Source organism: Vibrio echinoideorum (assembly GCF_024347455.1).
Lineage (GTDB): Bacteria > Pseudomonadota > Gammaproteobacteria > Enterobacterales > Vibrionaceae > Vibrio > Vibrio echinoideorum.
This window is the reverse complement of the sequence record NZ_AP025483.1, coordinates 459,079-516,749: the sequence shown is the minus strand read 5'-3', so window position 1 is coordinate 516,749 and position 57,671 is coordinate 459,079. Positions and strand designations below refer to the sequence as shown.

The 57,671-nt window shown below is 43.9% G+C and carries 59 protein-coding genes and 1 other RNA gene (2 of these 60 only partly in view); 28 read left to right on the top strand and 32 right to left on the bottom strand.

Annotation, left to right across the window (positions count from 1 at the left end):
* A protein-coding gene (relA, locus tag OCV36_RS02530) for a GTP diphosphokinase (RefSeq protein ID WP_029225103.1) crosses the window boundary here: on the bottom strand, positions 1-292 show its 5' portion. It extends 1,934 nt beyond the left edge of the window; 292 of the gene's 2,226 nt are visible here — the first part of the coding sequence; its start codon is at positions 290-292; its stop codon lies beyond the left edge, outside the window.
* A gap of 134 nt (positions 293-426) precedes the next feature.
* Positions 427-1,746 (bottom strand): 23S rRNA (uracil(1939)-C(5))-methyltransferase RlmD, encoded by a 1,320-nt coding sequence (rlmD, locus tag OCV36_RS02525; RefSeq protein ID WP_135457199.1) that lies wholly within the window; start codon positions 1,744-1,746, stop codon positions 427-429.
* Between the two features lie 165 nt (positions 1,747-1,911).
* On the opposite strand from rlmD, the gene barA reads away from it, so the two are divergent.
* Entirely contained in the window at positions 1,912-4,725 is a 2,814-nt protein-coding gene (gene barA / locus OCV36_RS02520; RefSeq protein WP_135457201.1) for a two-component sensor histidine kinase BarA, read from the top strand.
* Between the two features lie 122 nt (positions 4,726-4,847).
* On the opposite strand, the gene acpS is transcribed toward barA, so the two are convergent.
* The 11 genes from acpS to rpoE form a co-directional block, all read right to left on the bottom strand.
* Entirely contained in the window at positions 4,848-5,228 is a 381-nt protein-coding gene (gene acpS / locus OCV36_RS02515) for a holo-ACP synthase (protein WP_017075383.1), read from the bottom strand.
* Positions 5,229-5,315: 87 nt separating this feature from the next.
* Positions 5,316-6,053, bottom strand: coding sequence for a pyridoxine 5'-phosphate synthase (gene pdxJ / locus OCV36_RS02510; RefSeq protein ID WP_017075384.1), 738 nt, complete (start codon positions 6,051-6,053; stop codon positions 5,316-5,318).
* Positions 6,050-6,778, bottom strand: coding sequence for a DNA repair protein RecO (gene recO / locus OCV36_RS02505; protein ID WP_017075385.1), 729 nt, complete (start codon positions 6,776-6,778; stop codon positions 6,050-6,052). Before recO ends, pdxJ begins: the two co-directional genes overlap by 4 nt.
* Before the next feature lie 103 nt (positions 6,779-6,881).
* Positions 6,882-7,853: a GTPase Era gene (era, locus tag OCV36_RS02500; RefSeq protein ID WP_135457203.1), complete on the bottom strand. Its 972-nt coding sequence runs from the start codon at positions 7,851-7,853 to the stop codon at positions 6,882-6,884.
* Entirely contained in the window at positions 7,846-8,523 is a 678-nt protein-coding gene (gene rnc / locus OCV36_RS02495) for a ribonuclease III (protein WP_017075387.1), read from the bottom strand. The genes era and rnc overlap by 8 nt, the downstream gene beginning before the upstream one ends.
* A 26-nt stretch (positions 8,524-8,549) precedes the next feature.
* Positions 8,550-9,446: a signal peptidase I gene (gene lepB, locus OCV36_RS02490; RefSeq protein WP_017075388.1), complete on the bottom strand. Its 897-nt coding sequence runs from the start codon at positions 9,444-9,446 to the stop codon at positions 8,550-8,552.
* A gap of 97 nt (positions 9,447-9,543) precedes the next feature.
* The gene (gene lepA / locus OCV36_RS02485) at positions 9,544-11,337 is read right to left on the bottom strand and encodes a translation elongation factor 4 (RefSeq protein ID WP_017075389.1); all 1,794 of its coding nucleotides are present in this window, start codon (positions 11,335-11,337) and stop codon (positions 9,544-9,546) included.
* Between the two features lie 137 nt (positions 11,338-11,474).
* Positions 11,475-11,945: a SoxR reducing system RseC family protein gene (locus OCV36_RS02480; protein ID WP_135457205.1), complete on the bottom strand. Its 471-nt coding sequence runs from the start codon at positions 11,943-11,945 to the stop codon at positions 11,475-11,477.
* Positions 11,942-12,904 carry a sigma-E factor regulatory protein RseB gene (gene rseB, locus OCV36_RS02475; protein WP_135457207.1) on the bottom strand — a complete coding sequence of 321 codons (963 nt, stop codon included), beginning with the start codon at positions 12,902-12,904 and terminating at the stop codon, positions 11,942-11,944. The genes OCV36_RS02480 and rseB overlap by 4 nt, the downstream gene beginning before the upstream one ends.
* Complete coding sequence (locus OCV36_RS02470) at positions 12,901-13,524, bottom strand: sigma-E factor negative regulatory protein (protein ID WP_004735378.1); 624 nt, start codon at positions 13,522-13,524, stop codon at positions 12,901-12,903. Before OCV36_RS02470 ends, rseB begins: the two co-directional genes overlap by 4 nt.
* A 26-nt stretch (positions 13,525-13,550) precedes the next feature.
* Positions 13,551-14,129 carry an RNA polymerase sigma factor RpoE gene (rpoE, locus tag OCV36_RS02465; RefSeq protein WP_004735377.1) on the bottom strand — a complete coding sequence of 193 codons (579 nt, stop codon included), beginning with the start codon at positions 14,127-14,129 and terminating at the stop codon, positions 13,551-13,553.
* A gap of 387 nt (positions 14,130-14,516) precedes the next feature.
* Here rpoE and nadB point away from each other — a divergent pair, with 387 nt between their 5' ends.
* Positions 14,517-16,133 (top strand): L-aspartate oxidase, encoded by a 1,617-nt coding sequence (gene nadB, locus OCV36_RS02460; RefSeq protein WP_017075393.1) that lies wholly within the window; start codon positions 14,517-14,519, stop codon positions 16,131-16,133.
* Positions 16,134-16,216: 83 nt separating this feature from the next.
* Here nadB and OCV36_RS25455 read toward each other — a convergent pair whose 3' ends face one another.
* Both OCV36_RS25455 and OCV36_RS02455 read right to left on the bottom strand, forming a co-directional pair.
* Complete coding sequence (locus tag OCV36_RS25455) at positions 16,217-16,636, bottom strand: protein YgfX (protein WP_315972782.1); 420 nt, start codon at positions 16,634-16,636, stop codon at positions 16,217-16,219.
* Positions 16,584-16,844: an FAD assembly factor SdhE gene (locus OCV36_RS02455; RefSeq protein WP_017075394.1), complete on the bottom strand. Its 261-nt coding sequence runs from the start codon at positions 16,842-16,844 to the stop codon at positions 16,584-16,586. The genes OCV36_RS25455 and OCV36_RS02455 overlap by 53 nt, the downstream gene beginning before the upstream one ends.
* Positions 16,845-17,011: 167 nt before the next feature.
* Here OCV36_RS02455 and ygfZ point away from each other — a divergent pair, with 167 nt between their 5' ends.
* The 3 genes from ygfZ (at position 17,012) to OCV36_RS02440 (ending at position 19,203) form a co-directional block, all read left to right on the top strand.
* Positions 17,012-17,983, top strand: coding sequence for a tRNA-modifying protein YgfZ (ygfZ, locus tag OCV36_RS02450; RefSeq protein ID WP_135457209.1), 972 nt, complete (start codon positions 17,012-17,014; stop codon positions 17,981-17,983).
* 4 nt (positions 17,984-17,987) lie between these two features.
* Positions 17,988-18,422, top strand: a complete 435-nt coding sequence (locus OCV36_RS02445; protein WP_135457211.1) for a YbaK/EbsC family protein — start codon at positions 17,988-17,990, stop codon at positions 18,420-18,422.
* A 574-nt stretch (positions 18,423-18,996) separates the two neighbouring features.
* Positions 18,997-19,203, top strand: coding sequence for a DUF1107 domain-containing protein (locus tag OCV36_RS02440; protein WP_004735370.1), 207 nt, complete (start codon positions 18,997-18,999; stop codon positions 19,201-19,203).
* 184 nt (positions 19,204-19,387) lie between these two features.
* Here OCV36_RS02440 and OCV36_RS02435 read toward each other — a convergent pair whose 3' ends face one another.
* From OCV36_RS02435 to OCV36_RS02425, 3 genes are read right to left on the bottom strand one after another with little or no spacing between them, the layout of a single operon-like run.
* The gene (locus OCV36_RS02435; protein WP_135457213.1) at positions 19,388-20,611 is read right to left on the bottom strand and encodes an FAD-dependent 2-octaprenylphenol hydroxylase; all 1,224 of its coding nucleotides are present in this window, start codon (positions 20,609-20,611) and stop codon (positions 19,388-19,390) included.
* A 12-nt stretch (positions 20,612-20,623) separates the two neighbouring features.
* A complete protein-coding gene (gene ubiH, locus OCV36_RS02430) occupies positions 20,624-21,802 on the bottom strand; it encodes a 2-octaprenyl-6-methoxyphenyl hydroxylase (protein WP_135457278.1) in 1,179 nt (392 codons plus the stop codon).
* A gap of 24 nt (positions 21,803-21,826) precedes the next feature.
* A complete protein-coding gene (locus tag OCV36_RS02425; protein WP_017075399.1) occupies positions 21,827-22,402 on the bottom strand; it encodes a YecA/YgfB family protein in 576 nt (191 codons plus the stop codon).
* A gap of 308 nt (positions 22,403-22,710) precedes the next feature.
* Between OCV36_RS02425 and zapA the strand changes: the two genes are divergently transcribed.
* From zapA to serA, 5 genes are all read left to right on the top strand, one after another.
* Positions 22,711-23,019, top strand: coding sequence for a cell division protein ZapA (zapA, locus tag OCV36_RS02420; RefSeq protein ID WP_004735366.1), 309 nt, complete (start codon positions 22,711-22,713; stop codon positions 23,017-23,019).
* Between the two features lie 11 nt (positions 23,020-23,030).
* Positions 23,031-23,213, top strand: a non-coding RNA gene (gene ssrS, locus OCV36_RS02415) — 6S RNA.
* Between the two features lie 6 nt (positions 23,214-23,219).
* Positions 23,220-23,819, top strand: coding sequence for a 5-formyltetrahydrofolate cyclo-ligase (locus OCV36_RS02410; protein WP_135457215.1), 600 nt, complete (start codon positions 23,220-23,222; stop codon positions 23,817-23,819).
* Positions 23,820-23,921: 102 nt separating this feature from the next.
* Complete coding sequence (gene rpiA / locus OCV36_RS02405) at positions 23,922-24,578, top strand: ribose-5-phosphate isomerase RpiA (protein ID WP_017075401.1); 657 nt, start codon at positions 23,922-23,924, stop codon at positions 24,576-24,578.
* A gap of 261 nt (positions 24,579-24,839) precedes the next feature.
* Positions 24,840-26,069 carry a phosphoglycerate dehydrogenase gene (serA, locus tag OCV36_RS02400; protein WP_017075402.1) on the top strand — a complete coding sequence of 410 codons (1,230 nt, stop codon included), beginning with the start codon at positions 24,840-24,842 and terminating at the stop codon, positions 26,067-26,069.
* Positions 26,070-26,189: 120 nt separating this feature from the next.
* Here the strand turns inward: serA and OCV36_RS02395 are convergent, their stop codons facing one another.
* Positions 26,190-26,903 (bottom strand): oxidative stress defense protein, encoded by a 714-nt coding sequence (locus OCV36_RS02395; RefSeq protein ID WP_017075403.1) that lies wholly within the window; start codon positions 26,901-26,903, stop codon positions 26,190-26,192.
* A gap of 110 nt (positions 26,904-27,013) precedes the next feature.
* Positions 27,014-27,910, bottom strand: coding sequence for a LysR family transcriptional regulator ArgP (locus OCV36_RS02390; RefSeq protein WP_135457217.1), 897 nt, complete (start codon positions 27,908-27,910; stop codon positions 27,014-27,016).
* Positions 27,911-28,052: 142 nt separating this feature from the next.
* Here OCV36_RS02390 and OCV36_RS02385 point away from each other — a divergent pair, with 142 nt between their 5' ends.
* On the top strand, positions 28,053-28,682 hold the full coding sequence (locus tag OCV36_RS02385; RefSeq protein WP_017075405.1) for a LysE/ArgO family amino acid transporter: 630 nt from the start codon (positions 28,053-28,055) through the stop codon (positions 28,680-28,682).
* A 98-nt stretch (positions 28,683-28,780) separates the two neighbouring features.
* Here the strand turns inward: OCV36_RS02385 and mscS are convergent, their stop codons facing one another.
* The 5 genes from mscS to tkt form a co-directional block, all read right to left on the bottom strand.
* Positions 28,781-29,647, bottom strand: coding sequence for a small-conductance mechanosensitive channel MscS (gene mscS, locus OCV36_RS02380; protein WP_135457219.1), 867 nt, complete (start codon positions 29,645-29,647; stop codon positions 28,781-28,783).
* Between the two features lie 375 nt (positions 29,648-30,022).
* The gene (gene fbaA, locus OCV36_RS02375) at positions 30,023-31,099 is read right to left on the bottom strand and encodes a class II fructose-bisphosphate aldolase (RefSeq protein ID WP_017075407.1); all 1,077 of its coding nucleotides are present in this window, start codon (positions 31,097-31,099) and stop codon (positions 30,023-30,025) included.
* A gap of 154 nt (positions 31,100-31,253) precedes the next feature.
* Entirely contained in the window at positions 31,254-32,417 is a 1,164-nt protein-coding gene (locus tag OCV36_RS02370) for a phosphoglycerate kinase (RefSeq protein ID WP_029225107.1), read from the bottom strand.
* A 166-nt stretch (positions 32,418-32,583) separates the two neighbouring features.
* Positions 32,584-33,633 (bottom strand): erythrose-4-phosphate dehydrogenase, encoded by a 1,050-nt coding sequence (epd, locus tag OCV36_RS02365; protein WP_135457228.1) that lies wholly within the window; start codon positions 33,631-33,633, stop codon positions 32,584-32,586.
* A 214-nt stretch (positions 33,634-33,847) separates the two neighbouring features.
* Entirely contained in the window at positions 33,848-35,842 is a 1,995-nt protein-coding gene (gene tkt, locus OCV36_RS02360) for a transketolase (RefSeq protein WP_135457230.1), read from the bottom strand.
* A gap of 389 nt (positions 35,843-36,231) precedes the next feature.
* On the opposite strand from tkt, the gene metK reads away from it, so the two are divergent.
* From metK to OCV36_RS02315, 9 genes are all read left to right on the top strand, one after another.
* A complete protein-coding gene (gene metK / locus OCV36_RS02355; protein ID WP_017075413.1) occupies positions 36,232-37,386 on the top strand; it encodes a methionine adenosyltransferase in 1,155 nt (384 codons plus the stop codon).
* Positions 37,387-37,755: 369 nt separating this feature from the next.
* On the top strand, positions 37,756-38,553 hold the full coding sequence (locus OCV36_RS02350) for a DUF2189 domain-containing protein (RefSeq protein ID WP_108100903.1): 798 nt from the start codon (positions 37,756-37,758) through the stop codon (positions 38,551-38,553).
* A gap of 79 nt (positions 38,554-38,632) precedes the next feature.
* Positions 38,633-39,133 (top strand): SprT family zinc-dependent metalloprotease, encoded by a 501-nt coding sequence (locus tag OCV36_RS02345; RefSeq protein WP_017075415.1) that lies wholly within the window; start codon positions 38,633-38,635, stop codon positions 39,131-39,133.
* Positions 39,134-39,230: 97 nt separating this feature from the next.
* Positions 39,231-39,962 (top strand): endonuclease, encoded by a 732-nt coding sequence (locus OCV36_RS02340; RefSeq protein WP_017075416.1) that lies wholly within the window; start codon positions 39,231-39,233, stop codon positions 39,960-39,962.
* Positions 39,963-40,122: 160 nt separating this feature from the next.
* Positions 40,123-40,854, top strand: a complete 732-nt coding sequence (gene rsmE / locus OCV36_RS02335) for a 16S rRNA (uracil(1498)-N(3))-methyltransferase (protein ID WP_102553296.1) — start codon at positions 40,123-40,125, stop codon at positions 40,852-40,854.
* A gap of 9 nt (positions 40,855-40,863) precedes the next feature.
* Positions 40,864-41,814, top strand: a complete 951-nt coding sequence (gene gshB, locus OCV36_RS02330; protein ID WP_135457232.1) for a glutathione synthase — start codon at positions 40,864-40,866, stop codon at positions 41,812-41,814.
* Between the two features lie 117 nt (positions 41,815-41,931).
* The gene (locus OCV36_RS02325) at positions 41,932-42,495 is read left to right on the top strand and encodes a YqgE/AlgH family protein (protein ID WP_135457234.1); all 564 of its coding nucleotides are present in this window, start codon (positions 41,932-41,934) and stop codon (positions 42,493-42,495) included.
* A gap of 47 nt (positions 42,496-42,542) precedes the next feature.
* Positions 42,543-42,965 (top strand): Holliday junction resolvase RuvX, encoded by a 423-nt coding sequence (ruvX, locus tag OCV36_RS02320; protein WP_017075420.1) that lies wholly within the window; start codon positions 42,543-42,545, stop codon positions 42,963-42,965.
* Between the two features lie 97 nt (positions 42,966-43,062).
* Positions 43,063-43,224, top strand: a complete 162-nt coding sequence (locus tag OCV36_RS02315) for a hypothetical protein (RefSeq protein WP_167853042.1) — start codon at positions 43,063-43,065, stop codon at positions 43,222-43,224.
* Between the two features lie 77 nt (positions 43,225-43,301).
* Here the strand turns inward: OCV36_RS02315 and OCV36_RS02310 are convergent, their stop codons facing one another.
* Together OCV36_RS02310 and OCV36_RS02305 are read right to left on the bottom strand one after the other, a co-directional pair.
* On the bottom strand, positions 43,302-44,411 hold the full coding sequence (locus tag OCV36_RS02310) for a PilT/PilU family type 4a pilus ATPase (RefSeq protein WP_135457236.1): 1,110 nt from the start codon (positions 44,409-44,411) through the stop codon (positions 43,302-43,304).
* A 14-nt stretch (positions 44,412-44,425) separates the two neighbouring features.
* Positions 44,426-45,463, bottom strand: coding sequence for a type IV pilus twitching motility protein PilT (locus OCV36_RS02305; protein ID WP_017075423.1), 1,038 nt, complete (start codon positions 45,461-45,463; stop codon positions 44,426-44,428).
* 26 nt (positions 45,464-45,489) lie between these two features.
* Here OCV36_RS02305 and OCV36_RS02300 point away from each other — a divergent pair, with 26 nt between their 5' ends.
* From OCV36_RS02300 to hemW, 7 genes are all read left to right on the top strand, one after another.
* Positions 45,490-46,194 (top strand): YggS family pyridoxal phosphate-dependent enzyme, encoded by a 705-nt coding sequence (locus OCV36_RS02300; RefSeq protein ID WP_102553300.1) that lies wholly within the window; start codon positions 45,490-45,492, stop codon positions 46,192-46,194.
* An 84-nt stretch (positions 46,195-46,278) separates the two neighbouring features.
* Positions 46,279-47,097: a pyrroline-5-carboxylate reductase gene (proC, locus tag OCV36_RS02295; RefSeq protein WP_135457238.1), complete on the top strand. Its 819-nt coding sequence runs from the start codon at positions 46,279-46,281 to the stop codon at positions 47,095-47,097.
* An 83-nt stretch (positions 47,098-47,180) separates the two neighbouring features.
* Positions 47,181-47,738: a YggT family protein gene (locus tag OCV36_RS02290; RefSeq protein ID WP_017075426.1), complete on the top strand. Its 558-nt coding sequence runs from the start codon at positions 47,181-47,183 to the stop codon at positions 47,736-47,738.
* A gap of 29 nt (positions 47,739-47,767) precedes the next feature.
* Complete coding sequence (yggU, locus tag OCV36_RS02285) at positions 47,768-48,058, top strand: DUF167 family protein YggU (RefSeq protein WP_017075427.1); 291 nt, start codon at positions 47,768-47,770, stop codon at positions 48,056-48,058.
* 28 nt (positions 48,059-48,086) lie between these two features.
* Positions 48,087-48,518, top strand: a complete 432-nt coding sequence (locus OCV36_RS02280; RefSeq protein ID WP_017075428.1) for a DUF4426 domain-containing protein — start codon at positions 48,087-48,089, stop codon at positions 48,516-48,518.
* A 48-nt stretch (positions 48,519-48,566) separates the two neighbouring features.
* Positions 48,567-49,166: an XTP/dITP diphosphatase gene (locus OCV36_RS02275; RefSeq protein WP_135457240.1), complete on the top strand. Its 600-nt coding sequence runs from the start codon at positions 48,567-48,569 to the stop codon at positions 49,164-49,166.
* Positions 49,166-50,353 carry a radical SAM family heme chaperone HemW gene (hemW, locus tag OCV36_RS02270; RefSeq protein ID WP_135457242.1) on the top strand — a complete coding sequence of 396 codons (1,188 nt, stop codon included), beginning with the start codon at positions 49,166-49,168 and terminating at the stop codon, positions 50,351-50,353. The genes OCV36_RS02275 and hemW overlap by 1 nt, the downstream gene beginning before the upstream one ends.
* A gap of 60 nt (positions 50,354-50,413) precedes the next feature.
* Here hemW and glsB read toward each other — a convergent pair whose 3' ends face one another.
* Together glsB and trmB are read right to left on the bottom strand one after the other, a co-directional pair.
* Complete coding sequence (gene glsB, locus OCV36_RS02265; RefSeq protein WP_135457244.1) at positions 50,414-51,334, bottom strand: glutaminase B; 921 nt, start codon at positions 51,332-51,334, stop codon at positions 50,414-50,416.
* A 232-nt stretch (positions 51,335-51,566) separates the two neighbouring features.
* Positions 51,567-52,286 (bottom strand): tRNA (guanosine(46)-N7)-methyltransferase TrmB, encoded by a 720-nt coding sequence (gene trmB / locus OCV36_RS02260; protein WP_108101751.1) that lies wholly within the window; start codon positions 52,284-52,286, stop codon positions 51,567-51,569.
* A 403-nt stretch (positions 52,287-52,689) separates the two neighbouring features.
* On the opposite strand from trmB, the gene mutY reads away from it, so the two are divergent.
* Positions 52,690-53,712 (top strand): A/G-specific adenine glycosylase, encoded by a 1,023-nt coding sequence (mutY, locus tag OCV36_RS02255; RefSeq protein WP_135457246.1) that lies wholly within the window; start codon positions 52,690-52,692, stop codon positions 53,710-53,712.
* A gap of 185 nt (positions 53,713-53,897) precedes the next feature.
* Here the strand turns inward: mutY and OCV36_RS02250 are convergent, their stop codons facing one another.
* The 3 genes from OCV36_RS02250 to OCV36_RS02240 form a co-directional block, all read right to left on the bottom strand.
* On the bottom strand, positions 53,898-54,839 hold the full coding sequence (locus OCV36_RS02250) for a retron St85 family RNA-directed DNA polymerase (RefSeq protein WP_245300932.1): 942 nt from the start codon (positions 54,837-54,839) through the stop codon (positions 53,898-53,900).
* Complete coding sequence (locus tag OCV36_RS02245; RefSeq protein WP_135457248.1) at positions 54,836-55,810, bottom strand: retron St85 family effector protein; 975 nt, start codon at positions 55,808-55,810, stop codon at positions 54,836-54,838. The genes OCV36_RS02250 and OCV36_RS02245 overlap by 4 nt, the downstream gene beginning before the upstream one ends.
* Before the next feature lie 307 nt (positions 55,811-56,117).
* On the bottom strand, positions 56,118-57,671 hold the 3' portion of the coding sequence (locus tag OCV36_RS02240) for an ATP-binding protein (protein WP_135457250.1). Its footprint extends 510 nt past the window's final position; only the last 1,554 of its 2,064 coding nucleotides appear in the window; its start codon lies beyond the right edge, outside the window; the stop codon is at positions 56,118-56,120.

The window sequence follows — 57,671 nt, the reverse complement described above, 5'->3', positions numbered from 1 at the left end:
AACTCTCTTCAAACGCTTCGCGCTCAAAAACACCGCTTGATACGACAGGGAATAGCTGTGCTGCAATTAAAGTAGCGCGATCCATAGACAATGTGACCAAGATTTCGATCATTTCACGTCCACGCCAAAGCAAAAGTGTTCCTTGATCGTGATCTTTTAATAGCTCTTCACAGTGACGATAAACTTTGGTCAGTTTATTCGAGGTTTTTGCGTCTTGATTTAGTGACGCAATCCAATTATCTAGCTCAAACTGTTCGCTTGGGTTTAAATGTGCGCTTCGTACCGCAACCATCATGCCTTCCTAGTTATTATGTTTTATACCCAATTCAATATGACTAACTGGTTCCGCGTTAGTTCGAATCATATTGATATCAGCGCAGACTTCCCTGCGCCTTTGATTCATTTTGAAGCTGTGTTTAGGAGCCTCTAAGCCTTGATAAAGAGAGCCATCGATTCTAGATGACTGGTATGAGGGAACATGTCCAACATACCCAGCTTAGCCAATTGGTAGCCTTGTTTTTCTAAGCTCTCAGAATCTCTAGCTAGAGTAGCAGGATTACACGAAACATAAACCACACGCTTCGCTCCTAGCGCTGAAATTTGATCAACGATCCCACTCGCTCCGGCACGTGCTGGATCAAGCAACACTTTGTCGAATTTTTCTTTTGCCCAAGATTGCGAAGATAGGTCTTCTTCAAGGTTGGTTTGATAAAATTCAGTATTGCTTAACTGGTTTAGCGCAGCATTAGACTTGGCTTGTTGTACCATTTCATCAACGCCTTCCACGCCAACCACAAACGCCGATTGTTGAGCGATAGGCAAACTGAAATTACCCAAGCCACAGAACAGATCAAGCACGCGGTCATCGGTTTGAGGCTCAAGCCACTCAATCGCTTGAGCAACCATCTGTTGGTTCACTTTCTGGTTTACTTGAATAAAGTGGTTTGGCTCAAAAGGTAACGTTACGCCAGTTTCGCTATAAGCTGGCGCATCCCCAACTAAGCGAACCAATTGATCGGTTTCAGGCATCGAATAGAGCGTTGCGCCCTCTTCTTTTGCTAACGCAATCAGCGCTTGCTCATCTTTCTCGACCAAAGGTTTAAGGTGACGTAGCACCATCACTGGACCAGTATCTCCGAGTACTAATTCAAGATGTCCTAAAGACGTAAGGTTCTTGAAAGTGTTCAGTAAATTCTTCAACTTTGGCAACAATACATTAAGGCGAGAATCAAGAACGGCACAGTCGGTGATATTTTCAATCTGCTTACTTTGCTTCTTACGGAAACCGAACTGAAGCAGCTGTGTTTTTTTATCAACAAATAAGCTAATTCGAGCACGGCGGCGATAACCCGTTTCTTCACCCAAAATAGGCTGCGCAAGCTCAGTGTTAGTGGTTTGATATTGACTCATCAGATGCGTAAGGGATTGAGCTTTGTGCTCTACCTGAGAAGCGTAACCGAGGTGTTGGAGGTGACAGCCACCACACTGATTAAAGTGCTTACAAAACGGCTTTAAACGCTGCTCACTCGGCTTCAGTAATTTGATGAGTTTTGCTCGCGAAAACTTACTTTTGCTCTCAGTAAGTTGAATAACAACCTGCTCACCAGGCAATGCGCCATCAATGAAAACAGGCTTATTTTTCTGATAAGCGATGCCAGCGCCATTGTGATCCATTCGTTCAACCAAAATCGATTGATGCTTGGTCTCGAGTTGAGTTTTCTTTTTTGGTTGGAAAAAACGTGCCATTGCTTGTGCCTAATGTATCTTTTAATAAGTAATTGGTATCCAGGACTCACTATTCTGTCTTGGAATCATTGTCGAACGTCACGGCTTTGATTAAGCTTACCGTTCACTTAACCGCCATTGTGTGCGTTATTTTCCCATATCCAGACCTCGATGTAATTAAAGAACATGACCAGATATGGCTTAAGAGCCCGTGTAATTACCTTAACTCTAGCTCCAACCCTGATTATTGGGCTGCTATTGAGTGCATTTTTCTCATTTAACCGCTATCAAGACCTTGAAGGGCAAGTGGTTAACACTGGTACCAGTATCATTGAACCACTTGCGATTGCGAGTGAATCAGGCATGAAGCTCGAAAGTCGAGAGTCTGTTCGTCAGCTGATTAGCTATGCTCACCGAAAGAATTCCAAACTGGTGCGCAGTATCGCGGTGTTTGATGAACGTCATGAGTTGTTTGTAACCTCAAACTTCCATCCTGACTTTGAAAGCCTAACTTATCCAAAAGACAAACCCATCCCGCATTTAAGTTCATCGAACTTGCTCGACAATACGTTGATTCTTCGAACGCCTATCATTGCGGAAGGTCAGTACATCAACTCAGCAAACGGGCAATCTCAGGCCAACCAAGCGATCGGCTATATCGCGATTGAACTCGACTTGTCTTCATTACGATTACAACAGTATCAAGAGGTGTTCTCTGCTTTCTTGGTATTGATTCTGGGGCTTGGGCTTTCTGGTGTATTTGCTTTTCGCTTGATGCATGACGTAACCCAACCGATCACACACATGAAAAACATGGTCGACCGAATTCGTCGTGGTCACCTAGATGTGCGTATCGAAGGTAAAATGCATGGTGAGCTAGATTCGCTGAAAAACGGTATCAACGCGATGGCGGTTTCGTTATCAGAATATCACGTCGAGATGCAGCACAGTATCGACCAAGCAACTTCCGATCTGCGTGAAACCCTTGAGCAGCTAGAGATTCAAAACGTTGAGTTAGATATCGCGAAAAAACGCGCCCAAGAAGCCGCTCGTGTTAAGTCTGAATTTTTGGCAAATATGTCTCACGAATTGAGAACACCACTCAACGGTGTGATTGGCTTTACTCGCCAAATGCTCAAAACCCACCTATCGAACAGCCAAACCGACTATCTGCAAACCATTGAACGATCCGCGAACAATCTACTTAGCATCATTAATGATATCTTGGACTTTTCCAAACTCGAAGCGGGCAAACTAGCCTTAGAAAACATCCCATTTGAGTTCCAAGGAAGCCTTGAAGAGGTCGTCAACCTTCAAGCAACCAATGCTCATGAAAAAGGCTTAGAGTTAACCCTTAAAATTGATCCTAAAGTACCGCAAGGTGTTGTTGGTGACCCACTACGTATCCAGCAAATATTGACTAACCTTGTAGGTAACTCAATCAAATTCACTGAGCGTGGCAACATCGATATCAGCGTCGAGCTACGCTCACAAACCGAAGACAGTATTGAATTACAATTCATGGTTCGAGACACGGGGATTGGTATTTCTGAACGTCAACAAGCTCAATTATTCCAAGCCTTCAGTCAAGCGGATGCGAGCATCTCTCGTCGCTATGGCGGTACAGGCTTAGGTCTGGTCATTACCCAGAAATTGGTGAGCCAAATGGGTGGAGAGATCAGTCTAACCAGTCGCCTACACCAAGGTTCGACGTTCTGGTTTACGTTAAGGCTTTCTACCACTGATATGCCGATGACTGAGCTGATTGAGACTCAGTGTTTGCAAGACAAGCAACTGCTGCTTATCGAACCAAACATGCAAGCGGCGTCGATTACTCAACAAATCTTAACCCAAGAAGGCTTGGTGGTCACTTATCGTTCAGTTATGCCTGACGAGTCTACCTCGTATGACTACGTTCTACTCAACCTAGCCGCGAACCAAGAGTATCAATTTGATACCGTGAGTGGTTGGGCTATTGGTGCGAAGAAAATAGCTCAGAATGTAATTATTGGTACGCCAAGTACCGAATTAGCACTAGGAGAGCAACTAATGAAAGAGGTGGACGTTCAATGCATTACCAAACCCCTCTCTCGTAAGAAACTGTTGCAAACTCTCATATCGAATCAAGCGCCAACCTTGATTGCTCCTGCCATTGAAACACACTCGGAAGAGAAGTTGCCGCTCACCGTATTAGCCGTTGATGACAACCCTGCCAACCTAAAATTAATTACCGCACTACTGAAAGAACGCGTAGAAACAGTCATCAGTTGCACCAGCGGTCAAAAGGCCATCGATAAGGCAAAAGAAACACCATTTGATATCATTTTCATGGATATCCAAATGCCACAGATGGACGGTGTGACCGCTTGTCAGAACATCAAGAAGCTGGCTAACAATGCGAATACACCGATCATTGCAGTGACAGCTCATGCCATGGTGGGCGAACGTGATCGACTACTTGCAGCCGGTATGGATGACTACCTCACCAAACCAATTGAAGAACATGTTTTACAACAAGTACTCATTCATTGGAACCCAACGTCAGAAGTTGATCACATCGAAAAAATAGACCCTGACCACCCAGCAGTTTCCACTGAGGTGGACAATAGCCAAGTATCAGAAACAGAAGCTAACGAACACAAAAACATCATCATTGATTGGCAAGCAGCAATGAAGCAGGCAGCCAACAAAGAAGATCTCGCACGAGATATGTTACAAATGCTAGTGGACTTTATTCCTGAGGTTTATGAGGCCGCCGACAAAGCGATTGAAGACAGTGATTACCCTGTTGAACAATTGACACACATCATCCATAAAATGCATGGCAGCAGCTCATACAGCGGCGTACCAAGGCTAAAATCGGTTTGTGCAACGATAGAGAAAGAGTTACGTTCTGGAACTTCAGTTGAAGATATTGAACCGGAGCTTTTTGAGCTTCAGGATGAATTAGATAAGGTTCAAGCAACCGCGATTCACTACTTAAAACCGGCCAAGAGATAGCATCAGCCGAAATAATAAAGACTGAAGCCTTAAATGCAGACCAATAAAAAGCAGAGCTCATGAGCTCTGCTTTTTTTGTCTAGTGCTGAATTCAAACTAGATTGAGATTGGCGGTAATCTATTTATGACTCGAGTAACACCGTTGCCACGGCATAGTGCCGCTCATCTGAGATAGTCAGGTGAATCGACTTGGTTCCACTCGCCTCCGCGATTTCACGAGCTTTCTTATGTAAGCGTAATACTGGCTTACCATGCTCATCATTGGAAATCTCGAAGTCGTGAAAGGTAACACCAAGAGCAATCCCCGTACCTAGCGCTTTAGACGCTGCTTCTTTAGCAGCAAAACGCTTTGCAAGGTAACGCCCTTTTTGCTTTAGTTGTTGAAACACTTCAAACTCAGAATCCGTCAAAATACGCTGCGCAAAAGCATCGCCACTTCGCGACAATGCCTTCTCGACACGTTCGATTTCTGCGATATCTGTACCTAATCCAACAACAGCCATGTTTACCCTACTACCAAGCTTCTATCTATTAACTTTATCGATTCTACTGATTAACGCTTACGACTAAACTAATGACGAGTTAAAGACCTAAGCGTTGTTGCGTGCTGTTTCCATCACGGCTTTCATATCTGCAACGGCTTTATTCAAACCATCAAAGACCGCGCGTCCCATGATCGAGTGACCGATGTTCAACTCGTAAATCTCAGGAAGTGCCGCAATCGGCGCTACGTTGTGATAAGTCAGACCATGACCAGCATTGACGGTGATACCAAGATCGTTTGCATAGCTTGCGCCTGCAGCAATCTTTTTCAGTTCATCTTGCTGATCTTCTTCTGTTTCAGCATCGGCGTAATGGCCAGTGTGCAGCTCAATGAAAGGTGCGCCACACGCTTTTGCTGCGTCGATTTGCTCACGATCCGCATCGATGAACAGAGATACTTTAATACCCGCTGCAGACAGTTTTTCTGTCGCTGCTTTGATTTTCTCTAGTTGACCCACAACATCCAAGCCACCTTCTGTGGTTAGCTCTTCACGCTTTTCTGGAACCAGACAAACAAACTCAGGGTTAGTATCGAGTGCGATTTGAACCATCTCATCCGTAACCGCCATCTCTAAGTTCATTCGAGTCTGGATAGTTTCAGCAAGAATGCGTACATCGCGATCTACGATATGGCGACGATCTTCACGTAAGTGAATGGTAATACCGTCAGCACCCGCACGTTCAGCAATTTCGGCTGCGTGTACTGGATCTGGGTATTTAGTACCACGTGCATTACGTAGAGTTGCAATATGATCGATATTAACGCCTAAAAGAATTGAGCTCATTTTCCAATACTCCGTGCTCTAGAGAGGGCTATTGTTGGCATAAATAGCTCCCTACTTTTTAATGGTTTGCCGCCAAGATACGGCTTTAAGGCTATGCGTGTAAAGCGTTTTGCCGCTTTTAACTGCTCTTTAGTGACAAACCTACGTTCGCTGATTGCGATAAGTTCATCACCCATGAATGTCAGGTTATCTCTACGTATCGAAGCGATGAAACCTTTCTGCTCTCGATAGCGATAGGTCATATTCGGATCAATCGGTTCGCCGGTACCCGCGCAGTGTAAAAAGTCGACGCCATACCCCATAGCTGAAAGTAGAGCCAGCTCAAAACGACGTAGCGCTGGCTCTGGGTTCTCATTATGAGCCAGTTCTGTTAAAGCATGAAGATAGTCGTGAAAAAATGCGGGCATAGCCACTTCGGCCATCAACACTCGCCCAACCAACTCATTGACATACATTGCTGAATACAAGTTGATACCGGCAAGAGGGAGCCCCAAGCTAATTGGCTCAGCTTGGCGTAAAGTTTTCATTGAACCGTTGCCTGACCACTTAAGTAGCAGCGGCGTAAAAGGTTGCAATGCACCTTTCAAATTAGAACGCTTACTCCGAGCACCTTTAGACATCAACGTCACCCGACCATACTCTTCACTGAAGACGTCCAGAATCAGGCTCGTCTCACTGTATGGTCGACGGTGTAACACAAAGCATCGCTGTAACCCTTCGCTCAATCACTTACCCTTCTTACAGATACAAAAAGAGAGAGTTCGCACTCTCTCTTGAATTTATGGTCAGTTCAACTTTCTCACCGAAGAAAGTGATACTCAATCTATATTATAGATCGTCAATGTAACCTAGTGAGCGAAGTGCACGCTCATCATCAGCCCAACCAGACTTAACTTTAACCCAAGTCTCTAGGTAAACCTTACGACCGAATAGTTCTTCCATATCGAGACGAGCTTCACGACCAATCGTTTTGATCTTCTCGCCCGCTTTACCAATAACCATCTTCTTCTGACCTGTACGTTCAACAAGAATCAGGGCATTGATATGGAAGCCATCGTTATCTGGGTTGTAATCAAAACGCTCAATTTCAACCGTTACTGAGTATGGTAGCTCTTCGCCTGTGAATCGCATCAGTTTTTCACGGATGATTTCAGATGCCATAAAACGCTGTGAACGATCCGTTACGTACTCTTCAGGGAAGTGGTGCGTCGCTTTCGGTAAACAATTACGAACATGCTTACGCAGTACATCGATATTCTTACCTTGCTTCGCCGAAATAGGTACAACATCAAGGAAGTCCATCTTCTTAGACACTTCCATCATATGCTGCATCACATCGGTACGGTCTTGAACGTTGTCTACCTTGTTAATACAAAGTACGACTGGGAAATCTGTTTTTCTCAGCTTGTTCAGTACCATTTCATCATCGTCAGTCCAGTGAGTACCGTCAACAAGGAAAAACACTAGGTTCACATCGCTCAGTGAGCTGTTCGCCGCACGGTTCATCAAACGGTTGATTGCACGCTTTTCTTCGATGTGAAGTCCAGGAGTATCAACGTAGATCGCTTGGTAATCACCTTCAGTTTCTACGCCCATAATACGGTGACGTGTCGTCTGAGGTTTACGTGATGTAATAGAAATCTTCTGACCCAGAATATGGTTCAGAAGCGTCGACTTACCTACGTTTGGGCGACCGACAATAGCGATAAAGCCACAGTGTTGGTTTTCCGGTAGGCCCGTTTTTTTGCTATCAGATGAAAAGAATGCATCGATATCGAAATCTTGGTTGTTATCAGACATTGCTTAGTTGCTCTAATGCTGTTTCAGCAGCCGCTTGTTCTGCCTTGCGGCGGCTAGTGCCTTTACCGATAACAGGTTTATCCACACCTGCCACTTCACACTCAACCGTAAACTCTTGGTTGTGTGCTTCACCTTTAATATTAGTCACTGTGTAGACAGGTAGAGGATTTCTTCGACCTTGTAAAAACTCTTGTAGACGAGTTTTCGGATCTTTTTGAGATACTCCAGGCTGAATAGCATCTAGGCGAGATTTGTACCAGCTTAAAATAATGCCGCGAACCACCTCAGTATCACTATCTAAATAGACAGCACCGATGATAGCTTCAACAGCATCCGCTAGAATAGAATCACGACGGAAACCGCCACTCTTCAACTCACCTGGACCTAATTTTAAGTAATCTCCTAGTTCGAATTCACGACCTAGTTCTGCCAACGTATGACCACGTACTAATGTTGCACGCATGCGGCTCATATCACCTTCGTTTACCTTAGGAAAACGATGGAAAAGATCATCAGCGATAACAAAACTTAAAATTGAATCGCCCAGAAACTCAAGACGTTCGTTATGTTTACCTGCGGCGCTGCGGTGAGTCAGCGCCAAATGGAGAAGATCGGCATCATTGAACTGATAGCCAATCTTTCTCTCTAGTTTATCAATTGGAGAATTCATGCTCTCTCGATGTGTTATGTGATCGATTAATGAATCCCACCGATGCGATTAAAACGCACACCAGTAGGAATCCATGTTGGAAGTACACTGTCTGAACCACGTTCAAATTCGAAGCTAATCCAAATAGCAACGGCCTTACCAACAAGGTTTGCTTCAGGGACAAAGCCCCAGTATCGGCTATCAGCACTGTTGTCACGGTTATCACCCATCACAAAATACTGGCCCTCTGGAACGACCCACTCATTAACACCATTACGAGGCTGATATGCTTGTACACGATCACGGCGTAATGGGTTAACTAAAATCTGGTGCTCCACGTCTCCAAGCTGTTCATTCAGCTGAATCAGGGGGACACCATCTTGAATAAATTGGCTTTCTTCAACGTTACTTAGTTTCACTGGTTCACAGCTGCTAGCACCTTTCGCTTGAATGCAGACCTCTTTACGGCTGCTGTAGCGAATAGTATCGCCCGGCATACCAACAACACGTTTGATGTAGTCAATATTCGGCTGAGGTGGATACTTAAATACAATTGAGTCACCACGTTCTGGCTTGCCTGTTTCTACCAACTGAGTGCGCCATACTGGGTCTTTTAGGCCGTACGCATACTTTTCTACCAAGATAAAATCACCAACCAAGAGGGTTGGCATCATCGAGCCAGAAGGAATTTGAAACGGTTCATAAATAAATGAACGCAAAACCAAAACAAATGCAATTACCGGGAAAATGGACACACTGTTCTCAACCCACCAAGGCTGAGCCGTAACTTTAGCGCTGGTTTCAGCGTCTAGGCCATTCGATTGTGCTTCAACGTCAGCTAGTTTTTGCTGGCGTTTCTTCGCCCACACAAACTTTTCCAACGCCCATACAATGCCGGTCACTAGAGTTACGATCACTAAAATAAGCGAAAATGTATTAGCCATTGATATCCCTTAAATTTCATTTCTTTAAAAATAACGAAAGTGAAAGAATAGCGAGCTACTCTTCCACTTTCAATTATTCGTTTAATGCTGGATAAAGTTAGTCTTTACCAACATGAAGAATCGCTAAAAATGCTTCTTGAGGCAGTTCAACGTTACCAATCTGCTTCATACGCTTCTTACCTTCTTTTTGTTTCTTAAGAAGTTTCTTCTTACGACTGATATCACCACCGTAACATTTTGCGATTACGTTCTTACGTAGTTGTTTCACTGTAGAACGAGCAATAATGTGGTTACCAATCGCAGCTTGAATCGCGATATCAAACATCTGACGAGGAATGAACTCTTTCATTTTCTCAACCAGTAGGCGACCACGAGACTGTGCAATGTCTTTATGCGTGATGATCGCAAGTGCATCAACCGTTTCGCCATTTAGCAATACGTCAACACGAACCATGCTCGACATTTCAAAGCGTTGGAAATTGTAATCCAGTGACGCGTAGCCACGAGATGTTGATTTCAAGCGGTCAAAGAAATCTAGAACTACTTCTGCCATAGGAAGGTCATAAGTCACAGCAACTTGGTTACCGTGGTAAACCATGTCGACCTGTACGCCACGCTTCTCAACACATAGTGTGATTACGTTACCTAGGTAATCTGAAGGCACAAGAATATTACAACGAGCGATAGGCTCACGAATCTCTTCTACATCATTAGTCGCTGGCAGTTTTGCTGGGCTATCAACATAAAGGATGGCGCCATCAGTTTTTACAACTTCGTAAACTACGGTTGGTGCCGTCGTAATTAAGTCTAGGTCGTATTCACGTTCTAAACGTTCTTGAATGATCTCCATGTGGAGCATACCCAAGAAGCCACAACGGAAACCAAAACCAAGTGCAGCCGAGCTTTCTGGTTCGTAAAACAGTGAAGCATCGTTCAGGCTTAATTTGCCTAGTGCATCACGGAAGTTTTCGTAATCATCAGACGATACTGGGAATAGACCCGCGTATACCTGAGGCTTCACTTTTTGGAAACCAGGTAGACGTTCTGTGCTACCGCCTTTCGCAAGCGTCAACGTATCACCAACTGGTGCGCCAAGGATGTCTTTAATACCACAAACAACCCAACCAACTTCGCCAGTATTTAGCTCAGTGGTATCGATTTGTTTAGGTGTGAAGATACCTAGACGGTCAACACCCCAAACTTGGTCTGTCGACATAACTTTAATCTTGTCGTTCTTCTTCAGCTTACCGTTTTTAATACGAACCAAAGAAACAACACCGAGGTAGTTGTCGAACCAAGAGTCAATGATCAGTGCTTGTAGAGGCGCTTCTGGATCACCTTCCGGTGGCGGGATAGCCGTTACGATGTTCTCAAGAACATCATCAACACCTAAACCTGTTTTCGCAGAACAACGAGTCGCTTCCATCGCATCAATGCCAACGATCTCTTCGATCTCTTCAGCAACACGATCTGGTTCAGCAGCTGGTAGGTCAATCTTGTTCAAGATTGGCACCACTTCCAGTTCCATTTCAATAGCGGTGTAACAGTTAGCTAGAGTTTGTGCTTCAACACCTTGGCCAGCATCCACTACAAGTAGTGCGCCTTCACAAGCGGCTAGAGAGCGAGATACTTCGTAAGAGAAATCTACGTGTCCAGGGGTATCGATAAAGTTTAGTTGGTAAGTTTCACCGTCTTTCGCTGTATAATCTAAAGTCACACTTTGCGCTTTAATTGTAATACCACGCTCGCGTTCTATATCCATAGAATCGAGGACTTGAGCTGCCATCTCACGTTCACTTAATCCTCCACAAACTTGGATTAAGCGGTCAGAAAGGGTCGACTTACCGTGGTCGATGTGGGCGATAATCGAAAAATTACGAATGTGCTTCATAGGCTTGGTGTGACTAAACTCTTTGAATAGGGATAATAAGAAAGCCGCTGTGTTTCCAATCTGTATTCAGCATTGGTGGCGGCATTTCAATCAAGTTGGCAGATTCTACCGAATTTAAGTGCAAGACGCATCATAAATTAGACGAGAGGCTCACCTAGGATTCGAATCAAGACGACTTCTTGCTTGGATTTGTCTTCCATTGGTTTGGCTAACCGCTTCGCGAGGGCAATACCACCAGCGGTAAATAGAGCAGCACAGAGTATCACTATCCCCTCGCCCCTTTGGAGTAAGGGTTGTAACAATAGTTGTCCAAAACCAGCACCAATCATCAGCATGAAAAGTGGGATAAGATAAACGATAGCCGCGGACTGAAGCAGGCTTTTTTCTGGGAAGCCAATTTCTACAATTTGCCCGGCTTTAACAAGGCTTAGAGTTTTCAACTGCCAAAACAAAGATTTATTGCCAACAGCTTTGGTAACAATACCGGTGCCGCAGCTTTTTTGAGAAGAACAACTGCTACAACTGGTTTGTTGTTCGCAGCTCAGTTGAACAAAATATTGCTTACCTTTTTGTTCGACTGAGCTAACAGTAGCCAGCGCGGTCATCATTGCGCTGACGCCTGTTTATTGAACTTTACAGATTGAGCAATACGCTTGGCCGTTGCTGGAGGAATATCTCCAACCACAGATATTTCTTTGTCGCCAACCACTAAGCTATGTAAGGTTCTGCGACCCTGGCGAACCAATTGCCCTTTCAATGAATGCTCATCTTTATCGGCTATATACACCGAAAAGCTAAATAGTCCATCACTGAAAAGCTGACTTTCGACCATTTTATCGGTCGTCGCCATTTGATAGCGACTGAGCTCTTTCGACTTAAACCCTTCAGGAATCCAAGACGCTTGCCAGTTAGTTTCGCTCACAAGACCTTCAGGTAGTGACAAAACCTTCGGCAGTTGAGCTTGATTTAAGCCCCCCATAGCCTCGGCAATCTTGTCATTCACCACATAAGATATTGTGCGGTATTGTTCAAGGACTTCGCCATCACGATCAAGAAGATCGGCACGCAATGGAAGACTCGTTTTTTCATCGACCCAGACAACGTAAGAGTATCGAAGGCCATCTTTTGGCACCACTCGTAACACTTGTGTTGTCGTACCCGCTTCACGCGCACGCCCGACCTTAACAAAATCGTAGTACTCGCTAAGAGAATCGATATCTCTGTTAATCATCGAAATGACAGGCGCAACCATGCTGCCAGACTGAATCGTAAATGGCTCTGTACCCGGTTCAATGTAGCTAACTTCGTTACCACGTCGAATGACTTCACGGACAGGGCCGCTTAAGTAAACAAGGTGAGCAAGTTGTTGGTCGTCGTTAACCGCATGGCGATAAACAAGAGGTTCAATACTGCTCTTCTTTATCAAGATATAGGAAAGTTCGTAATTTAGATGCTGACTGGCCTCGTTCATTTGATGTAACAACGCCTTTGCAGTAATTTCCTCTGCAAAGGCTGTTGGAGACATCAAGCTGAACAGTGTCAGTGCACTGACCAGGATTTTCTTCATTCAATGTCCGATTCTAGATGTGCATCTTGCATTGGCGATGCATCACTGTTTAATCTTAGCTGCAGCTCATAATCTTCTAGCATTGCATGAACGCGTTTGCGCTGCTCTTGCAAGTTAGCTTCAGATGCCGGCTTCTCAACAGAGTCACGCGTTAAGCTTACTGGTTCCGCAGAACCCGCAAATGGAATCGTCTGGAGTACAGGCAACTGCTCTGGCGCAGCAGGGTCGCTGCCACCATATTGTTGAACACCTAGTACAACGACTAGTGAGACACACGCTGCCACGGCAACTTGTCCAAACTGTTGTAACCACGCTGGAAGCTGACGCTTCGCTTGCTGAGGTTTAGGTTGCTCTTCAATTGGAGCAACAGTTGGTTCAACATGCACTTGGTGCAGGTTCGGCATTGCACTATGTGCAGGCTCGTTATCAAGCGCTGCCGCAACACTGTTAGCAATGTTCCACTCTGGAGTTTCTGGCGCATCCCCACGCATAACATCACCAATTAGATGGTAACTCTGCCAGGTATCCATGCTTTCTTGATCAGATTCGAGATCTACAATGAGAGCTTTATCGATCGTTTCACCATCCATGAGTGCCGAAAGCTTTTCTTTATCAGCCATTATTTTCACCATAATTATTACAAGTTCTAGCGTTGCAAAAGAGGCTTAATTTTCTTTTCCACCGCTTCACGAGCTCGGAAAATACGCGAACGTACGGTTCCTACAGGGCAATCCATTACTTCTGCAATCTCTTCGTAGCTCAAACCTTCGAGTTCACGCAACGTCATTGCAGTTTTTAAGTCTTCCGGTAGCGCTTCAATCGCTCCAAAAACGACTTGTTTCAATTCGTTTGACAGCGTTAAGTTCTCAGGGTTCGATATTTCTTTTAACGCGCTGCCTGTTTCGTAATATTCTGCATCTTCTGCATCTACATCTGTTGCTGGCGGCCTACGGCTTTGGGCAACGATATGATTTTTAGCGGTGTTCACGGCAATTCGGTACAACCATGTATAGAAGGCACTTTCGCCACGAAAGTTAGGTATCGCGCGGTAAGCTTTAATAAAAGCTTCTTGTGCTACATCAGGTACATCACCGGAATTATTCACGTATCGAGAGATAAGATTACAGACTTTGTTTTGATACTTAACCACTAATAAGTTAAATGCCTGCTTATCTCCACTCTGAACTCGCTCAATCAACACTTGATCGGTTAGCTGCTCGTTCATTCGAGCGGGTACTCCTATTGTTATAGCCCTTACCTTCGCAGATATGGGTACTAATTATGCGAAATGTAGTATTGACACCACCGTCTACAAGAGCACTATTGTGACTAAGCCAAATACTGAAAGTTCCAACTTTCTTAAAATTATTTGCCATTATTGTTTCACAATGTGATGTAATAAAAATAGTTATCCCTATCAATTTGGGGAAACTTGAGCAAAAGCAATGGTATTGAGCAATTAAATATTTCTAGATAGCTGTCTATATCTTGATTCTGCGTAACGTTTTAGGATGACTCGGGAGATTATAACAGTCTTACCGCAACTCCTAAAACAAGACAAGGTCAATTGAGAGTGGACAACTCGACTATAGCCCGGGATTGAATAAGTTTTATGAACGCAAACCGTGAACATCAGTGTGATGTATTAGTGGTAGGAAGTGGTGCGGCAGGCTTGTCATTAGCCTTACGTGTAGCTGAACATGCAAAAGTAATTGTATTGAGCAAAGGACCACGCAGCGAAGGATCGACGTATTACGCACAAGGTGGTATCGCCGCGGTGTTCGATGAGTCGGACAGTATTGAGTCTCATGTAGAAGATACTCAAATTGCTGGGGCTGGGTTATGTGAAGAAGATACCGTTCAATTCATTGCTGAGAATGCAAAAGAGTGTGTGCAATGGCTGATTGATGGCGGCGTTCCATTTGATAAAGATGAGAACAGCACCGAAGGCCAACCAAAATATCACCTCACTCGTGAAGGTGGACACAGCCACCGCAGAATCTTGCACGCTGCCGATGCCACTGGCATGGCAATGCAAACCTCACTACAAGATAACGTCAATAATCACCCAAACATCGAGATCTTCGAGCGCCATAATGCCCTTGATTTGATCACTGAAGATAAAATTGGTGGTTCGAAAGACAAGGTTATTGGTGCCTACATTTGGAACCGCAACCAAGAGCACGTTGAAACCGTGCGCGCTAAATTTGTTGTACTTGCAACTGGCGGCGCTTCAAAGGTTTATCAATACACATCAAACCCAGATGTCTCTTCAGGCGATGGTATTGCTATTGCTTGGCGTGCGGGTTGTCGTGTCGCAAACCTTGAATTCAACCAGTTCCACCCAACATGTCTGTTCCACCCAGAAGCACGCAACTTCTTGCTAACGGAAGCCTTACGTGGCGAAGGTGCATACCTACGCCGTCCAGATGGTTCTCGTTTCATGAAGGACTTCGATGAGCGCGGTGAACTGGCTCCACGTGATGTGGTTGCTCGTGCGATTGACTTCGAAATGAAGCGTTTGGGTGCAGACTGTATGTATGTCGATATCAGCCACAAACCTGAAGAATTCATCACGACGCACTTCCCAATGATCCATACTCGTTTGATGGATTTGGGGATTGATATGACCAAAGAGCCGATCCCTATCGTACCAGCCGCTCACTACACTTGTGGTGGTGTCATGGTCAATAAGCAAGGTCAAACCGATCTAACGAATCTGTATGCTATTGGCGAAGTGAGCTACACCGGCTTACATGGTGCGAACCGCATGGCGTCAAACTCACTGCTTGAATGTGTTGTTTATGCTTGGGCTGCGGCAAAAGATATCGTAGAGAACATAGACCAACCTCAACTGTGCTCAGAACTGCCAGCTTGGGATGAAAGCCAAGTTACCAACAGTGATGAAGAAGTCATCATTCAACACAACTGGCACGAACTACGCCTGTTCATGTGGGATTACATGGGTATTGTTCGAACGGATAAACGTCTAGAACGTGCAATGCGCCGTATTCAGATGCTGCAGCAAGAAACTCATGAGTACTACAGCTACTTTAAGGTTTCCAATAACCTGCTTGAGCTGCGTAACTTATTGCAAGTCGCTGAGTTAATGGTTCGTTGTGCGATGCAACGTAAGGAAAGCCGTGGCCTACATTACACGTTGGATTACCCTGAGCTTGCTAAAGACAGTGGTCCAACGATTCTTACACCAGAGAAAGACCAGTTATAGTCACTTAGCCTTAGCTATTTAGATTTAACTATTTAGTTAAGAGCAATCAAACGAAAAGGAGCTAAGTGCTCCTTTTTCTTTGTCTATCGTTCTCGTTGTAAGTTCACCAGAAAATGGCGATATTCACGATCATGACAACTGTCTCGCCATATCAATACCGAATGCCCGCACTCAAACTTCAACTTAATGAAAAACTGCGCCCAGATCTTATCAACCGACTTTAGAATATAACGTTGGTCATTCAGTCGAATTTCACCATCTTCTTTATAATCAAAACGCCCTTGAGCACTGTTCAGAATTACGTGATTCGTTATAAATAAGTTAATGATTAAGGATAAACAATAGAGAGCAACGACGAGAGGAATGGAAGAAAAGACAGTGACAAACAAAAGGCACCCGAAAACAGTGCCTTTTGCAAATAATGCGAAATATGAAGGGTTAAGCTGAAGCTTAACGAACCTTGCTGAGGTTATGCGCGACAATTTTATCAACCATTGAAGCATGGCCTAGATTTTCACTGCGCCCATGTCCCATCACCCAAGTAAACAAATCTGGGTCATCACACTCAAGTAGAGAAACAAACTCGCGCTGTTCCTGATCTTGTAACGAATCAAAACACTCTTCAAAAAATGGCATGATAACAACATCAAGTTCTAACATGCCGCGACGGCAACCCCATTTAATTCGTGCTTTCTGCTCTGCAGTGTACATTGGCTATCCTCACCTATAATTTTTCTTTCTCGGAGTGTAACAAGTCACACGCTCTGCAACTACTATGTGAGTCACAGTCCCTATCTAAGCTCACAAAAAAACCTAGGCTGACAAAGAAACAGAACCGGATTAACATAGAGCCAAATAAAATTCTTAGGAAAGATAAAATGGATTGGAAAAACACATTTCAGCCGCTCGCTCACACACAAAATGATTCACTTCCAGAACTGATGATGACTCACGTTTCTGATTGGAGTGCCATTACCATGATAGGCGATGACAAAAAATCGTACTTACAAGGTCAAGTAACATGCGATGTCGTCACTCTTCCTAATGATGAATCTACATTAGGCGCGCATTGTGATGCAAAAGGAAAGGTATGGAGTATCTTTCGCTTGTTCCACCACAACGGCGGCTACGCACTTATGCAGCCTAAATCTGCGATTGAAGTCGAGTTAGTTGAAATCAAGAAATACGCTGTATTCTCTAAGGTTGATATCGAGCAGACCTCAGACGTGGTTATCGGAATCATGGGCACTTCAGCGAACCAATACGTTGATTCGATTGCAGAGGGTCAAGGAAAAGTGCGTACTATCTCTGGTGGCACTGCCGTTCAGGTATCTGACAACCGTTGGGCTCTACTTGTTACGCAAGAAGCAGCAGAGGCTTTGGTATCAAGCAGCTCAGCTGAAAAAGTATCGGAAGCGCTTTGGCAGTATCATGAAATTCTTGATGCTCAGCCTAACCTATCGAAGGTAGAGCAAAACGAACATATCCCTCAGGCGCTTAACCTACAAGCCATTGGCGGTATCAGCTTTTCAAAAGGCTGTTACACAGGTCAAGAAACGGTTGCTCGAGCCAAGTACCGCGGCATGAACAAGCGTGAAATGCGCATTGTTTCTGGAACGACTTCAGATGTACTGTCTCTAGAGAATACGATTGAACTTGAACGTAGCGTTGGCGAAAACTGGCGTGGCGCAGGACGACTATTAAACGTGTATCAATTTGCTGATAATCACGCGATTGGTTTGATGGTACTACCAAACAACCTTGATGACGACGTTCAGCTTCGACTGACCGCGCAGCCTGATCAAACATGGAATATCCTGTCACTACCTTACAGCCTTGACGACGAGTAACCACGTGGAAACACTGATTACACAATGGCTGGATCAACAGCAGGTGAACTATCGCCTGCTGATGCAAAGTAAACCAACCACCAGCATAGAAGAAACAGCTCAAGAGCGAGGTATCGACGCCTCTCAAATGGTGAAGTGTATCCTGCTCAAGGATATGGGCAACCAATATGCGTTGGCCTGTACTGCTGGTGACCGCTCAGTCGACCCTAAGAAAGTACGCTCGGTACTGAATTGCCGTCGAATGACCTGTGTATCACTCGCTGATGTTGAAACGATCACAGGGTTTAAGGCTGGGTGTGTTGGCCCTCTTGCTCTAAAGAGATACATGCCGATCATTTTTGATCCTTCTCTGCAGAACAACGTCTTCGTGACGATCAGCTCTGGCGATCGAATGGCTGGCATTGCGTTGGATCCCAATGATCTTATGGCCCGTTGCTGACATCAGTCGATGATCTTTTCGATCGTGTCATCGTTCGCAAACTTCATTAAGCTTTTTCATTGAATACATTTTTAGTGTGAGCTTTGTCATAAGAAAAACACACAAATAGTAAATAGTTAATCAAAATAAAAGCATAAGTAGTCACAAGGGTGAATTTGCGTTATTGTAAATTCACTGGCTAGCCTTTAGGCAAATCAGTACAAGTGAATCCACTGAGTAACATCAGTATCCACTTTTGTGTAATGCATCTGTGACTATTCGCCCGTTTTAGACGGGCTTTTTTTTGTCAAAAATTTACAATTTGATTACACAAACAAAAAAATCCCGCCTATTCTTATACTTGTAACATTATCACTGCTTAATACCGGACAGGAAAGTTCACAGCAGTTCACTACTCAGTATTATTTTGGGGAGGAGCTCACGTAAAAATAGATATTTACTGAAGAAAGTGCTTAGAACAGCACAAATATCTAATTAACGTCAACTCTACTGCATATTACTCCATGCTTATCACAATTATTATCTCGGAGTTTTTCTATAATATGCAGGCTAGGTAAATATAAGGATAATTAAAATGAGACTGTTTAAGCGCTATACACCGAGTATGATTGCTAAACATGTAAGTCGACTTTTCAAAGGACGAATCTACATTTACGGCGTAGGAAAATTTGAGTTTGATAACGGTAAACTCGTGCTACCAGACCGAGCAGAAAGACGTCACTTTCAAACGGTAAAAGAAATAAATAGTGAAATCATGAAACTGCGCTGCGCATACGCATGATCTGATTATCTACAGAATTAAAAACAAAAAGGGTTGGCATAATGCCAACCCTTTTTTCGTGTTCATGATTGAGCCAATGGCAATCAGATCCAGCTACTAACCATCAACAACGGCTCACCCGTGCGCGACTATTGATTTGTGATTTGTGATTATTGATTATTGATTATTGATTATTGATTCACGACTATTGGTGCGTAACTGGACGCTTGGCTAGATCGGGAAGATTGCCTGACAAACCCAGTGCTCGCTTCATGATCTCATCTTTCGCACCCGGTAATTGGCCAGCTAGCTTCATACCGATACCACGAATCAACTTCTTGGCTGGATTATCACCTTCAAACAGATCTTTAAAGCCCTGCATTGAAGCAATCATCTTGGCCGCCTCAGCTTTTCTCCAACGCTCATAGCCACGAAGGTTACGCTTGGTACCAATATCCTCACCAGCAGCCCATAGCGTTAATAGCTCTTGCGCTAAGCTTGCTGCATCAAGTAAACCGAGGTTCACACCCTGACCAGCTAATGGGTGAATGGTATGCGCCGCATCACCAACTAGAGCAACACGTTCTACAGCAAAATCACGCGCATAACGCATACGCAATGGGAAGGCAAAACGTTCACCAACCACCTCGCACAACCCTAACTTTGCATCAAACTCCGCTGTTAGCTGTTTATTAAAGTCAGCATCTGACATTGATACAAGCTTCTCGGCACGATTTGGTTCAGTCGACCAAACAATTGAACTCATATTCGTTGGCTGCATTGGCAGGAATGCCAACGGCCCTTGTGGTGTGAATATTTGACGAGCAACGCTGTGGTGCGGCTCTGTGGTCTTAATATTCGCGACAATCGCGCTGTGGCCGTAATCCCAATGTGTTAATGGGATATCTTGTTGTTTGCGAACCCAAGAGTTTGCACCATCAGCGCCAACAACCAATTTAGCTGTCAGTGCTTGGCCATTATCTAGCGTTAACCATGCTTCACTTTCACCAATCGCCATCGTTTTGCACGTTGCAGGCATGTATAGGCTAACGTTGCCTTGCTTCTTAACCTGATCAAGCAGGGCCAATTGAATCACACGGTTTTCAACAATGTGGCCAAGGTTAGCTTGAGCCAAACGTGTCGAGTCAAATTCAATGCGAGCAAAGCTATCTTGTTCCCATACTTCCATCGCTTGGTACGGTGCAGCACGTCTTTGTTCAATGCCTTGCCATGCGCCTAGGTTACGAAGGATCACTTCACTAGAGCGACTCAGAGCTGACACACGAACATCCGGCAGTTCACTAAGCCCTTCACTGGGTGCTTTACCTTCAATCACAGCAATTCTCAAGTCGCTGTCTTTCAGCGCTACCGCGAGTGCTAAACCAACCATGCCACCGCCAACAATGGCGATATCAACACTTTGCATCATTATTTTTCTACCTTATCTTTCTACTAGGCCAAGCGTATGACGCAAAAGTGGACCTTTAAGGGGTGGGAGGTTATCGATGACAGCTAACCCAAGATTACGCCCAATACGAGCGGTCAAAAAATCGTTTGAAAACAGGTGGACTAAGCTTGATGTCAGCGTAATCGTGGTTTCTCTGTCTTGTTCTCTACGCTTTCTAAAGTTAACAAGACCAGTATAACGACCCACGTCATCCAATTGAGTACACAGCTCTTCAGCTAATGAAGCGACGTCACGAATACCGAGGTTAAAGCCTTGTCCCGCAATAGGGTGAAGCGTTTGAGCGGCATTGCCTACAATCGCAAAGCGATGAGAAATATTCTGCTGACGATGACGAAGAATCAATGGATAACTCGCACGCTTGCCTACCTTCTCTAATCGGCCTAGTCGCCAACCAAAGTCACTCTGCAGTTGCTCAATAAATTCGTTGTCGTTTAGGGTCATCACTTTTTGCGCTTGCTCCGGCGACAAACACCAAACCAAAGACAAACGGTTACCACTCATCGGCAATAGAGCGACTGGCCCATGATGAGTAAAACGCTCAAACGCTCGACCTTGATGCGGTTCACTCGCCACGATGTTGGCAATCACCGCAACTTGGTCAAAGTCATGTTCACTCAATGAGATATTGAGTTGCTGACAACAGGTAGAGATAGCCCCGTCAGCGGCAACCAATAACTTAGTTGTTACTGTTTGCCCACTTGTTAGCTCAATCGTCGTTAACGATTCATCACATACCACTTTACTGACAGATTCAGGGCAAAGCATCGTAATTGCGGCTTCAGATTCAAGCTTTTGCTGATAGATTAGACCGACATCCGCCAACTCCACCACATAGCCAAGCGCATCAACAGCAAGCTCTTCACTGTAGATGTCCGTCATCCCGGCATGCCCTCTATCCGATACATGGATATCTTTAATTGGGGTCGCTACCGGAGCGATAGATTGCCAAAGGTGCAAAGAATCGAGGATCTGCACCGTGCCATAAGACAAAGCAATCGAACGAGAATCAAAACCAGGGTGAGCTTGACGATCAACCTGATAAGGCTCTACTACCGCTATCGACAGCGAACCTTGACTGAGGTGATTAAGAGCAAGGGCTAAGGTCGCCCCCGCCATTGCGCCACCAGCAATTACAACATCATACTGAGCCATCATAACCTCAAACCGACAAGCGGATTAATGAATGGTTGGAGCCGCATCTTCAGATGGGCGTGCACCGAATTCAGCATGAATGGTTAGTGCACACGCTTTTACGTGTTCAATAACGTGCTCTAGAAGCTGCGCTTGCTCTTCCATATCATCTTCTTCATCGATACCCAGTTTTGCCATCTCTTCAAGATCAGCCAAAGCTTCTTTGGTACCGTCAGACGCTTTATTCAATTGAGCGCCAACCAAGCCTAAGCCAGAAATAAAGTGGTTAATCCAATCAGACACACCGTCCGCAAGATCAAACAAGCTTGCGCTTGCGTCTTCGTCAGGCAACAACATAGACAGTTCCATGCCTGAACCTGTGATTTCGCTGGTCGTTACTTTTAGCGTTGCTTCCGCAAGCGTTAATGCGCGATCTGGCCAGCCCATACCTTCATTGGTGTAATCAAAGATCAGTGGTTGCCAGCTTTTATCTGCTAGGTTTAAGCCTCCGCTCAACATACCCGTTAATAAACCATGCATCTCAGCAGGATTTACGGCTAGGCTTGCCGATTGAAGTTCAGTCGCAACCGTTAGGTAGTCAGGTAAAGTCGTTTCGCTCATCAGATAGCTCGCTCAGTTATTCTTTATATCGATAGTATAATCGTACCACTTCACCCTAATTCTGGTAAGCGTCGATCCCAAGCAATTGAAGGATGACTGACTACCAATTGTTCAATTTGCTGAATTACTGTGTGCTCAAGCTCTCATTTACAAACAGTCACTCTGAAAAGCTTGAATCTTAATAGCGGTTTACCTATAGTTTCTCCCTCAGAGGAGATTGCTTCCTCATCGGTACTTGCACTTTTTGTTTCTCAAAAAATGATAAAGTGTAATAGCCTTAAAATAGCGCGTAAAAGAGTTCATCCATCATGAGTAATCAAGCGGTAGACGTTGAAATATTAGGAAAACTGACTCGAGTGAATTGTCCCCCAGGGCAAGAGGAGTCATTGATTGCAGCGGCGGCCGATCTTGATAATCGATTGAAAGAGATGGCTGAACGTACTAAGGTAACCAATGAAGTGAAGCTGCTAACGATCGCAGCTCTGAATATTTGCTACGAATTACAAACTAAGAAGTTTGAAGCAAACGACGAACAAAACGCACTGACCGAGCGAATGGAACAGCTCACGACATCACTTTCAGATGTCCTCAGTAAAGTTAAGCACGGACAGCAATAGCGTACACAAAATTTACCCTGGAGTGTTTGTCAGAGGATTCACGTCCCCGAGCCGATAAGCAATCCCTAAGGGTTAGTACTTGAGTGCTATTGAGCATGCTCGGTCCGCCGAGAAGCCTACGGTAATCATTGCTGATCCGCCTTGAACTCGCTGGTTCAAGGGCCATCTATTCTCAACGGCACTTTGGGGTATCCCTTCTTATGAAGACGCTCACACGCAGCGAATTTCGCAAACAGATCCGTATCAAACGTAATGCCTTATCTGGTGACCAACAAACTCAATCCGGTTTAGATTTAGTCCAGCAGTTCACTCAACTCAAAGAGATCCAGCTGGCTCAGCATATTGCACTCTATATCTCTATTGATGGTGAACTCGATACTCAACCTCTGATCGAATGGTTATGGGCGCAAGGTAAACAAACTTATTTACCGGTATTGCACCCCTTCTCTGCCGGACATCTGCTGTTTCTACATTACTCTCCAACCACACCCACTGTTTTTAATAAGTACGGAATCGTTGAACCTCAGCTGAATCAAATGCTCGTCAAACCATGTCAACAACTCGACCTGATTCTCACACCACTGGTTGGCTTTGACTCTCAAGGTCATCGCTTAGGCATGGGCGGCGGTTATTACGATCGCACTTTGGCTCGATGGTTTGAGACTGGCAAAGGCGCAACGCCAATTGGTTTGGCTCATGATTGCCAGCATGTCGATACACTGCCAACTGAAGAATGGGACATTCCGTTACCTAAAATCGTGACTCCGAGTAAGACTTGGCAATGGGAAAACAACCATTAAAGCGCTATAATCGCGCCGCAAACGTTAACCTCGATATCCAAACGTTAACTTCAATACGCGAACGATTAATTCAAAGCGCACGACCTTATTCAGGAGAATGGCATGACTCAAGATGAAATGAAAAAAGCAGCTGGCTGGGCAGCACTTCAATATGTTGAAGAAGGCAGCATTGTAGGTGTAGGTACTGGCTCAACAGTAAATCACTTCATCGACGCACTTGGCACAATGAAAGACAAAATCAAAGGTGCGGTTTCAAGCTCTGTCGCTTCTACTGAAAAACTAGAAGCGCTAGAAATCAAAGTGTTTGAATGCAACGACGTGTTCAAGTTAGACATCTATGTTGATGGCGCAGATGAGATTAACGGTTCACGCGATATGATCAAAGGCGGTGGTGCTGCTTTGACCCGTGAAAAAATCGTTGCCGCTATCTCAGACAAGTTTATTTGTATCGTTGATGGTACGAAAGCAGTTGATGTGTTGGGTAAATTCCCACTGCCTGTTGAAGTTATCCCTATGGCACGCTCATACGTTGCTCGTGAACTGGTAAAACTTGGTGGTGACCCAGTTTACCGCGAAGGCTGCACCACTGATAACGGTAACGTAATCTTAGATGTTTACGGTATGGCTATCGAAAATCCAAAACAGCTAGAAGACATCATCAATAGTCTCGCTGGTGTAGTGACGGTTGGTTTATTTGCTCACCGTGGTGCTGATGTGGTTATCACAGGCACGCCTGAAGGTGCAAAAATTGAAGAATAAATAATAGAAGATTGAGTTTTTCTGTTACTTCATTACATACGGTGCCCAAGGGCGCCGTTTTTTTTGCTTTTTGCCTGTAAAATTATGTCTTATTCCGTAATTTTCTTACCCAAAACATTTTTTTTTTGTTACTTTATTGTTCAGAAGACGCACAGGGAAAACGTTTGTCTCCTGACAAAGTGGTGAATTTGTTCCCCTTTCAGCCATTTTGTAGCACGTGCGCCGCATTTGCCCAACCTTTCCATTTTAAGGACGAGAACAATGGCTAAAGTTTCACTGGAAAAAGAAAAGATTAAGATTCTACTTCTAGAAGGTCTTCACCCTTCTTCTGTAGAAGTTCTACAAGCCGCTGGTTACACAAACATTGAGTACCATAAAGGCTCGCTACCTGAAGATGAACTTCTTGAAGCCGTTAAAGATGCTCACTTCATTGGTATCCGTTCTCGCACAAACATCTCCCAAGAAGTTATTGATGCTGCTGAAAAGCTAGTTGCAGTCGGCTGTTTCTGTATTGGTACTAACCAAGTAAATCTTCAAGCGGCAGCAAAACGTGGTATCCCTGTTTTCAACGCGCCGTTTTCAAACACTCGAAGTGTTGCAGAGCTCGTTCTTGGTCAGGTGCTACTGCTATTACGTGGCATTCCTGAAAAGAACGCACTTGCTCACCGTGGCATTTGGAAAAAGAGTGCAGATAACTCAAACGAAGCTCGTGGCAAGCGTTTAGGTATTATTGGTTACGGTCATATTGGTACTCAGTTGGGTATTATTGCAGAGAACCTTGGTATGCGAGTTTACTTCTACGATATCGAGAACAAGCTTTCTCTGGGTAACGCAACTCAAGTTCATACGATGACTGATTTGCTCAACAAATGTGATGTAATCTCTTTGCACGTTCCTGAGACCAATGAAACTAAGAACATGATGGGCAAAGAAGAATTTGAACGCATGAAGCCTGGTTCTATCTTTATCAATGCAGCGCGTGGCACGGTAGTCGATATTCCAGCTCTGTGCGGCGCTCTAGATTCTGGTCACCTTTCAGGTGCAGCAATCGATGTATTCCCAACGGAACCAAAAACCAATGCTGACCCATTTGAGTCACCATTGATGCAGTTCGATAACGTGATCCTAACGCCTCACGTGGGTGGTTCAACTCAAGAAGCACAAGAGAACATCGGTGTTGAAGTAGCAGGTAAGCTTGCAAAATACTCTGATAATGGCTCAACGCTATCAAGTGTTAACTTCCCAGAAGTATCATTACCACTGCATACAGGTGCTTCTCGCCTGCTGCACATTCACGAAAACCGCCCAGGCATCCTAACTCAGATCAACACCATCTTCGCAGAGGAAGGGATTAACATTGCAGGTCAGTACTTACAAACTGCAGCAGATATGGGTTATGTGGTTATCGACGTGGAAGCGAATCGTTCAGAAGAAGCTCTGCTTAAACTGAAAGAGATCGAAGGCACAATTCGTGCTCGTCTACTTCACTAATCATCGAATTAGATCATAAGTAAAAATAGAAAAGGCTCTCGTAATGAGAGCCTTTTTAGTATTTGGCCTACTGTAGGTAAATAGATCATGATGATCTAGTATCTTCCAAAGGTATGTTCACTACTCTTCTAGTTGGTAGATCACATTCACTCGATCACGAATGGTGATCGTTGAATCTTCATAAGAATTCGACTCGGTTCTCGCATCCATCGCCATTGAACGCATCAATACAGGCTGAGAAGATTGTGCGTTGTAATCCACGCGCCAGACATCACCTAACTCACGCTCAAAACCGCCAGCTAATGACTTAGCTTTCGATCGAGCATCCTTTATGGCTTCCAAGCGCGCTTGCTCTTGATACTTAGCTTGGTCGCGAACTTGAAGCTGAATATTATCGATTTGGTTAATACCTTGTCCGATAGCAATATCCATATACTCATTTAGATTCGCTAACTCATTTACTTGAACGGTCACATTACGTGAAGCTCTATAGCCCACCAGCTCAGGTTTACCATCTTTAGGGTAATGGTACTGAGGAGACAAATAGAGGTTCGAACTGTGGACACTTGCCTCATCTACGCCAGCTTGATGCAACTTGTTGAGAAACCCAGTGACCACTTTATCAACGGTATTTTTAGCCTGTTCAGCAGTCATTGTAGATTCCACGACTCTAACAGAAAATGTAGCCATATCTGGTGTTGCGATCACTTCACCATAGCCTGTCGTTGAGATATGCGGAAAAGATGGTGAGTTAGCCAATGACGGAAAACTCACGGCACTCAGTGCTGCAGTAAGAGTAAGAGACGTTGCTAACATCTTTGGTACAAACTTCATTAGGTAGACCTATGCTGAACAAATATCCTTTTATCATAGAGCAATTTGTCACATAACCAATCCCGTGATAGGACTTCTAACACAACTTTGACGCTGCAAAAACCAACAGCTTACTGAGGTAAGTGATTGTGAGCATAATTCAATATCGCTTGAGATATCTCTTTCAGTACCCCGCTTTCTAGTTGCCAATGATGCCAATAGATGCCGTAAGACAATAGGAAGCCAGGAGTAATATCAATCAGCGCACCGGACTCAAGCTCCTCAACAATCTGTAATCGAGGGATCAAACAGTAAGCAACGCCCGACAACGCTAAGCGAACAAAGGCTTCAGAACTACCAACCGTATGATTGATCACGCTATCTCTAGGCATGTTAAAGTGATCATGTAAAAACTTCTTATGCAGATCATCGTATTGATCATATGAAACGGCTGGTGCTTTGCTCAGGGTCGAATAATTTACGCCCTCAGAAAAATAACGCTCGTGGAAATCAGGACTAGCTACACAGACATAATCCATCCTACCAAGATAATCAGCACTGCAACCCGGAATAGCTTGAGACTCTAAACTGATCGCCCCGGCAACCTCACCGCTTTTGATCTTATCTATGGTTCTCGACTCGCCATGAATGACAAGATTCAATTCAACTTGGCGAGACTTCATCACATTAGATAACGCCGGTAACAACCAAGTTGCTAAACTATCAGCGTTGGTTGCTACCGAGATCGATAAAGGCTGAGAGCCCTCTTCATTCATGAGCTCAGGGACAAGTTCATGTTCTAGTAAACGCACTCGACGATACAAACCCAACAGTTTTTTTCCCGCTGGTGTTGGTCTTGGCGGGTTTTCTCTCACCAGAGCTGGCTGAGCTAACCATTTTTCGAGCTGCTTGATACGCTGAGACACCGCCGATTGGGAGATATATAACTGCTCAGCAGCTCTTTCAAAGCTGCGTTGTTTTACCACGGCATCCAGTGCTTCTATCCATTTGTAATCCAATCCACGCATCAATTTACTTCCTTTTTGACCTGACTACCCACCACATTAGCAACTCTAATAATAGATTAAAATCATTAATTATACTTATTGAAAGGGCGAGGGTATCTTCGTCATATCGCACGTAAATATCGTTAAATAAGTGGAGGTTAAAATGAATTTTTGGGTTTTATTACAAGGTTTTGGTCTAGGGGCAAGTATGATAATCCCTATTGGCGCTCAAAATGCGTACGTCCTAAATCAAGGGATAAAGCGCAACCACCATTTAACGGCCGCTACGATTTGCAGCCTACTCGATACTCTGTTTATCTCATTAGGTATTTTTGGTGGCGGAGCGATCCTGTCGCAAAATGAATTACTGCTAACGTCAGTTACCTTAGGCGGTATTGCCTTTCTAACAGTCTATGGCCTGATGTCTCTGCGCAGCGCTTTTAAAACACACTCAAGTGACGAGTCACAAGGTGAGATACTGGCCCGTGGTAAGCGTACCGTTGTTTTAGGTGCATTGGCTGTAACAGTATTAAACCCGCATCTCTACTTGGATACCGTGGTTATCCTAGGTTCAATTGGCGGGCAGTTTGAAGGTAGTGACAGAATTGCTTTTGCCATGGGCACTATCTTAGCTTCATTCGTATGGTTTTATTCTTTGTCATTAGGTGCTGCGAAATTAGGTCCAACACTCTCTAAACCACATGTTAAGAAAGGCATCGATATTGCTGTAGCGACAATGATGTTTGCCATTGCACTTGTACTTGCCAACGGATTGATTGAACAATACTGGTAATCCGACTTCAAAATAAACGCAGCCAACAAAAAAGGCGGATAACCTAAGTTATCCGCCTTTCCTTATAAAAGCTTATAGCTATAAAAACTAACTAGAAATTAAACTTCTACTTTATTCATGTGTACATCCATTTGTGGGAACGGAATTTCGATACCTTCGTCATCCAAGCCTTCTTTGATTGCTTGCATCAGATCGAAATATACATTCCAGTAGTCGGCCGTGTTAACCCATGGACGAACAACAAAGTTGACTGAAGAGTCAGCCAGTGTATGAACACCAACTTGAACACCAGGTTCTTTCAGTACTCGTTCATCTGATTCACAGATCTTAGTCAGTAGCGCTTTTGTCTTCTGAAGATCAGCGTTGTAAGAAACACCGATCATCAAATCAATACGACGCGTATCATGACGTGAGTAGTTTGTAATTGGGCTGCCAATAACGCTACCGTTCGGTACTACGACCATCTTATTGTCTGGCGTTGTTAAAACCGTTTGGAAGATTTGAATTGAATCAACCGAACCTGCCACACCACCAATCTCTACGTAGTCACCAGACTTGAATGGACGGAATGCAACGATAAGTACACCCGCAGCAAAGTTAGACAATGAACCTTGAAGTGCTAGACCTACCGCTAAACCAGCCGCACCAATAACAGCAACCACTGATGCCGTTTGAACACCAAGGCGACCAAGAGCAGCAATCAAAACAATAACAAATAATAAATATCGAACTAAACCGTGGACAAACTCCACAACCGCTCTGTCCATTTTCTTCTTCTGAAGAACCTTAGACACACTATTCGCTACTGCTTTCACAATCAGGTTACCAATAAATAGAATAACCAGTGCTGAGATAATATTTACACCATATTGGATAAATAAATCTGAATTATTTGTTAACCACTGCTCTGCGTGAGACAAACCATCCACAATTGGAGTCTCAATCGCTGTCGAACTATCAGCCATAATGTGCATCCTCTATATAATATGCTATGAGCTAAACTGCCTTAAGCCAAACTTACTCAACGACAAAAAACAGTTTTATTTCTGTTAAGTCATTGTGTTAAAAGTAAATTAAAGCCAAGTCCTTTTTATAAACTGAACCGAGTTCAATTTTTCGGCACGATATCCTATCTTTGACAGATTGCAAAGCCATATTTATGTAAGTTTTTGAATTAATAAAACTTACCAATAAACACAAATACCGATAACTAAAAGACTACGAAATTTATTCACCGTAGGCTAGGTTTTTCACATATTTAATACAAGTTTTTATCAGACATAAAAAAGCCCGCTCAATGAGCGGGCTTTTAAAACTTAAAGAGTACTTAATTCAAAGAATTATAGTACGTCTACAGCGTTAAGGTCAGCAAATGCTTTCTCAAGACGAGTAACCATTGAAGACTGGCCAGCACGTAGCCATACGCGTGGATCGTAGTACTTCTTGTTTGGCGCAGCTTCGCCAGTTGGGTTACCGATTTGACCTTGTAGGAAATCACGGTTCTCAGCTTCGTATGTACGAACGCCATCCCATGAAGCCCACTGAGTATCAGTATCGATGTTCATTTTGATAACACCGTAGCCGATAGACTCTTGGATTTCTGCTTCAGAAGAACCAGAACCACCGTGGAATACGAAGTTAAGAGCGTCAGCTGCAATGCCAAACTTCTCAGCACAGTATGCTTGAGAATCACGCAGGATAGTTGGAGTAAGTACAACGTTACCCGCTTGGTAAACACCGTGTACGTTACCGAAAGAAGCTGCGATAGTGAAACGTGGGCTAACTGCGTTTAGTTTCTCGTATGCGTATGCAACATCTTCAGGAGAAGTGTAAAGCTCAGATGCGTCCATATCAGAGTTATCAACGCCGTCTTCTTCACCACCAGTACAACCAAGTTCAATCTCGATTGTCATGTTTAGTTTAGCCATGCGAGCTAAGTAAGCTGCACATGTTTCGATGTTCTCTTCTAGAGACTCTTCAGAAAGGTCTAGCATGTGAGAAGAGAATAGAGGCTTACCAGTTTGTGCGAAGAACTCTTCACCAGCGTCTAGTAGACCGTCGATCCATGGAAGAAGTTTCTTAGCTGCGTGGTCAGTATGAAGAATAACTGGAACACCGTAAGATTCAGCTACTGCGTGAACGTATTTTGCACCAGCTACAGCACCAAGAATTTGCGCGCCTTGACCTTCAAGTTTAACGCCTTTACCAGCGAAGAAACCAGCACCACCGTTAGAGAACTGAACAACAACTGGAGCTTTAGCTTTAGCAGCAGCTTCAAGAACAGCATTGATAGTATCAGTGTTGATTACGTTTACTGCAGGTAGAGCAAATTTGTTTGCTTTTGCTACTTCAAATACTTTCTGTACGTCATCGCCAGAAATCACACCAGGTTTTACAAAATCGAAGATCTTAGACATGGAAATAGTCCTATTATTCTATTCGTTTTAAGATAAAAAACTTAAGTTTAAAAATTTGCAATCGTTTGCTCACAACTTGTGCCATTCTAGCAAAAAACTGTGATATGCCGCAAACGTTAAAAGGCGAGATTCACATCTCGCCTTTCTAAATCTATTACGCTTTTGCGCGCTCTTCAAGCATCGCAACTGCAGGAAGTACTTTACCTTCAACGAACTCAAGGAAAGCGCCGCCGCCAGTAGAGATGTAAGAAACATCTGCTTTAATACCGAACTTGTCGATAGCCGCTAACGTGTCACCACCGCCTGCTACTGAGAAACCTTCAGAGTCAGCGATTGCTTTAGAAATACCAGCAGTGCCCGCTTCGAAGTTTTTGAATTCGAATACGCCTACAGGGCCGTTCCAAAGGATCGTTTTTGCGTTACCGATGATTTCAGCTAGTGCAGCAGTTGAGTCTGGGCCAAGGTCGAAGATCATGTCGTCGTCTTGAACTTCAGAAACGTGCTTAATTTCAGCTTCTGCGTTTTCGTCGAATGCTTTAGCACATGCAACGTCAGTTGCTACTGGGATAGCACACTCTTTCATTAGCTTTTTAGCGGTTTCAACTAGGTCTTTTTCGTATAGAGACTTACCTACATTGTGGCCTTCAGCTGCGATGAACGTGTTCGCAATACCACCACCAACAACAAGTTGGTCAGCAATTTTAGATAGAGACTCTAGAACCGTTAGCTTAGTAGAAACTTTAGAACCACCAACAATAGCAACTAGTGGACGAGCTGGGTTGTCCATTGCTTTACCAAGTGCTTCAAGTTCAGCCGCTAGAAGAGGACCAGCACATGCTACAGGAGCATAAGTACCAACACCGTGAGTAGAAGCTTGAGCACGGTGAGCTGTACCGAATGCGTCCATCACGAAAATGTCACATAGTGCAGCGTATTGCTTAGAAAGTGCTTCTTCGTTCTTCTTCTCGCCTTTGTTAAAGCGAACGTTTTCAAGAACAGTTAGTTCACCAGCGTTTAGCTCAAGACCATTTACGTAATCTTTCGCTAGCTTAACTTCGCAGTCTAGTGCGTCGTTTAGGTAGTTAACTACAGGAGCTAGAGAGAACTCTTCGTTGTATTCGCCTTCAGTAGGACGACCAAGGTGAGAAGTAACCATAACTTTTGCGCCAGCTTCTAGGCAAAGTTTGATAGTTGGTAGAGATGCAAGGATACGTGCATCTGAAGTTACTTTACCGTCTTTTACTGGTACGTTTAGGTCAGCACGGATAAATACGCGTTTACCTGCAAGTTCCAGGTCAGTCATCTTGATCACAGACATGATTTGTCCTCTCAAATTTAAATAAAAATAAAGTTTTGGAAACTCAGCAACCCTGCTAAGCCTATAAATTATTCAACTGGTAATTCTTTAACTACTCATAATATGTGGACACTTAGCATTTATTTCAAGCTAAAAAATAAATAATCCACACATTTGCTTCTAGGTCTTACTTCTTGTCTTCAGAAGCTTGCATTGCAAGAACCGTATCCAGCATCCGGTTCGCAAAGCCCCATTCATTGTCACACCACACCAGCATCTTCACTAGGTGGCCGTTGCTCACTCGAGTTTGTGAACCATCAACAATTGCGCTATGGGGATCGTGATTAAAGTCGATGGAAACGAGCGGCGCTTCAGTATAGTCAACTATATTGTGTAATGTACACTGGGATGCATTAACAATGGTTTGATTTACGTCATTAACTTTCACATTTGTATTAATTGTGACACTTAAATCCATCGCAGTTACGTTTACCGTAGGCACACGCACAGATATAGCTTCGAACTTGTTAGAAAATTTCGGGAAGATCCTTTCAATACCTTTATGCAATTTGGTATCAACCGGAATGATGGATTGGCTTGCAGCTCGAGTACGACGAAGGTCACTATGGTATGCATCGATAACTTGCTGATCGTTCATTGAAGAGTGAATCGTGGTGATGGTACCAGACTCAATACCAAAGGCATCATCAAGCACTTTAATGATTGGAACAATACAGTTGGTGGTGCATGAACCATTAGAAACGATTCGATGATCAGCTTCAATGGTATCGTGGTTAACACCATAGATAATGGTGTTATCAAGGTCATTCGCACCAGGATGTGAAAACAGAACCTTTTTTGCCCCTGCAGCAATGTGCGCTAGGCCATCATCTCGACAACCGTAAACACCTGTACAATCGAGAACAATATCAACCTCAAGGTCACGCCAAGGCAACAACTCAATATCAGCAAGATGTAAGATACGAATCGTATCAAACTCTCCTTTATCTTCTGCACCAATGCCATGATGGACATAGATGTGCTCTTGATCGTTGGAGATCTTCTTACCGAAGCGACCGTGACTGGTATCGTATTGTAATAGGTGAGCCATAGCGTCAGGCTGAGCAAGCTCATTGACAGCTACTACTTTGATTTGTTGGCTTTTGCCACTTTCATAGATAGCGCGCAATACATTGCGCCCTATTCTTCCAAATCCGTTTATCGCGACTTTTAGCATAGTTCCGTACATCTAACCAAAATTTCGTGCAACAGATGATAACTGAATCCTACCTAAAAGGCATTACTTGAATAATTCAGCTTACTTATGACAGATTGATCTGTTGCTTGTAGGTATTAGTCTAAGTGAAAACAAATCCCAGATACAAAAAACCGAGCTTAGAGCTCGGTTTTTTCATTCATTTCATTGTTAGCACAAGGCTAGCAATCAATGATTAAGCAAGAAGCTCTTTTGCAGTGTTTACTACATTTTCAGTAGTGAAACCGAACATCTTGAATAGCTCGCCTGCTGGTGCAGATTCGCCGAACGTTGTCATACCGATGATCTTGCCACCGAAGCCAACGTACTTGTACCAGAAGTCAGCGATGCCAGCTTCTACAGCAATACGTGCTGTTACGTCAGCTGGAAGTACAGACTCACGGTATTCAGCGTCTTGCTTATCGAAAGCGTCTGTTGCAGGCATAGATACTACGCGTACTTTCTTGCCTTCAGCTGTTAGTTCAACCGCAGCGCTAACGGCTAGTTCAACTTCAGAACCAGTCGCGATAAGGATAAGCTCTGGCTTGCCTTCACAATCTTTCAGGATGTAGCCACCCTTAGCGATGTTAGCCACTTGCTCTGCGTCACGAGGTTGTTGTGCTAGGTTTTGGCGAGAGAAGATAAGCGAAGAAGGGCCATCTTTACGTTCAATTGCCAGTTTCCAAGCAACTGCAGACTCAACTTGGTCACATGGACGCCATGTGCTCATGTTTGGAGTCAGACGTAGAGAAGCAATCTGCTCAACCGGTTGGTGAGTTGGACCATCTTCGCCAAGACCAATAGAATCGTGAGTGTAAACTTGGATGTTCTGAATTTTCATCAGAGCCGCCATGCGCATAGCGTTACGAGCGTATTCCATGAACATTAGGAACGTTGCGCCGTACGGTACGAAACCGCCGTGCAGAGCCATACCGTTCATGATCGCCGTCATGCCGAATTCACGTACACCGTAGTGGATGTAGTTACCAGAGAAGTCTTCAGCGGTTAGCGACTTAGAACCAGACCACATAGTCAGGTTAGAAGGCGCAAGGTCAGCAGAGCCGCCCATAAATTCAGGTAGCATAGCACCGAACGCTTCTAGTGCATTTTGAGATGCTTTACGTGATGCGATGTTTGCTGGGTTAGCTTGAAGATCAGCAATGATTGCCGATGCTTTCTCTTCCCACTCAGCGGGTAGCTCGCCGTTAGTACGACGTTTGAATTCTGTTGCTAGCTCTGGGTGAGCAGCTGCGTATGCGTCAAACTTAGCATTCCACGCTGCTTCTTTCGCTGCGCCTGCTTCTTTCGCATTCCACTCAGCTGCGATATCCGCTGGGATTTCGAAAGGACCGTGTTCCCAACCTAGCGCTGCTTTAGTTGCTGTGATTTCATCAGCACCTAGTGGAGCACCGTGACAATCGTGCGTACCCGCTTTGTTTGGAGAACCAAAACCGATAATAGTTTTAGTACAGATAAGTGTTGGACGAGGATCCGCTTTAGCTGCTTCGATAGCCGCGTTGATAGCATCAGAGTCGTGACCATCAACGGCCGGGATTACGTGCCAGCCGTAAGCTTCAAAACGCTTAGGTGTATCGTCAGAGAACCAACCTTCAACTTCGCCATCGATAGAGATACCGTTGTCATCCCAGAAAGCAACTAGCTTACCAAGACCTAGCGTACCGGCTAGAGAACATGCTTCGTGAGAGATACCTTCCATCAGACAGCCATCACCCATGAATGCATAAGTGTAGTGGTCTACGATGTCGTGGCCTTCTTTGTTGAACTGTGCCGCAAGTGCTTTCTCAGCCATCGCCATACCAACAGCGTTGGTAATGCCTTGACCTAGAGGACCAGTAGTCGTTTCGATACCAGGAGCGTAACCGTACTCTGGGTGACCAGGAGTCTTAGAGTGCAGTTGACGGAAATTCTTAAGGTCTTCAATTGAAAGCTCGTAACCTGCAAGATGAAGCAGAGAGTAAATCAACATTGAACCATGGCCGTTAGACAGGATAAAACGGTCGCGGTCAGCCCACTCTGGGTTTGATGGGTTGTGGTTCAAGTGACCACGCCAAAGAACTTCAGCGATGTCAGCCATACCCATAGGTGCGCCAGGGTGGCCTGAATTTGCTTGTTGAACGCCATCCATGCTAAGTGCGCGAATTGCATTGGCTAGATCTTTACGAGAAGGCATGTCTGCTCCTGAGTACATAAGCGATTTAAAAAAGAGATTGATGCTAAAGTTTTCATTTTTATTAGCGCGGGTATTCTCTCAAACGACTTTAGTGACTGCAAACGTTTTACTGGCATTTTAACGGTCATTTTTCGCAATTTTCGAACATTTACGTCACTTGGTAACAGCTGATCTCAACCGACACGCAAACGTTTAGTTATGACATATCATAAAAAAGAGCTTGTAATTCGACCGCTGGAATTTAGAATAGCCGTCTAGATGTAGAAACACCTACAAAATATACTGTATTTAATGGCGGCGCTTCCTAGCTTGCGACGCCTAAAATTATTTGCATTTAACTATTTGCAACTAAAAACTATTTGCACCCAAAAACTAAAAGTGGAGCTCTCATGGCTAAGCACCTATTCACTTCTGAATCTGTTTCAGAAGGCCATCCAGATAAAATTGCAGACCAAATCTCTGATGCTGTTCTTGATGCCATCTTGGAACAAGATCCAAAAGCACGTGTTGCTTGTGAGACTTACGTTAAGACCGGTATGGTTATGGTTGGCGGTGAAGTAACAACGTCTGCATGGGTTGATATCGAAGAAATCACTCGTGAAACAGTACGTGAAATTGGTTACGTTCATTCTGACATGGGCTTTGACGCTAACTCTTGTGCTGTACTAAACACCATTGGTAAGCAGTCTCCAGATATCAACCAAGGTGTTGATAAAGCAGACCCTAAAGATCAAGGCGCAGGCGACCAAGGTATCATGTTTGGTTACGCAACTAACGAAACACCTATCCTAATGCCAGCTCCAATTACTTACTCTCACCTTCTTGTTAAAAAGCAAGCTGAAGTACGTAAGAGCGGTAAGCTTGATTTCCTTCGCCCAGATGCGAAGTCTCAAGTAACGTTCCAGTACGACCAAGGTAAGATTGTTGGTATCGACGCTGTTGTTCTTTCGACTCAACACTGTGATTCAGTAACAACGCCAGACCTACGTGAAGCGGTAATGGAAGAGATCATCAAGCCAGTACTTCCTGCTGAGTGGATCAACAAAGACACTAACTTCTTCATCAACCCAACAGGCCGTTTCGTAATCGGTGGCCCAATGGGTGACTGTGGTCTAACTGGTCGTAAGATCATCGTTGATACCTACGGCGGCGCAGCTCGCCACGGTGGCGGTGCGTTCTCAGGTAAAGATCCATCAAAAGTTGACCGTTCTGCAGCTTACGCAGCTCGTTATGTTGCGAAAAACATCGTTGCTGCTGGCATGGCTGATCGCTGTGAGATTCAACTGTCTTACGCTATCGGTGTTGCGGATCCAACATCTATCATGGTTGAAACGTTTGGTACTGAGAAAGTAGCTCACGAAATCATCATTGAAGCGGTTCGTCAACACTTCGACCTACGTCCATACGGTCTTCAAGAAATGCTGAACCTTCTTCAGCCTATCTACAAGCAGACTGCAGCATACGGTCACTTCGGTCGTGAAGAATTCCCTTGGGAAGCGACAGACAAAGCAGCAATCCTTGCAGACTTCGCTGGCCTAAAATAATTTAGCCACTGTAATTTGTTTCTTTAAAGCCCTTGCTTCTTAAGTAAGGGCTTTATTTTTATGTACTTACCTACCCTCTTCACCCCACAACACCCTCTACCAGTCTTCTTTACCGTTAACCACAAAGTATAAAAAGCGTTCGATAATTTGTGTTTTCCAACACTACTGACAATAGTTAAGGTAACTCCTAGAGGATCAAGCTCACATTTAGCCCCAATGTAGTTAAGCCTTATATCAATAGTTAAGTGAACGCTAGAGCAATAACTAGGACGATTCGAGCGATTTAGCTCTACACCATAACTCTCATGTAAACCACACCACTGAGCTTTATGGAATTATAACTAGGACGTTATTTAACTAGGGGGATATATGCCTCGTACCGTGCACCCATCGGAACTGAACGATAAAAAAGACAAGGTCAGCGATCAAGATTACGCTCGAACCATCCCTTGTAACCAAATTAGTATTTCGGCACCCTTTCATTGGCTGTCTCTAGCCCTGCATGACTTAGTCAAAATGCCTTTAATTAGTGCATTCTACGGACTATGCTTTATGGCAGCGGCCATCGCGATTGTTCAACTTGTCCAATGGCAAGGGACGCACTTAGTCGTGATGCCAAGCTTAATCGTATACATGTTGATTGGGCCGTTTCTTGCTCTAGGCTTGTATGACGCAAGCTGGGAAAGAGAAAAAGGACACAATGCTAGCCTGTTGCACTCAATGAGAGCTATTACACGAAACTCAACTCACCAATGGGCCTTTGCAATTGTCTTAATGGTCGCAATGATTTTCTGGATGCGAATAGCCGCATTACTACACGCGCTGTACCCATCGGTCCAAGGTGCGCCATTAACTGAGTTTGCTCCCTTCCTGATTACAGGTTCAGTGATTGGCTTGGTCATCGCCAGCTTAATATTCAGTATCTCGGCCTTTTCAATTCCATTAATGATGGAGAGACGTGTTGACGTGATGAGTGCGATTTTCACTAGCTTTAATGCCGTGAAATCGAACATCCCCGCAATGGTCGTATGGGCGAGTATTATTTGTGCTGGTATTCTGGTGGGCTTTGCTACCTACGGCATCGGTATGATCGTGACTATGCCGTTACTCGGGTATGGGACTTGGCACGCTTATCATGAAATCATCAAGAAGAAACATCACGTTTAAATCGTAGAGAGTTCGACGAGCAATGTTATTATGAGGCCTTAGCGTAAATGCTGAGGCCTTTTATCTGGAGTGAACTCGCTTGTCATACACCCCGCAACAACACCGAGCAAACAAGAAATTAGCAGAGTGCTTAATCGTCGCTAACCAACATTTCTCACGCGAATTCCCATGCCCGACCATCACTTACAAGTTAAGAGGTAAAGCGGCAGGAAAAGCCTACCTTCAGTTAAACGAGATAAAACTCAACCAAGTGTTATTCAACGAAAATGAAGACGCCTTTATTAACGAAGTCGTGCCTCATGAGCTCGCGCACCTGATCACACACCAGGTATTCGGACGAGTTAGGCCTCATGGCAATGAATGGAAATACGTAATGGAGAAGGTATTTAACGTACCTGCCAAAACGACCCACAGCTTGGAAATCACCTCAGTGCAGGGAAAAACTTTTGAGTACCGTTGTGATTGCACGACTTATCCTCTGTCGATAAGACGACACAACAAAGTTATCCGCAACCAATCGACTTATCGTTGCCAACAATGCCAACAAACCTTAGCGTTTACCGGCCTTCAATTAAGCTAAGCATTAAGATCACAAGATACCTCGAGTAAATGTAATAGAGAGAACTAACATTTGAGTGCTAGACTGGTATTCATCATACTTTTATCAGTCTTTTTCTATGCAAAAAACCACTCCAAAATCATTTGGCCTACTGGTGTCTTTTTACTTATCAATAGTATTTGGCCTACTGGTAACCCAAAGTGTTTTCGCCGCCCCGCCTAGTTCATTCTCGAAAGCAAAAAAGGAAGCAGTAAAGATTTATCTCGATCACCCTACTTCATTTTATTGTGGCTGTGACATCACTTGGAAAGACAAAAAGAAAGGTATCCCAGATCTGAACGGCTGTGGTTATCAAGTGAGAAAACAACAAAAGCGAGCTTCCCGTATTGAGTGGGAACATGTCGTCCCAGCTTGGCAATTTGGCCACCAGCGTCAGTGCTGGCAAGATGGCGGACGTAAAAATTGCACTCGAAATGACAAGATATTTAAGTCAATGGAAGCGGATCTTCATAACCTGACGCCTGCGATTGGAGAAGTAAACGGCGACCGCTCGAACTACAATTTCAGTCAATGGAATGGAATGGATGGCGTGAGCTATGGTCAGTGTGAAATGCAGGTCAACTTCAAACAACGTAAAGTGATGCCACCCGACAGAGCAAAAGGTTCTATCGCGCGTACTTACCTTTATATGAGCCAAGAATATGGTTTCAAGCTATCTAAGCAACAAACCAACCTGATGATGGCGTGGAACAAACAATTCCCTGTCGACAAGTGGGAATGTACCCGTGATCAACGAATCTATGCGATTCAAGGTAATCACAACCCATTTGTTTTCCCTGCTTGTAAATAGCACAACTCAGGCAAGCAACATCTCCAATTGCCTCCATCTCAAACAGGAGTTTCAGAATTGCCCTTGAAACTCTTGCTCTACCCTTGTTTTTTCAGTTAAAAGCATCCATGTTAGGCAGAGATAAAAATACCCAAATGAACATATTTATAGGTTTACCAGCATGAGAATTCCTCGTATCCATCACCCAGAACGCATTCATCAGTTAGGTTCCCTCGCTTTAGGCGAAGATGCCGCGGGTCATGTTGGTCGTGTCCTTCGCATGAAAGAAGGCCAAGAAGTACTTCTATTTGATGGCAGCGGCGCTGAATTTCCAGCAACCATTGCAGAAGTATCAAAGAAGAATGTGACCGTTGATATTACTGAACGCGTGGAGCGCAGCAGCGAATCACCGTTAGACTTACATTTAGGCCAAGTGATTTCACGTGGCGATAAAATGGAATTCACAATTCAAAAATCGGTAGAGCTTGGTGTGAACACCATTACTCCTCTGATTTCAGAGCGCTGTGGCGTTAAGCTTGATACTAAACGTTTCGAGAAAAAGCTCGCACAGTGGCAAAAGATTGCTATCGCGGCATGTGAGCAGTCTGGCCGTAATACGGTTCCAGTTATTCGCCCAATCATGCAACTTGAAGAGTGGTGCAGCGAACCCAGTGAAGCATTAAAGCTAAACCTGCATCCTCGTGCAAAATACTCAATTAATACCCTTCCAGAGCCGATCAGTAAGGTGCGCCTATTGATCGGTCCTGAAGGTGGGTTGTCAGCTGAAGAGATCGGCATGACAGAACAATACAAATTTGAAGAGACGTTACTCGGTCCACGTGTACTTCGTACCGAGACAGCAGCTCTAACCGCAATTACTGCCTTACAAGTCCGTTTTGGCGATCTAGGCTAGGAGAAAAAAATGATCAAACTTGGCATCGTAATGGATCCAATTTCATCCATTAACATCAAAAAAGACTCTAGCTTTGCCATGATGCTTGAAGCTCAAAGTCGTGGCTACGAAATCCATTACATGGAAATGGATGATCTACATTTAGATCAAGGCGTAGCCATTGCTGACACTAAGGTTGTTGAATTAAAAGAAGACCCAAACGGTTGGTACGAGTTCAAATCAGAACAGACTATTGCACTATCTGATTTAGATGCGGTACTGATGCGTAAAGATCCTCCGTTTGATACTGAATACATTTACGCGACTTACATTCTTGAGCGTGCTGAAGAGAACGGAGCATTGATCGTTAACAAACCTCAAAGCCTACGTGACTGTAACGAGAAACTATTCACGGCCTGGTTCCCAGAACTCACGCCGACAACAATCGTAACTCGTAAAGCGGAAAAGATTAAAGCGTTCCGTGAAAAGCATGGGGATATAATCCTCAAACCTCTTGATGGTATGGGCGGTGCTTCTATCTTCCGCGTGAAGGAAGGCGATCCAAACGTATCAGTCATCATTGAAACTTTGACTAACCACGGTCAAAACTACGCAATGGCACAAACCTTTGTTCCTGACATCAGCAACGGTGACAAACGTATTCTTGTCGTTGATGGTGAGCCAATGCCTTACTGCCTAGCGCGAATTCCTGCAAAGGGAGAAACACGAGGTAACCTTGCTGCAGGTGGTACTGGTGAAGCTCGTCCTTTAAGTGAGACTGACTGGGCTATTGCACGAGCAGTTGCTCCAGCACTAAAAGAGAAAGGCTTAACCTTTGTTGGACTTGATGTTATTGGCGACAAACTGACGGAAATTAACGTGACTAGCCCGACTTGTATCCGTGAAATTGAAGCTGCTTTTGATATTTCGGTAACGGGTAAATTAATGGATGCAATCGAGCGTCGCGTTAAAGCAAAATAGCCTAAACTAAAGAAAGCCTTAGCTATTCGTAAACACCGAAGTATCTAGGCACAGAATCAATGAGCGGCATTACGCCGCTCTTTTTCCTTTACTGGGAACACACTGGCAGGAGGCTCTATGAATTTAACGAACCACTTTCTGGTCGCTATGCCCGGAATGAAAGACCCATACTTTCAAAACTCGGTGATTTACCTTTGTGAACACAACGATGAAGGTGCAATGGGTTTAATGATCAATGCACCTATTGATGTCACGGTTGGGAAAATGCTCGATCAAGTCGAGATAGGCTCAGTGCATCCAAAATCCAATCAAGCTAGCTTAGAAAAGCCAGTATTAAATGGTGGGCCCGTTGCTGAAGACCGAGGCTTTATTTTACATAAGCCTAAAGGCAACTATCAATCTAGCATCAACATGACTGACCAAATTTCAGTGACTACTTCTAAAGATATTCTTACCGTGCTTGGAACTGAAGATGAGCCAATGAATTACTTGGTTGCATTGGGCTATGCCGGTTGGGAACCTGGACAACTAGAAACCGAGCTTACTGAAAACTCATGGCTAACCGTTGAAGCCGATCCCAAGGTTATCTTCGACACGCCAATTTCAGACCGCTGGAAAATGGCCGTACAGATGCTCGGTATTAATGCAGCGCAGCTTTCAGCTGACGCGGGTCACTCCTAGAATCAACACACATACACGAACCTACTTAATTTAACTCTGGAACCTCTATGTCACGAACAATTATGGCATTTGACTACGGTACAAAAAGTATCGGTAGCGCGATAGGACAAGAAATTACGGGCACAGCAAGCCCTTTAAAAGCCTTCAAAGCTAAAGATGGCATCCCAAACTGGGATGATATTGAAAAGCAAATCAAAGAGTGGCTACCAAACCTTATCGTTGTAGGCTTACCTACAGACCTTCATGGTAAAGATTTAGCAGCTATTACCCCTAGAGCAAAAAAGTTCGCCAATCGCCTCAAAGGTCGCTTTGGTGTGGATGTTGAGCTACACGATGAAAGGCTCTCAACAACAGAAGCAAGAGCGGATCTATTTGAAATGGGTGGCTACAAAGCGCTAAGTAAAGGCAATGTCGATAACCAATCTGCCGTTGTTATTTTAGAAAGTTGGTTTGAAGCACAATATTCTTAGAAAAATTAAGTGAGCAAAGTTTGAGCTAACTTATGATCCCACAGCAATGTCACGCCGTAGTGCCAGAGCAATTCATAATAAGGACGTGGGAGTTCATATGAAAATTTTTCTAGCAATCTTCGCCGCTCTAACAATATCAGCATGCAGTTCTATGAGCGGAGGCTCAGCAGGCTACACTGGCGAACAGTATCCAACAAAGATTAAATTAGAGAAAGAACGAGGATATTCTGATAATAACAATAGCTACGGCAACCACTAATATATCCAGACAAAAAAACCGCCTTCACAGCGGTTTTTTTAACATTCAGCATTCAGCATTCAGCATTCAGCATCAATCTAACCCATATCAATCTTCACGCCAGCCAAAGCACCAGTTCCGTAGTCACCATCACCGCGTCTGGTTTTTAGCATTAAGCGTAAGTCATTAGCGGAGTCAGCACTGTGGAACGCATCCTCTTCACAGATCTTGCCTGCTACGACTAAGTCATACAAAGCTTGGTCAAAGGTCTGCATCCCAATCTCTTTTGATTTAGCCATTGTCGACTTGAGTTCATGTAGCTCACCTCTACGAATCAAATCAGATACTCGTGGGCTGTTGAGTAGGATTTCGAACACACCATGACGACCACTGCCATTCTTATCTCGAATAAGCTGCTGAGCGACCACACCACGTAGGTTCATCGACAGATCAAATAAGAACTGTTCTTTTTGCTCTTTAGGCACCAGGTGAAGAATACGTTCTAACGCTTGATTGGCATTATTGGCATGTAAAGTCGCCATACAAAGATGACCAGTTTCAGCAAACGTCATCGCATATTCCATGGTTTCACGACTACGGATTTCACCAATTAAGATCATATCTGGCGCTTGGCGTAATGAGTTCTTAAGCGCGACTTCATAACTTTCAGTGTCGAGCCCCACTTCTCGCTGAGTCACAATACACTTTTTATGTTCGTGCACGAACTCAATCGGATCTTCAACCGTCAAGATATGCCCCGAACGATTAGTATTGCGATAACCCGTCATCGCAGCCATTGAGGTTGATTTACCCGAGCCTGTCGCCCCAACCACCAGCACAAGTCCACGCTTTGCTATTGAAAGGTCTTGTAAGACATCAGGAAGCTTTAACTGCTCGAAGGTTGGGATGTTGGTTTCGATACGTCGAATGACCGCTCCAGGTAACTCTCGTTGAAAAAAAGCACTGACACGAAAGCGACCAAAATCGCGCACAATGGCAAAATTAGCCTCACGCGTTTGTTTGTACTCGTCACGCCTATCTTGATCCATCATCGCATCAAGTAACTGAGCAACCTGAGCCGCATTAAGCTTCTCCCCTTGAGGTCGCAATTCACCATCAACACGAAATAGAACCGGAGCATCTACCGTGATGTAAAGATCCGACGCTTTTTGTGAAAGCATACCTTCAAGGATTTGATTCAATTCCATTTTGTTCACCCTGATTAAAACATAGAGGTTTGAATTTCGATCTTTTTCTCGACCTCTTCCGAATCAACCAAACCTTGAGCCATAAGCTGCTTCGCATTTTGCTCCATGGTTTGCATACCATGTGCAGCGCCCGTTTGAATGATCGAGTACATCTGCGCGACTTTGTCTTCGCGGATCAAGTTTCTGATCGCAGGTGTCGCCATCATAATTTCATGACAAGCCACACGACCACCACCGACACGCTTTAACAGCTTCTGGGCAATCACCGAACGTAACGATTCAGACAACATTGAACGCACCATGTCTTTGTCGCTACCTGGGAATACATCGATAATACGATCGATAGTTTTAGCCGCAGAACTGGTGTGTAGAGTACCAAACACTAAATGCCCAGTTTCTGCTGCTGTTAGCGCCAAGCTAATCGTTTCTTGGTCACGAAGCTCACCGACAAGGATAACGTCCGGGTCTTCACGTAACGCACTGCGCAGCGCCGCTTTGAAGCTGTGAGTATCACGATGAACTTCACGCTGATTAACGAGACATTTATTATTGGTATGCACAAATTCGATCGGATCTTCAATCGTCAGAATATGCTTGTTGTGGTTGCGATTTACGTAATCGACCATTGCCGCCAAAGTTGTCGATTTACCAGAACCTGTAGGGCCAGTCACCAGCACTAAGCCTTTTTCGTAGTTGGCAATCTTTTCAAAAATATCAGGTGCGCCTAACTGCTCTAACGTGGGAATTTCTACAGGGATAGTTCGAAAGACAGCTGCGCAACCACGAGCTTGGTTAAAAGCATTAACACGGAAGCGACCAACATTGGGTAATTCAAAAGAGAAGTCGACTTCCAATTTTTCCTCAAACTCACCGCGCTGTGAGTCGTCCATGATCTCAAAAACTAAACGATGCACATCAGCATGACTCAAAGCTGGTATTCCAAGCTTCCTAACTTCACCATCTATACGTACCATTGGAGATACACCCGCAGAAAGATGTAGATCTGACGCGTTATGCTTTACACTAAAATCTAGTAACTCAGTGATATCCATTTATTTTCCTTTAAGTAAAGTCAGCTATGAGTAGTATTCAACAAAATATCGAACAAATCACCTCACAGATTCGTAGTGCTGAGCAAAAGTGCGGACGAGCTCCAGACTCCGTGCAACTTTTAGCCGTCAGCAAAACTAAACCTATTGATGCGATTCTAGAAGCCGCACTCGGAGGCCAAGTTGCCTTTGGTGAAAACTATGTTCAAGAAGGTGTAGATAAAGTAAAACACTTTTCAGAACAACATTCTAACCTAAATTTAGAGTGGCATTTTATTGGTCCAATACAGTCCAATAAAACTCGTCCAATCGCAGAAAGCTTCCAATGGGTTCATTCCGTTGATCGCGATAAGATTGCGCAAAGGCTGAATGATCAGCGACCAAGCGGGCTTTCACCTCTACAAGTTCTCATTCAGGTAAATACCAGCGGTGAAGATTCGAAGTCAGGAACGTCAGAAGAGACAGTTTTTGCACTCGCAGAGTTGATTTCGTCGCTCCCTAACCTCACGTTAAGAGGATTGATGTCGATTCCTGCAAACGTATCTGACTATCAATCACAACTTAATGCATTTTCTCAACTGGCAGAGCTTCAACAAAAGCTAGCCGCTAAGTATCCAAACATCGATACCCTTTCGATGGGTATGAGTGGTGATATGGATGCAGCCGTTGAGGCTGGTAGCACAATGGTTCGTATTGGAACGGCTATTTTCGGTGCTCGTGATTACGCGAAATAGCAAAGAGTTAGCGACCAAAAGTCGATTATAAGTATTGATATCGCTTCGCTTTAACTGCGCAGCGACACGCTCAGGATTTTATATATGGAACATAAGAACATCGCCTTTATTGGGGCGGGAAATATGGTTCGCTCAATTGTAGCGGGCTTAGTGGCGAGTGGTTACCCAGCGCAAAAGATTACTGCAACAGCGCCTTCAGACACCAGAAGGCTGCCGTTAGAGCAAGAATACGGCATCAATACCACCAGCGATAATCTTGCCGCAGCAGAGCAAGCAGACGTTGTAGTACTATCAGTAAAACCACAAATGATGGCTGATGTATGTAAACCTTTACAAGATATCGACTTCAGCAACAAACTGGTTATCTCTATTGCTGCGGGTATTAATGCGAATCGACTCAATGAGATGTTAGACTGCCAGCTAAACCTTGTGCGTGTTATGCCAAACACGCCGTCATTACTGGGTAAAGGGATGAGCGGTCTTTACGCTGACTCAACGGTTAGTCAGGGTGATAAAGAATTCGCTTCTCAGCTAATGCAAGCCGTAGGTGAGGTAAGCTGGGTTGAACAAGAGTCTGGCATTAACAACATCATTGCAGCCGCTGGCAGTGCCCCTGCTTACTTTTTCCTATTTATGGAAGCGATGCAAGCAGAAGCAATTAACCAAGGCTTTGACCAAGAAACCGCTCGTAAGTTAGTGCAGCAGTCTGCATTAGGCGCGGCAGAGATGGTGGTAGCGAGCCCTGACACAGAATTATCGACACTGCGTGAGCAAGTGACTTCAAAAGGCGGCACGACCGCAGAAGCACTGCGCACGTTTAACGAACATCAACTATCAGACATCGTAGCGAAAGCCATGCAAGCGGCGGTCGCTCGAGCTGAAGAGATGGAAAAACAGTTTTAATACCAATCACTGTACAAAAGCATTGTGTCGCTCAAGTTATAGGTTATATCTAAGCGGCAAGTAAATCCGAAAAAGGAAACAATATGAATTCGATGAGCTTTCTGATCTCGACCGTTTTTGATCTTTACATCATGGTTGTGATCTTGCGTATCTGGCTACAAGCATCACGTGCAGATTTCTACAACCCATTCTCACAATTTATCGTAAAAGCGACACAACCCGTTGTTGCCCCATTACGCCGAGTTATCCCATCAATAGGTAGTCTAGATCTTGCGACTGTTGTTTTCGCTTATGTACTGTGTGTACTAAAGTTCGTCGCTCTAAACTTGATTATCTCTGGCGGTGCGGCTGTATTTGATATTAGCTTCCTGATCTTTGGCGCACTATCTCTGCTTAAAGCGGCTGGCGGCTTAGTTTTCTGGGTTCTGCTAATCCGTGCAATCCTGAGTTGGGTTAGCCAAGGCCGTAGTCCAATTGAATACGTGTTCCATCAACTGACTGAACCAATGCTTGCTCCAATTCGTCGTATTCTTCCAGCAATGGGCGGTTTTGATTTAAGCGTACTGGTACTGTTTATTGTTCTGCAATTCGCGAACTTCTTAATGGGTGACCTAATTGGTCCTATTTGGTATCAGCTATAATTCAAGTACGAACATCAGGTACTTTGACGATGCCACAAGCAGTTTGGGCCGAAGAAGACGATATTCTTCTTAGGCTCTATATCCAACCCAAAGCAAGCCGAGACAAGATTGTCGGCTTGCACGGAGAGGAACTGAAAATTGCCATTACTGCACCACCGGTTGATGGCAAAGCTAACGCCCACTTAGCAAAATACCTTGCGAAGCAATTTAAGGTCGCCAAGGGGCAAATCAAGATAGAGAAGGGAGAGCTCGGTAGGCACAAGCAAGTTCGAATATGCTCGCCAAACCAAGTCCCTACTGAAATCAAAGCCATCCTATGATGGCTTTTTGCTATTTATTGGAGTCATTATGCGTTTATGGATAACAGCACTACTTACTGCCCTTGTCGCTTTACCAAGCTGGGCTGGACAGTTTAAAAATATCAAGGATGTAGAGGTTCACTACTCAGCCTTCAACTCCACTTTCTTAACCGCACAAGTCGCTAAGCAATATCAACTAAAGCGCAACGGTTACTCAGCTATTCTCAATATCAGTGTGTTGGATAACTCTTCTTTGGGCAAACCAGCGACAGCGGCTAAGATTTCAGGAACAGCGAAAAATCTAGTCGGCAATACTCGCACGCTTAAGTTCCGTGAAATAAAAGAAGGCGACGCGATTTATTACCTTGCAGAATTTCCGGTGACCCATGAAGAGAATATCACTTTCACCATCGATATTAATGCTGGTTTGAAAGGGGCTGGACCACTGCGTTTCACACAAAAATTCTATATAGAAGAGTAGCTTCACCGCTCACTTTTCTAGTCATTAACTTATTAGAGCCACATTCCCATGAGTAAGATTGTTTTAGCAACAGGCAACCAAGGCAAAGTTCACGAGATGGCAGACATTCTGTCTGAGTTTGGTTTCGACGTTGTCGCGCAAAGTGAATTCAACGTTTCAGAAGTCGCAGAAACGGGAACAACTTTCATTGAAAATGCCATCATCAAAGCTCGCCACGCTGCGAAAGAAACGGGGCTACCAGCGATTGCGGACGATTCTGGCTTAGAAGTTGATTACCTTAATGGTGCACCGGGCATCTACTCAGCGCGTTACTCTGGCGAAGGTGCGACCGATAAGCAGAATATCGAAAAACTACTCGATGCAATGCAAGGTGTCGAAACAGAAAAACGCACTGCTCGTTTTCATTGTGTATTGGTGCTAATACGTCACGAAAATGACCCGACACCATTGGTGTGTCACGGTAAATGGGAAGGTCGCATTCTTACTGAAGAACACGGTGAAAATGGCTTTGGCTACGATCCGGTATTCTTTGTTCCTGAAGATAATTGTGCATCTGCAGAGCTTGAATCGTCACGTAAGAAGCAACTGTCACACCGTGGTAAAGCTCTTGCGTCATTATTCAAGACTCTCAAGGAGCAAGCTCTGTAATGCACAATGCAGCGCTTATACCACCCGCACTTAGCCTTTATGTCCACATCCCATGGTGTGTACAAAAATGCCCGTATTGTGATTTCAACTCTCACGCTCTGAAAACCGATATACCTGAAAAAGAGTACATCGATGCGCTGCTTGAAGACCTCGATACAGATATCGAAAAGTACCAACTCAATGGCACGCCTCGCCCATTGCATTCGATCTTTATTGGTGGCGGTACACCGAGTTTGTTCTCACCCGAAGGGATTGGTCAATTACTGCAAGGTATTGAACAACGCACCCCGTTCAAACCTGAAATAGAAATCACCATGGAAGCCAATCCGGGCACCATCGAGGCAGAACGTTTCGCAGGTTACCAAAAGGCAGGCATTACTCGAATTTCGGTAGGCGTACAAAGTTTTGAGCAAGAAAAGCTGGAAAGGCTTGGACGTATTCATGGTCAAGATGAAGCAGTGAATGCGGCTTATTTGGCGCATAAGATTGGATTGAACAGCTTCAACCTAGATTTAATGCACGGCTTGCCCGATCAAAGCATTGATCAGGCCTTGGTTGATTTGGACAAAGCGATCGAACTTAATCCTCCACATTTGTCTTGGTATCAACTGACAATAGAACCTAACACCATGTTCTATTACAAAACGCCAAAGCTACCTGACGATGATGACCTTTGGGATATCTTCGACTTAGGCCATAAGAAGCTCTCAGACGCAGGTTATGTGCAATACGAAATTTCAGGCTACAGCAAGCCGGGATATCAGTGTCAACATAACCTCAACTACTGGCGCTTTGGTGACTACCTAGGTATTGGCTGTGGCTCTCATGGCAAGCTGAGCTTTTCAGATGGACGTATTGTTCGCACTACCAAGGTTAAACACCCTAGAGGCTACCTAGCAGCGTATCAGAATCTGGTGAAGCCCTATCTGTCGGATGAACTTGAAGTACCCAATGAGGACCGCCCTTTCGAGTTCTTCATGAACCGCTTCAGGTTAATGGAAGCGTGTCCAAAACAAGACTTCATTGATACGACGGGGTTAGAGTTTGATTCGATCAAACCAACGATAGAGTGGGCCAAAGAGCTCAATTATCTCAATGAAACCGACAGCCACTGGCAGATAACTGAAAAAGGAAAACTATTCCTAAACGATCTGCTTGAAGCCTTTATGGCCGAAGAAGACGAATAGCCGAACGCTAGAATGCAAAAAGCCTCTCATCACGAGAGGCTTTTTTGTCGAACTTAGAACTTAGAAAATAGAACGACCAATACGCTCTGAAAGCAGCTCTAATGCCATAGTACCCGCAAGAGAGTTACCAGAAGGGTCTAATTCTGGAGACCAAACTGCAATCGTCATTTCACCAGGAACAATCGCAATAATCCCGCCACCGACACCAGACTTTCCGGGCATGCCAACACGGTAAGCAAACTCACCTGCCCCATCGTACAAACCACATGTCGCAAGCAAAGCATTCAACTGCTTGGTTTGAACTGGCGTGATAATCTCTTTCTTGGTCTGAACCGACACACCTTTGTTTGCCAAATAGCTAAAGGTTTTCGCCAAGTCGATACATGTCATTTTAAGCGCACAAGCGTGAAAGTAATTGTTGAGCACTGGGATCACATCGTTCTCAAAATTACCAAATGAACGCATCAAATACGCGATGGCAGCATTACGATCGCTGTGCATCATTTCAGAAGCCGCCACAACCTTGTCATACACAATATGAGTGTCACCCGACAACTGGCGCACAAATTCTAATAAACGGTGTCTAGGTGCTGACAGGCGGCTTTGCAGTAAGTCTGCAACCACAATAGCTCCGGCATTGATAAAAGGGTTACGAGGAATGCCGTGCTCCATCTCAAGCTGAATCATCGAATTAAAGGCTTGGCCAGAAGGCTCCTTCCCTACGCGCTGCCAAATCTCTTCAGGCTTATACAACACCATCGCCAATGTCAGACTTAAGGCTTTAGAAATTGACTGCACAGAAAAGGCTTCATCAGCATCGCCAGCTTGAATAACTTCACCTTCATTGGTGTATACGGCAATCGCCAGTTTCTGGTTCGATACACGAGCCAATGCAGGAATATAATCTGCGACCTTTCCCTGACCAATTAAGGGACGAACTTCATCTAAAATATCGGCCAAAATAGCTTGAGTTGGTTTCATGTGTGCTTACTTCTTTATTGTTATTTTTGTAGGGGGTGTGACATTACTTTCTGTTCTTAAACCTTTATCGCAATAAAAGCCTAAAGACAAAAAAGACAAAAAAGCCAAAAAAGCCAAAAAAGCCAAAAAAGCCAAAAAAGCCAACATTACAATAATGTTGGCTTTAATCAATCCCATAAAGTGTAGGGTTTAATCCTAAGTCGGATTCACCTTCACTTAATTTGATTCAGAATTACTTAGTACGCTTGAACTTAATGTCCCAAACACCATGACCTAAACGGTGGCCACGCGCTTCAAACTTAGTTAGCGGACGCTCATCCGGACGAGGAATGTAATCACCATCTTCAGCGATATTCTCGAAGCCAGGAGCAACCTTCATCACTTCAATCATGTGTTCTGCGTAATTTTCCCAGTCAGTAGCCATGTGGAAAATACCAGTATCAAGTTGAAGCTTGCCGCGAACCATCTCGGCGAATTCAGCCTTAACGATACGACGCTTATGGTGACGAGCTTTGTGCCATGGGTCAGGGAAGAACAGTTGCAGCGTATGCAGGCTGCTGTCTGGAATCATGTGTTCAAATACTTCTACTGCATCGTGACACATTACGCGTAAGTTAGTTACACCCGCATCACGAGCGGTCCCTAAACACGCACCAACACCTGGGCTATGAACTTCAATACCTAAGAAATTTTTCTCAGGTGCATTCTTTGCCATTTCAACCAGTGATGCACCCATACCGAAGCCAATCTCTAGTACAACTGGGTTATCGTTGCCAAATACTTCTTTCCAATTAAGAAGTTCTGGGTTGTAGTCGATACCCATTGTTGGCCAACATTCGTTCATCGCGTTTTCTTGGCCTTTTGTTAAGCGGCCTTCGCGGCGAACAAAACTACGGATCTTACGAACCAGTTTGCCGTCTTCAGTATATTCGTTAGTGGTCACTTCACTCATTGATTTTTGCCTGCACATTGATTAATCAAAGCGGGGATTATCCAAAGAATTGCCTTCGGTGCAAGTCTTTCCGTGGATAAATTCCCACACAATTTGTCTGTTTTACATCCAACCGTAAGTGTGGTGCAATTTCACTCCTAATAATAGCAAAGCATAGAGCATGTCGTGACTCCTTTCGCAACCGCCATATTAAAGTGGTATGACGCCTTTGGGCGTAAAGAATTACCTTGGCAACAAAACAAAACCGCCTACACCGTTTGGCTATTGCAACGAATCACGATGAGCTAGTGGGCCACTATCAATAATTCATTGTATTTAAAATAAAAACAGCACTAAAACATAATTGGTGGTTCATTTCCATCAATTGAAGCAACCAAGTCAGCAATTCAAATAAGAAAAATTTATGACGCAATTTCCTTTGACGCCCGAAAAATTCCAAGATCAGCTCATCACATGGCAACAGACACACGGTCGCCATGATTTACCTTGGCAAGAAAACCCAACGCCTTATCGCGTACTTGTCTCTGAAGTAATGCTTCAACAAACACAAGTCACCACTGTCATTCCGTATTTTGAGCGTTGGATGGTTAGCTTTCCAACAATCGAAGTTTTAGCTGCAGCCACGGAAGATGAAGTCATGAGCCATTGGCAAGGATTAGGCTACTACTCTCGAGCTCGGAATTTGAGAAAAGCCGCGCAATACATCGTGGATGAGTGTAATGGTCTATTCCCAGACCATGTTGAGACACTACTCAAAATTCCTGGCGTTGGCCGCTATACCGCGGGAGCCATCGCTTCATTCGCTTACAATACCTATGGTCCCATCGTCGATGGCAACGTCAAACGCTTGTTTTGCCGTTTTTTTGGGGTAGATGGGGTGCCAGGCACATCAAAAGTCGATAAGCAATTGTGGGGGCTTGCAGAGACGTTTACGCCCACACGAAACAATAGATCTTTTGCACAAGGACTACTGGATATGGGGGCAACTGTTTGTAAGCCGAGAAGCCCCAACTGCTTAGAATGTGATTTTCAGGAGTATTGCCTCGCATTCAAAAGTGATCGAGTGGACGAGTTACCAACTCCCAAACCCAAAAAAAACGTACCGACTCGCTCTGGGCAGTTTCTCTGGATCGAATCAAAGGGGAAAATATTATTAGAAAAACGAGCAAAAGACGGTATTTGGGGCGCATTGTGGTGTCTACCTCAAATTCATATCGAACCAGAACATCTTGGTGAACATGTTCATTTAAAAGGTAGCTTTAAACATACATTTACACACTACAAGCTTGAAGCAAAAGTTTGGTCCATTGAGCGTATGAGCGGCTTAAATCAAGAACAAGCTTGGGTATTACCAACTGAGTTGCAAGATCTAGGGCTACCGACCCCAATAAAAAAATTCATCTTAAAGAACATTAACTTAACCTAACAATAAGTAATATTTCAAATACGATAATTTATCTTGGTATTCGTAGAGTCAGCAATGCTGCTGACTCATTAATGAACAGAAATATGACAACGACCTTGCTAAATTAGCAATCAATAAATTACTTCAAGTATAGAGAACTTCGCCAAGTAAAAAGTGCAAGACCTGACTCTATCGTTTTTGCCATTTCAATTACTTGAGGGTGTATAGTGCTTAAGCTCATAGATAGCATTACGTCCGTATTTTTTTATCATTCTATCTAAAAAGTCTGGCTCTATGAACACTGTATGGGCTAAGTTTCCCTTAAGTTTTAATATGTCGTCATCAGACAGTTTTTGCTGTGTAAAGCGATGTATAGAGGCCGACAGCGTACGCTTTGTCTCTCTCCCTACACTTAATTTTCCTTCATTTGATAATGTTATTCCTGTTACATGTCTATTATGTGCCTTAGAAGATAGTACCGTTTTTCTAAGGTTAATCTTGATTTGACCGTCATAGAGATAATTTAGTGTTTTCCTAACTTTTGCAGGAAACTTCAAAAGTACATCTTTCTCATTAGTCGAAAAGGTAAGGTCATCTGCATATCTGGTGTAATTGATTCCCAACGACTTACAATAACGGCTAATGGCTTCATCAAATCTATAGAGAATAAAGTTTGATACCAATGGCGAACTCGGAGCCCCTATGCTTAGAACTAAATGTGTTGCTCTTTTTCGCTTCCAGAAGAGAAACCCTTCAAGCAAATCTATATCTAGTTCTGACAATTCAACACCATGCAGGCGGCATTCTTTAAAAAATAATGAAGGCTTTATGCTAGGAAAAAAATTCTTCAAGTCCATCTTGAGTAAGTATTTATACTTAGCATGTGGGCGAGCATTGTCTTTTATGCTTAACCCTTTCATATATGCTTTAGCCGTATTGTGAATTGGCAGTTGTCCGGCTAGTTGGTCAACAATAATTCTCTGAATGAATTTTAGTTCTTTTGAGGGATGAGCAATTATTCTACGCTCTTCGGAGTTCCGCTTAGCGATTGAATAGACTTTGTAACGATAAGGGGAGCTAGCTGCAAAAGAAACAATTTCTTCTTCTTCCATGAAAAGGAAACTTTCCAGTAATTCTGATAAATTCACTTTTCACCACCTTTGAGTTTCTTCTGTATCTCAGTAGCTGCAGCTATCCTTTTCCTAGATGCACCGTCATCATTATCTCTTACATATGACATCTTTAAGTTCATCACTAATTTTTTTTCATCGAATGTAGCCGAGTGTTTATTAGTTCCAAATTTGATTCTTGGACTCGTCCTGTCAAAAGGGTAATAAAATTTATACCCACCACCGTATTCATACGTATCTAAGTATTCAAGTCGATTCAACAAATACAGTAATCGAGTAACTTTACTTCTCTCTTCATCAAGCCCTAATGATGCCAATGCTAGTTCAATTTCAGTTAATAATATTGGATAGGAGAGACGGATAATTTCCAGTAGTAGCAAAGCGATATGTCCAGAATTTTTTTTGTTAAATGCAGGGTGTTTCGGGATCGTATTTCGCTTTTCTAGCAAAGTGCCACACAAGTCTTGCATGTGGATTTTAGGATAATCAGAGACTTGAGCATCAGGCCACGGGTATATTGCTACTGAAGATGGTTCTTTACTGCGGATGTGATCTAATGGGCCAAGGTAAATGAATGAGTCTTCTCTTTCAGTTTCCTCTCTAGGTGCAACTATTAGTAATTTTTTATAGAAGTTAGGTTTAGTGCAGAACATCCCCAACTCAACTAGTGACCCAGGGCTTTCCAGAAAAATGACAACTACCGAAGCCAATTGAGCTATGTCATCTTCGAATATAAGTAAATCACTGTAAGCATGTTCTCTAAAGTAATCTTTAAAGGTTTCAGCTAAAACAACTTCATTTTCGAGATCGGGATAATCTGAGGCTAACTTCTCTATCAGTCGTTGACGAAAGCTTAAAGGGACGATTTTTTTTACATTTATAGGCCCACCGCAAACAAAAATTCGATGGTCAGGGTAGTTGACCTTAAACTTATTGACGTCAAAAGCTTCAAACACGTCAATAATAGCATTTTCAAATTTTTTGCTCACTGCTGTATGAAAGAAGCTAATCGGCTTTTGCCGTAAGCCCCGAAGAGAACAGTAAAGGGTCAGGTCTTGTCTTTACCTCCCATTAGCTCAAATACTGAAAAAGTAACTTGTTGAGGCTTTCAATTTCATCGATGCCAACACTGTGTAGGCACTTCTTAGTTACAAAGTGCCAATCATCTCGCATCTGAATAAAACCAAGTTAATGTTTAAAAACCACTTTGATTACGATAAGTATTACAAATATAAACTAACGCTTCACTCTCCCGAATTGAGAAGCAAAGCGAGCAAATTTCGATCAAAATTATTTTTAGTTCTGCTGCCACTCCTTGACAACTTTATTCCAATCAGCATCTCGCTCTACCACTCCTCCATCAGTATCTTCTCTTGTCCAAACATCCCAAAAGTCAGGATCATCTGAATGTGGTTGTTGCTCTTTCGTTAAACTCTTCATTTTAACCAGAACAGGAAGTTCAGAGGCCCATCCCATGAGAATTGCATGCTGAGATGGTAAAGAAGGTAACTCACGGAGTAGTCCGCGCAAATTATCTGGTACCATTTTATGTACCTGCTCTTGATCTCTGTCGTTACTAATTCGATGCAATAGAAATGTATTACATTGAGATAAAACCGTAGGTGATAACTCCGAAGGCCGTTGCGAAGAAATCACCATGCCAAGACCAAACTTTCTTCCTTCACGTGCGATTTTCTCAAATACTTGGCAACAAACAGCAGCAACATCCTGGTTTTCAGAGTCATCACGATAGCGCTTAATAAATGTATGCGCTTCTTCAGCTACAAGCACAGTTGGTAAGGATTTGTTATTTAGCCGCCTATAACGTTGCAATGACTCAAAGATAATCCTTGAAATAACAGCAGTCACAAGGTGGGTGATTTCATTTGGTACTAAAGAAAGATCAATAATTGAAACACAGCTGTCACTCTCACCTGATCCATCCTTACCTATATAGCTTTCTAACCACTTAGCTAAATCGACCCTCTGCTCCGCATCATTAGTGATGGGCTTCATTCGTGTATCAGATAGCATTGTACGTATGCGTGCCACCAAATATTCGACATATTGTTCACTACCATTTTCTTGCGCTAATGCCTCTAAATAGGCAACTAGGTTATTTCCTTCAAATGGTAATGGAATATCTTCACTCTTAGGCAACAAGTCATGCTCATTACCACCGAACTGCTGAAATGCTGAAGTAACTTTATCTACAATGTTGTCAATTTCAGGCACCGTAGCCTGTAAAGTAGCGTATTGCACACTTCTATCTTCTCGGTACTGACACATTGCAGTTATGACTTGTGTTAATTTGTGATCACCTAATTGATCCCTATAAGCTAAAAAGCTTTCTATCCATTTGGCCATAGTCTCATTAAAACCTTTCGCGGGTCCATATCCACCAAATGGTCTACCTGAACTCTTATCATGTTTTAAAGTAACTAAGACATTACCGAGAAAGCGTTTTATCTCAATATTTAAATCTGTTTCAAGTTCAAAGTCTTCATTTCGCATTGCTCTCAAAGAGCGCTTTAGCAATGGTAGCTGTGCTTTCGGGCTTGCTTGCGTGAAAGACGCCCATTCAGCACTATTCCAAAACCACGAAGGTACTTGTAGTTGGTTTTCGCCTTCTTCAGCTTCTACTTTAAAAACACGACCTTTGAATTTAGTCTCTGGACCTAATGCTCGGGTATATTCACCATTAGGGTCTAAAATAATAAATCTAGCATTAGGCTTTTTTTCTAATTTCATTGCCGCTTCTAACGACCACTGAATAAGACCTGCAACTGAACAAGATTTACCACTCCCAGTGTTCCCTAGCACAGCAATATGGCGACCAAATAGGCGGTC

What these genes read in the sequence shown, in the direction of transcription:
- OCV36_RS02395 (WP_017075403.1), bottom strand. Translation starts at nt 26,903, where the DNA reads ATGAAGTTTGTACCAAAGATGTTAGCAACGTCTCTTACTCTTACTGCA.
- mscS (WP_135457219.1), bottom strand. Translation starts at nt 29,647, where the DNA reads ATGGCTGATAGTTCGACAGCGATTGAGACTCCAATTGTGGATGGTTTG.
- OCV36_RS25455 (WP_315972782.1), bottom strand. Translation starts at nt 16,636, where the DNA reads ATGCTTCAATGGTTGATAAAATTGTCGCGCATAACCTCAGCAAGGTTC.
- OCV36_RS02470 (WP_004735378.1), bottom strand. Translation starts at nt 13,524, where the DNA reads ATGGCTGATAAAGAAAAGCTTTCGGCACTCATGGATGGTGAAACGATC.
- rnc (WP_017075387.1), bottom strand. Translation starts at nt 8,523, where the DNA reads ATGAATTCTCCAATTGATAAACTAGAGAGAAAGATTGGCTATCAGTTC.
- ruvX (WP_017075420.1), top strand. Translation starts at nt 42,543, where the DNA reads ATGTCACGAACAATTATGGCATTTGACTACGGTACAAAAAGTATCGGT.
- trmB (WP_108101751.1), bottom strand. Translation starts at nt 52,286, where the DNA reads ATGAGTGAAGTGACCACTAACGAATATACTGAAGACGGCAAACTGGTT.
- mutY (WP_135457246.1), top strand. Translation starts at nt 52,690, where the DNA reads ATGACGCAATTTCCTTTGACGCCCGAAAAATTCCAAGATCAGCTCATC.
- OCV36_RS02305 (WP_017075423.1), bottom strand. Translation starts at nt 45,463, where the DNA reads ATGGATATCACTGAGTTACTAGATTTTAGTGTAAAGCATAACGCGTCA.
- glsB (WP_135457244.1), bottom strand. Translation starts at nt 51,334, where the DNA reads ATGAAACCAACTCAAGCTATTTTGGCCGATATTTTAGATGAAGTTCGT.
- metK (WP_017075413.1), top strand. Translation starts at nt 36,232, where the DNA reads ATGGCTAAGCACCTATTCACTTCTGAATCTGTTTCAGAAGGCCATCCA.
- barA (WP_135457201.1), top strand. Translation starts at nt 1,912, where the DNA reads ATGACCAGATATGGCTTAAGAGCCCGTGTAATTACCTTAACTCTAGCT.
- rsmE (WP_102553296.1), top strand. Translation starts at nt 40,123, where the DNA reads ATGAGAATTCCTCGTATCCATCACCCAGAACGCATTCATCAGTTAGGT.
- gshB (WP_135457232.1), top strand. Translation starts at nt 40,864, where the DNA reads ATGATCAAACTTGGCATCGTAATGGATCCAATTTCATCCATTAACATC.
- zapA (WP_004735366.1), top strand. Translation starts at nt 22,711, where the DNA reads ATGAGTAATCAAGCGGTAGACGTTGAAATATTAGGAAAACTGACTCGA.
- OCV36_RS02370 (WP_029225107.1), bottom strand. Translation starts at nt 32,417, where the DNA reads ATGTCTGTGATCAAGATGACTGACCTGGAACTTGCAGGTAAACGCGTA.
- tkt (WP_135457230.1), bottom strand. Translation starts at nt 35,842, where the DNA reads ATGCCTTCTCGTAAAGATCTAGCCAATGCAATTCGCGCACTTAGCATG.
- OCV36_RS02410 (WP_135457215.1), top strand. Translation starts at nt 23,220, where the DNA reads ATGAAGACGCTCACACGCAGCGAATTTCGCAAACAGATCCGTATCAAA.
- rpiA (WP_017075401.1), top strand. Translation starts at nt 23,922, where the DNA reads ATGACTCAAGATGAAATGAAAAAAGCAGCTGGCTGGGCAGCACTTCAA.
- OCV36_RS02280 (WP_017075428.1), top strand. Translation starts at nt 48,087, where the DNA reads ATGCGTTTATGGATAACAGCACTACTTACTGCCCTTGTCGCTTTACCA.
- hemW (WP_135457242.1), top strand. Translation starts at nt 49,166, where the DNA reads ATGCACAATGCAGCGCTTATACCACCCGCACTTAGCCTTTATGTCCAC.
- era (WP_135457203.1), bottom strand. Translation starts at nt 7,853, where the DNA reads ATGTCTGATAACAACCAAGATTTCGATATCGATGCATTCTTTTCATCT.
- nadB (WP_017075393.1), top strand. Translation starts at nt 14,517, where the DNA reads ATGAACGCAAACCGTGAACATCAGTGTGATGTATTAGTGGTAGGAAGT.
- OCV36_RS02350 (WP_108100903.1), top strand. Translation starts at nt 37,756, where the DNA reads ATGCCTCGTACCGTGCACCCATCGGAACTGAACGATAAAAAAGACAAG.
- OCV36_RS02385 (WP_017075405.1), top strand. Translation starts at nt 28,053, where the DNA reads ATGAATTTTTGGGTTTTATTACAAGGTTTTGGTCTAGGGGCAAGTATG.
- acpS (WP_017075383.1), bottom strand. Translation starts at nt 5,228, where the DNA reads ATGGCTGTTGTTGGATTAGGTACAGATATCGCAGAAATCGAACGTGTC.
- OCV36_RS02275 (WP_135457240.1), top strand. Translation starts at nt 48,567, where the DNA reads ATGAGTAAGATTGTTTTAGCAACAGGCAACCAAGGCAAAGTTCACGAG.
- epd (WP_135457228.1), bottom strand. Translation starts at nt 33,633, where the DNA reads ATGCTAAAAGTCGCGATAAACGGATTTGGAAGAATAGGGCGCAATGTA.
- OCV36_RS02435 (WP_135457213.1), bottom strand. Translation starts at nt 20,611, where the DNA reads ATGATGCAAAGTGTTGATATCGCCATTGTTGGCGGTGGCATGGTTGGT.
- rseB (WP_135457207.1), bottom strand. Translation starts at nt 12,904, where the DNA reads ATGAAGAAAATCCTGGTCAGTGCACTGACACTGTTCAGCTTGATGTCT.
- OCV36_RS02310 (WP_135457236.1), bottom strand. Translation starts at nt 44,411, where the DNA reads ATGGAATTGAATCAAATCCTTGAAGGTATGCTTTCACAAAAAGCGTCG.
- ygfZ (WP_135457209.1), top strand. Translation starts at nt 17,012, where the DNA reads ATGGATTGGAAAAACACATTTCAGCCGCTCGCTCACACACAAAATGAT.
- OCV36_RS02325 (WP_135457234.1), top strand. Translation starts at nt 41,932, where the DNA reads ATGAATTTAACGAACCACTTTCTGGTCGCTATGCCCGGAATGAAAGAC.
- yggU (WP_017075427.1), top strand. Translation starts at nt 47,768, where the DNA reads ATGCCACAAGCAGTTTGGGCCGAAGAAGACGATATTCTTCTTAGGCTC.
- OCV36_RS02300 (WP_102553300.1), top strand. Translation starts at nt 45,490, where the DNA reads ATGAGTAGTATTCAACAAAATATCGAACAAATCACCTCACAGATTCGT.
- OCV36_RS02390 (WP_135457217.1), bottom strand. Translation starts at nt 27,910, where the DNA reads ATGCGTGGATTGGATTACAAATGGATAGAAGCACTGGATGCCGTGGTA.
- serA (WP_017075402.1), top strand. Translation starts at nt 24,840, where the DNA reads ATGGCTAAAGTTTCACTGGAAAAAGAAAAGATTAAGATTCTACTTCTA.
- ubiH (WP_135457278.1), bottom strand. Translation starts at nt 21,802, where the DNA reads ATGGCTCAGTATGATGTTGTAATTGCTGGTGGCGCAATGGCGGGGGCG.
- rpoE (WP_004735377.1), bottom strand. Translation starts at nt 14,129, where the DNA reads ATGAACGAGCAGCTAACCGATCAAGTGTTGATTGAGCGAGTTCAGAGT.
- fbaA (WP_017075407.1), bottom strand. Translation starts at nt 31,099, where the DNA reads ATGTCTAAGATCTTCGATTTTGTAAAACCTGGTGTGATTTCTGGCGAT.
- OCV36_RS02290 (WP_017075426.1), top strand. Translation starts at nt 47,181, where the DNA reads ATGAATTCGATGAGCTTTCTGATCTCGACCGTTTTTGATCTTTACATC.
- OCV36_RS02340 (WP_017075416.1), top strand. Translation starts at nt 39,231, where the DNA reads ATGCAAAAAACCACTCCAAAATCATTTGGCCTACTGGTGTCTTTTTAC.
- OCV36_RS02480 (WP_135457205.1), bottom strand. Translation starts at nt 11,945, where the DNA reads ATGATGACCGCGCTGGCTACTGTTAGCTCAGTCGAACAAAAAGGTAAG.
- rlmD (WP_135457199.1), bottom strand. Translation starts at nt 1,746, where the DNA reads ATGGCACGTTTTTTCCAACCAAAAAAGAAAACTCAACTCGAGACCAAG.
- pdxJ (WP_017075384.1), bottom strand. Translation starts at nt 6,053, where the DNA reads ATGAGCTCAATTCTTTTAGGCGTTAATATCGATCATATTGCAACTCTA.
- OCV36_RS02440 (WP_004735370.1), top strand. Translation starts at nt 18,997, where the DNA reads ATGAGACTGTTTAAGCGCTATACACCGAGTATGATTGCTAAACATGTA.
- proC (WP_135457238.1), top strand. Translation starts at nt 46,279, where the DNA reads ATGGAACATAAGAACATCGCCTTTATTGGGGCGGGAAATATGGTTCGC.
- lepB (WP_017075388.1), bottom strand. Translation starts at nt 9,446, where the DNA reads ATGGCTAATACATTTTCGCTTATTTTAGTGATCGTAACTCTAGTGACC.
- OCV36_RS02455 (WP_017075394.1), bottom strand. Translation starts at nt 16,844, where the DNA reads ATGTACACTGCAGAGCAGAAAGCACGAATTAAATGGGGTTGCCGTCGC.
- OCV36_RS02425 (WP_017075399.1), bottom strand. Translation starts at nt 22,402, where the DNA reads ATGAGCGAAACGACTTTACCTGACTACCTAACGGTTGCGACTGAACTT.
- OCV36_RS02315 (WP_167853042.1), top strand. Translation starts at nt 43,063, where the DNA reads ATGAAAATTTTTCTAGCAATCTTCGCCGCTCTAACAATATCAGCATGC.
- lepA (WP_017075389.1), bottom strand. Translation starts at nt 11,337, where the DNA reads ATGAAGCACATTCGTAATTTTTCGATTATCGCCCACATCGACCACGGT.